General features: G+C 60.6%; 52 protein-coding genes (2 of these 52 cut by a window edge). 32 read left to right on the forward strand and 20 right to left on the reverse strand.

All coding sequences use genetic code 11. The features are described from left to right. Positions 1-498 carry the 5' portion of a type III secretion system chaperone family protein gene (locus tag BJF91_RS13800; RefSeq protein WP_075615055.1) on the reverse strand. The gene continues 3 nt to the left of window position 1, outside the view, so only the first 498 of its 501 coding nucleotides appear in the window; the start codon lies at positions 496-498; its stop codon lies off the left edge, out of view. A 492-nt stretch (positions 499-990) separates the two neighbouring features. After that, positions 991-1,272 (reverse strand): accessory factor UbiK family protein, encoded by a 282-nt coding sequence (locus BJF91_RS13805; RefSeq protein WP_184412688.1) that lies wholly within the window; start codon positions 1,270-1,272, stop codon positions 991-993. A 356-nt stretch (positions 1,273-1,628) separates the two neighbouring features. On the opposite strand from BJF91_RS13805, the gene lgt reads away from it, so the two are divergent. The 7 genes from lgt to BJF91_RS13840 all read left to right on the forward strand — a co-directional run bounded on the left by lgt (position 1,629) and on the right by BJF91_RS13840 (position 9,141). Further along, a complete protein-coding gene (gene lgt / locus BJF91_RS13810; protein WP_083943344.1) occupies positions 1,629-2,492 on the forward strand; it encodes a prolipoprotein diacylglyceryl transferase in 864 nt (287 codons plus the stop codon). 17 nt (positions 2,493-2,509) lie between these two features. After that, entirely contained in the window at positions 2,510-3,616 is a 1,107-nt protein-coding gene (locus BJF91_RS13815; RefSeq protein WP_075615646.1) for a class I SAM-dependent methyltransferase, read from the forward strand. Positions 3,617-3,831: 215 nt separating this feature from the next. Further along, positions 3,832-4,635, forward strand: a complete 804-nt coding sequence (gene pgeF / locus BJF91_RS13820) for a peptidoglycan editing factor PgeF (protein WP_075615647.1) — start codon at positions 3,832-3,834, stop codon at positions 4,633-4,635. After that, positions 4,632-5,786, forward strand: a complete 1,155-nt coding sequence (locus BJF91_RS13825; RefSeq protein ID WP_075615057.1) for a M24 family metallopeptidase — start codon at positions 4,632-4,634, stop codon at positions 5,784-5,786. The genes pgeF and BJF91_RS13825 overlap by 4 nt, the downstream gene beginning before the upstream one ends. 113 nt (positions 5,787-5,899) lie before the next feature. After that, a complete protein-coding gene (locus tag BJF91_RS13830) occupies positions 5,900-6,814 on the forward strand; it encodes a hypothetical protein (protein ID WP_075615058.1) in 915 nt (304 codons plus the stop codon). A gap of 294 nt (positions 6,815-7,108) precedes the next feature. After that, positions 7,109-8,044, forward strand: coding sequence for a ribose-phosphate pyrophosphokinase (locus tag BJF91_RS13835; RefSeq protein ID WP_075615059.1), 936 nt, complete (start codon positions 7,109-7,111; stop codon positions 8,042-8,044). Positions 8,045-8,193: 149 nt separating this feature from the next. Next, positions 8,194-9,141 (forward strand): hypothetical protein, encoded by a 948-nt coding sequence (locus BJF91_RS13840; protein WP_083943308.1) that lies wholly within the window; start codon positions 8,194-8,196, stop codon positions 9,139-9,141. Between the two features lie 26 nt (positions 9,142-9,167). Here the strand turns inward: BJF91_RS13840 and BJF91_RS13845 are convergent, their stop codons facing one another. From BJF91_RS13845 to BJF91_RS13860, 4 genes are all read right to left on the reverse strand, one after another. Beyond that, positions 9,168-9,542 carry a DUF779 domain-containing protein gene (locus tag BJF91_RS13845; RefSeq protein WP_210288956.1) on the reverse strand — a complete coding sequence of 125 codons (375 nt, stop codon included), beginning with the start codon at positions 9,540-9,542 and terminating at the stop codon, positions 9,168-9,170. 710 nt (positions 9,543-10,252) lie between these two features. After that, positions 10,253-11,767, reverse strand: a complete 1,515-nt coding sequence (adh, locus tag BJF91_RS13850; RefSeq protein WP_075615060.1) for an aldehyde dehydrogenase — start codon at positions 11,765-11,767, stop codon at positions 10,253-10,255. A gap of 263 nt (positions 11,768-12,030) precedes the next feature. After that, on the reverse strand, positions 12,031-12,987 hold the full coding sequence (locus BJF91_RS13855) for a helix-turn-helix domain-containing protein (protein WP_075615061.1): 957 nt from the start codon (positions 12,985-12,987) through the stop codon (positions 12,031-12,033). A 122-nt stretch (positions 12,988-13,109) separates the two neighbouring features. Continuing rightward, positions 13,110-13,997, reverse strand: a complete 888-nt coding sequence (locus BJF91_RS13860) for an AraC family transcriptional regulator (RefSeq protein WP_208610945.1) — start codon at positions 13,995-13,997, stop codon at positions 13,110-13,112. Positions 13,998-14,300: 303 nt separating this feature from the next. Between BJF91_RS13860 and BJF91_RS13865 the strand changes: the two genes are divergently transcribed. From BJF91_RS13865 to BJF91_RS13890, 6 genes are all read left to right on the forward strand, one after another. Beyond that, entirely contained in the window at positions 14,301-14,912 is a 612-nt protein-coding gene (locus tag BJF91_RS13865; protein WP_075615063.1) for a 50S ribosomal protein L25/general stress protein Ctc, read from the forward strand. A 482-nt stretch (positions 14,913-15,394) separates the two neighbouring features. Continuing rightward, on the forward strand, positions 15,395-17,794 hold the full coding sequence (locus tag BJF91_RS13870) for a putative bifunctional diguanylate cyclase/phosphodiesterase (RefSeq protein ID WP_075615064.1): 2,400 nt from the start codon (positions 15,395-15,397) through the stop codon (positions 17,792-17,794). Positions 17,795-18,013: 219 nt separating this feature from the next. Continuing rightward, positions 18,014-18,715, forward strand: coding sequence for a substrate-binding periplasmic protein (locus BJF91_RS13875; protein ID WP_075615650.1), 702 nt, complete (start codon positions 18,014-18,016; stop codon positions 18,713-18,715). 182 nt (positions 18,716-18,897) lie between these two features. Then, complete coding sequence (pth, locus tag BJF91_RS13880) at positions 18,898-19,611, forward strand: aminoacyl-tRNA hydrolase (protein ID WP_075615065.1); 714 nt, start codon at positions 18,898-18,900, stop codon at positions 19,609-19,611. A gap of 3 nt (positions 19,612-19,614) precedes the next feature. Further along, complete coding sequence (locus BJF91_RS13885) at positions 19,615-20,178, forward strand: YcxB family protein (protein WP_075615066.1); 564 nt, start codon at positions 19,615-19,617, stop codon at positions 20,176-20,178. 15 nt (positions 20,179-20,193) lie between these two features. Further along, positions 20,194-20,646 (forward strand): GNAT family N-acetyltransferase, encoded by a 453-nt coding sequence (locus BJF91_RS13890; RefSeq protein WP_075615067.1) that lies wholly within the window; start codon positions 20,194-20,196, stop codon positions 20,644-20,646. A gap of 53 nt (positions 20,647-20,699) precedes the next feature. Here the strand turns inward: BJF91_RS13890 and BJF91_RS13895 are convergent, their stop codons facing one another. Both BJF91_RS13895 and clpS read right to left on the reverse strand, forming a co-directional pair. Next, positions 20,700-22,517, reverse strand: coding sequence for a HAMP domain-containing methyl-accepting chemotaxis protein (locus BJF91_RS13895; RefSeq protein ID WP_075615068.1), 1,818 nt, complete (start codon positions 22,515-22,517; stop codon positions 20,700-20,702). A gap of 479 nt (positions 22,518-22,996) precedes the next feature. Beyond that, positions 22,997-23,308, reverse strand: a complete 312-nt coding sequence (clpS, locus tag BJF91_RS13900) for an ATP-dependent Clp protease adapter ClpS (RefSeq protein ID WP_075615069.1) — start codon at positions 23,306-23,308, stop codon at positions 22,997-22,999. A gap of 151 nt (positions 23,309-23,459) precedes the next feature. Here clpS and ychF point away from each other — a divergent pair, with 151 nt between their 5' ends. The 7 genes from ychF (at position 23,460) to BJF91_RS13935 (ending at position 29,183) form a co-directional block, all read left to right on the forward strand. After that, complete coding sequence (ychF, locus tag BJF91_RS13905; protein WP_075615070.1) at positions 23,460-24,563, forward strand: redox-regulated ATPase YchF; 1,104 nt, start codon at positions 23,460-23,462, stop codon at positions 24,561-24,563. A gap of 155 nt (positions 24,564-24,718) precedes the next feature. Then, positions 24,719-26,209, forward strand: a complete 1,491-nt coding sequence (locus BJF91_RS13910) for a hypothetical protein (protein ID WP_139310696.1) — start codon at positions 24,719-24,721, stop codon at positions 26,207-26,209. Next, a complete protein-coding gene (locus BJF91_RS13915) occupies positions 26,206-26,733 on the forward strand; it encodes a MaoC family dehydratase (RefSeq protein WP_075615072.1) in 528 nt (175 codons plus the stop codon). Before BJF91_RS13910 ends, BJF91_RS13915 begins: the two co-directional genes overlap by 4 nt. Next, entirely contained in the window at positions 26,730-27,206 is a 477-nt protein-coding gene (locus BJF91_RS13920) for a MaoC family dehydratase (protein WP_075615073.1), read from the forward strand. Before BJF91_RS13915 ends, BJF91_RS13920 begins: the two co-directional genes overlap by 4 nt. Next, positions 27,203-27,682, forward strand: coding sequence for a glutathione peroxidase (locus tag BJF91_RS13925; protein ID WP_075615074.1), 480 nt, complete (start codon positions 27,203-27,205; stop codon positions 27,680-27,682). The genes BJF91_RS13920 and BJF91_RS13925 overlap by 4 nt, the downstream gene beginning before the upstream one ends. 2 nt (positions 27,683-27,684) lie before the next feature. After that, positions 27,685-28,488, forward strand: a complete 804-nt coding sequence (locus BJF91_RS13930) for an AraC family transcriptional regulator (protein WP_075615075.1) — start codon at positions 27,685-27,687, stop codon at positions 28,486-28,488. An 83-nt stretch (positions 28,489-28,571) separates the two neighbouring features. Beyond that, the gene (locus BJF91_RS13935) at positions 28,572-29,183 is read left to right on the forward strand and encodes a LysE family translocator (RefSeq protein ID WP_075615076.1); all 612 of its coding nucleotides are present in this window, start codon (positions 28,572-28,574) and stop codon (positions 29,181-29,183) included. Between the two features lie 17 nt (positions 29,184-29,200). On the opposite strand, the gene BJF91_RS13940 is transcribed toward BJF91_RS13935, so the two are convergent. The 4 genes from BJF91_RS13940 to petA all read right to left on the reverse strand — a co-directional run bounded on the left by BJF91_RS13940 (position 29,201) and on the right by petA (position 32,712). After that, complete coding sequence (locus BJF91_RS13940) at positions 29,201-29,743, reverse strand: adenine phosphoribosyltransferase (RefSeq protein WP_075615077.1); 543 nt, start codon at positions 29,741-29,743, stop codon at positions 29,201-29,203. A gap of 215 nt (positions 29,744-29,958) precedes the next feature. Beyond that, positions 29,959-30,813 carry a cytochrome c1 gene (locus BJF91_RS13945; RefSeq protein ID WP_075615078.1) on the reverse strand — a complete coding sequence of 285 codons (855 nt, stop codon included), beginning with the start codon at positions 30,811-30,813 and terminating at the stop codon, positions 29,959-29,961. Positions 30,814-30,836: 23 nt separating this feature from the next. Then, positions 30,837-32,105: a cytochrome b gene (locus tag BJF91_RS13950; RefSeq protein WP_075615079.1), complete on the reverse strand. Its 1,269-nt coding sequence runs from the start codon at positions 32,103-32,105 to the stop codon at positions 30,837-30,839. 13 nt (positions 32,106-32,118) lie between these two features. Then, complete coding sequence (gene petA / locus BJF91_RS13955) at positions 32,119-32,712, reverse strand: ubiquinol-cytochrome c reductase iron-sulfur subunit (RefSeq protein ID WP_075615651.1); 594 nt, start codon at positions 32,710-32,712, stop codon at positions 32,119-32,121. 516 nt (positions 32,713-33,228) lie between these two features. Between petA and BJF91_RS13960 the strand changes: the two genes are divergently transcribed. Then, complete coding sequence (locus tag BJF91_RS13960) at positions 33,229-34,161, forward strand: endonuclease/exonuclease/phosphatase family protein (protein WP_139310697.1); 933 nt, start codon at positions 33,229-33,231, stop codon at positions 34,159-34,161. A gap of 14 nt (positions 34,162-34,175) precedes the next feature. Here BJF91_RS13960 and BJF91_RS13965 read toward each other — a convergent pair whose 3' ends face one another. After that, positions 34,176-36,053 (reverse strand): ABC transporter ATP-binding protein, encoded by a 1,878-nt coding sequence (locus BJF91_RS13965; protein WP_075615080.1) that lies wholly within the window; start codon positions 36,051-36,053, stop codon positions 34,176-34,178. Between the two features lie 239 nt (positions 36,054-36,292). Here BJF91_RS13965 and BJF91_RS25500 point away from each other — a divergent pair, with 239 nt between their 5' ends. Next, positions 36,293-37,990, forward strand: coding sequence for a methyl-accepting chemotaxis protein (locus BJF91_RS25500; RefSeq protein WP_075615081.1), 1,698 nt, complete (start codon positions 36,293-36,295; stop codon positions 37,988-37,990). A gap of 123 nt (positions 37,991-38,113) precedes the next feature. Here the strand turns inward: BJF91_RS25500 and aac(6') are convergent, their stop codons facing one another. Both aac(6') and BJF91_RS13980 read right to left on the reverse strand, forming a co-directional pair. Next, positions 38,114-38,566 carry an aminoglycoside 6'-N-acetyltransferase gene (gene aac(6') / locus BJF91_RS13975; protein WP_075615653.1) on the reverse strand — a complete coding sequence of 151 codons (453 nt, stop codon included), beginning with the start codon at positions 38,564-38,566 and terminating at the stop codon, positions 38,114-38,116. Between the two features lie 99 nt (positions 38,567-38,665). Further along, positions 38,666-40,528: an ABC transporter ATP-binding protein gene (locus BJF91_RS13980; RefSeq protein ID WP_075615082.1), complete on the reverse strand. Its 1,863-nt coding sequence runs from the start codon at positions 40,526-40,528 to the stop codon at positions 38,666-38,668. A gap of 397 nt (positions 40,529-40,925) precedes the next feature. On the opposite strand from BJF91_RS13980, the gene BJF91_RS13985 reads away from it, so the two are divergent. Both BJF91_RS13985 and BJF91_RS13990 read left to right on the forward strand, forming a co-directional pair. After that, complete coding sequence (locus BJF91_RS13985) at positions 40,926-41,411, forward strand: tRNA (cytidine(34)-2'-O)-methyltransferase (protein WP_184412694.1); 486 nt, start codon at positions 40,926-40,928, stop codon at positions 41,409-41,411. Positions 41,412-41,695: 284 nt separating this feature from the next. After that, complete coding sequence (locus BJF91_RS13990) at positions 41,696-43,321, forward strand: hypothetical protein (protein ID WP_075615084.1); 1,626 nt, start codon at positions 41,696-41,698, stop codon at positions 43,319-43,321. A 135-nt stretch (positions 43,322-43,456) separates the two neighbouring features. Here BJF91_RS13990 and BJF91_RS13995 read toward each other — a convergent pair whose 3' ends face one another. Further along, complete coding sequence (locus BJF91_RS13995) at positions 43,457-44,416, reverse strand: flagellin N-terminal helical domain-containing protein (protein WP_075615085.1); 960 nt, start codon at positions 44,414-44,416, stop codon at positions 43,457-43,459. Positions 44,417-44,722: 306 nt separating this feature from the next. Then, positions 44,723-45,004, reverse strand: a complete 282-nt coding sequence (locus BJF91_RS14000) for a hypothetical protein (protein ID WP_075615086.1) — start codon at positions 45,002-45,004, stop codon at positions 44,723-44,725. 154 nt (positions 45,005-45,158) lie between these two features. On the opposite strand from BJF91_RS14000, the gene hemF reads away from it, so the two are divergent. The 3 genes from hemF to BJF91_RS14015 all read left to right on the forward strand — a co-directional run bounded on the left by hemF (position 45,159) and on the right by BJF91_RS14015 (position 47,152). After that, complete coding sequence (hemF, locus tag BJF91_RS14005) at positions 45,159-46,073, forward strand: oxygen-dependent coproporphyrinogen oxidase (RefSeq protein WP_075615087.1); 915 nt, start codon at positions 45,159-45,161, stop codon at positions 46,071-46,073. Between the two features lie 241 nt (positions 46,074-46,314). Then, positions 46,315-46,593, forward strand: coding sequence for a hypothetical protein (locus BJF91_RS14010; RefSeq protein WP_083943310.1), 279 nt, complete (start codon positions 46,315-46,317; stop codon positions 46,591-46,593). Between the two features lie 325 nt (positions 46,594-46,918). After that, a complete protein-coding gene (locus BJF91_RS14015; RefSeq protein WP_075615088.1) occupies positions 46,919-47,152 on the forward strand; it encodes a DUF1059 domain-containing protein in 234 nt (77 codons plus the stop codon). Between the two features lie 45 nt (positions 47,153-47,197). Here the strand turns inward: BJF91_RS14015 and BJF91_RS14020 are convergent, their stop codons facing one another. From BJF91_RS14020 to BJF91_RS14030, 3 genes are read right to left on the reverse strand one after another with little or no spacing between them, the layout of a single operon-like run. Continuing rightward, positions 47,198-48,460, reverse strand: coding sequence for a CCA tRNA nucleotidyltransferase (locus BJF91_RS14020; RefSeq protein WP_075615089.1), 1,263 nt, complete (start codon positions 48,458-48,460; stop codon positions 47,198-47,200). Further along, the gene (locus BJF91_RS14025) at positions 48,457-49,110 is read right to left on the reverse strand and encodes a CoA pyrophosphatase (protein WP_075615090.1); all 654 of its coding nucleotides are present in this window, start codon (positions 49,108-49,110) and stop codon (positions 48,457-48,459) included. The genes BJF91_RS14020 and BJF91_RS14025 overlap by 4 nt, the downstream gene beginning before the upstream one ends. Next, the gene (locus tag BJF91_RS14030) at positions 49,103-49,729 is read right to left on the reverse strand and encodes a DUF1285 domain-containing protein (RefSeq protein ID WP_075615091.1); all 627 of its coding nucleotides are present in this window, start codon (positions 49,727-49,729) and stop codon (positions 49,103-49,105) included. The genes BJF91_RS14025 and BJF91_RS14030 overlap by 8 nt, the downstream gene beginning before the upstream one ends. 224 nt (positions 49,730-49,953) lie before the next feature. Here BJF91_RS14030 and BJF91_RS14035 point away from each other — a divergent pair, with 224 nt between their 5' ends. The 5 genes in view from BJF91_RS14035 to BJF91_RS14055 are tightly spaced (at most 30 nt apart) and all read left to right on the forward strand, a layout consistent with a single transcriptional unit that may run on beyond the window. Then, entirely contained in the window at positions 49,954-50,967 is a 1,014-nt protein-coding gene (locus BJF91_RS14035; RefSeq protein ID WP_075615092.1) for an AAA family ATPase, read from the forward strand. A 30-nt stretch (positions 50,968-50,997) separates the two neighbouring features. Then, on the forward strand, positions 50,998-51,945 hold the full coding sequence (locus BJF91_RS14040) for a DUF58 domain-containing protein (RefSeq protein ID WP_075615093.1): 948 nt from the start codon (positions 50,998-51,000) through the stop codon (positions 51,943-51,945). Continuing rightward, a complete protein-coding gene (locus BJF91_RS14045) occupies positions 51,945-54,797 on the forward strand; it encodes a DUF4159 domain-containing protein (RefSeq protein ID WP_075615094.1) in 2,853 nt (950 codons plus the stop codon). Before BJF91_RS14040 ends, BJF91_RS14045 begins: the two co-directional genes overlap by 1 nt. 18 nt (positions 54,798-54,815) lie before the next feature. Further along, positions 54,816-56,894: a hypothetical protein gene (locus BJF91_RS14050; RefSeq protein ID WP_075615095.1), complete on the forward strand. Its 2,079-nt coding sequence runs from the start codon at positions 54,816-54,818 to the stop codon at positions 56,892-56,894. Continuing rightward, positions 56,894-57,135, forward strand: the 5' portion of a protein-coding gene (locus BJF91_RS14055) for a GNAT family N-acetyltransferase (protein WP_075615096.1). 187 nt of this gene lie beyond the right edge of the window; 242 of the gene's 429 nt are visible here — the first part of the coding sequence; it begins with the start codon at positions 56,894-56,896; its stop codon lies beyond the right edge, outside the window. The genes BJF91_RS14050 and BJF91_RS14055 overlap by 1 nt, the downstream gene beginning before the upstream one ends.

Here is a 57,135-nt window from a genome sequence, read left to right on the forward strand (position 1 = left end):
GCACTCGCCAACCGTGGTGAACAGCACGGCATCCATGGCCGCCTTGGCGTCGAGCCCCGACCAGACCACGAACTGGAAGGCCTGGAAATAGGTCTCGCAAGCCTCGACCGCACTCGACAGCAGCACTTCGACTTGCTGGTTGGTCGGCTCGGCACCGCCGGCCAGCAGCAGCGACTGGCGGAAGATCACCACGTCTTCCTGGCGCCACAGGTCGAAATGACCCATCAGCACCTGGCCGTTGATATGGGATAGCAGCCTGATCACTTCGTTGACTCGGGGTTCAGGCACGCGGATATCGAAGGCACAAGCCAGATGCAGAGCTTCGCATTCTTCCATCCAGGAGAACGAGACGTGATAGGCCGCCCAGCGACCGTCCACGGTCAGGGCGATTTCATCCTCGCCGGATCGTTCGAAGGACCAGTCGTTGTTGGAAGCCACATACTCGATCATATCGACCGGATTGGACTGACGTTCAAATTCAAATTCCATAAGGCTCATGCCGCACCTTCTAAACCGGGAATGACCTGTGACGACGACAACGGGATATCATCGACAAACCACAACGCACTGACCGGAAACACGCTTCGAATGACACCCGACACCCCCCAGAATGCCTAGGGCACCCTGCCCGAAACTGGTCGGGTCGTTTCGAATCATCATTTAAAATCAGTGTATAGCGGGCGGAGTCCCAAACCAGCCCCTCCAGCCTACTTTCGGCGCCGTCACTGTGGACAGCGGTCACGTCGGATGCGTTATCCCAAGGCTTAACTGACTCATGGAATTGCCTTTTTCGAAACAATCCACATGTGGAAAAAAATCGTAACCTTCCGTTAAGCATGACGTCTGCGGGCCACGAAAATCGTAAGTGGAACCGCACGAAAAACGGCCGCGCTTGCGCGCAGCCGTCAATCACCGTGATTATTGATTTGCAAGCGAATCTACGGCTAAGAGAGGCTTTACCTCACCCTGCCGTAGCTGAACCCTGGCGGGTTATGCTTCCGGCTGCACGCCGGCAACCGGCGCTGTTCCGGCCTGGCGCTCGAGGGCATCGATGCGGGCCTTTAGCGCCTCGTTTTCTTCAAGCGCCTTCAGCGCCATCTCGCGCACCACGTCGAACTCCTCGCGGCGCACGACGTCGAGGCTGTTCAGCCAACGATCGGCCTGCGCGTGAAAAGCGGCCTCGGCCTCTTTGCGCACGCCTTGGGCGGCGCCGGCGGCATCGGTCATCAACTTGGCGAATTCATCCATGATACGGTTGGTTCCGGTGGTCATGATCCTGTTCCTCAACGCTTCATCATTGGAGCATTTCCGGGGGCAAAACCGGTGCCGACTTTTGGCTCAGAAATGCGTGTGACGCCCGGGTGGGCGCGGCCTAATCAGGAGGTAGGCATTCACCCGCACCGATGCAAGGGAAAACTCGGGAAGGCGCACCCCCGAAACGGCGAAGGCAGTGCCAATAGCCCAGCCGCCGATGCAGCCCAGGTTTACCAACCGTCTGACCACAGAAAAATTTCCGGTTTTGTACAATTTTACCTTAATCCCGTTGGATCAAGAACAAGGATCAGATTCACCTTGACCCTGAGAACAGCGCCCGCCATTTTCCGGTCAAATCGAATGAAAGCATGTCCTTGAACACAGCAGCCAGCCTTTTCGCCATCCTGCCCTACCCGCAGATCGACCCGATCGCGCTCAGCATCGGGCCGCTCGCCATTCGCTGGTATGGACTTGCCTACGTCACCGGCATTCTTCTCGGCTGGTGGCTGGCACGGCGGATGATCGCCAATGTTTCGCTCTGGCCGGGCAATGCCACGCCGATCACCGACAAGCATCTCGACGATTTCCTCGTCTGGGCAGCGGTCGGCATCGTGCTGGGCGGGCGCATCGGCTATATCCTGTTCTACGACCTGCAGCCGGTTCTCGACGATCCAATGCTGGCTGTGCAGATCTGGCGCGGCGGCATGTCCTTCCACGGCGGCCTGACGGGCGCTACGCTGGCGATGATCATCTTTGCCCGCCGCAATGGCCTGCCGGTATGGATGCTGTTCGACCTCGTCGCCTGCGTTGCCCCGATCGGCCTGTTTTTCGGCCGGATCGCCAATTTCATCAATGGCGAACTGTGGGGCCGGGTCAGCGACGTGCCTTGGGCCATGGTGTTTCCGACCGGCGGTCCTTTTACCCGCCACCCGAGCCAGCTTTATGAGGCCGCACTGGAAGGCATCGTGCTGTTTCTCGTGCTGCAGCTTCTCGCCCGTCCGTTCAAGGCGCTGAAAACGCCGGGCACAATCAGCGGCGTCTTCATCTGCGGCTATGCGCTGGCGCGTATCTTTGTTGAATTTTTCCGGGAACCGGACGAGCAGCTTGGGTATCTCGCTGGTGGTTGGTTAACGATGGGCATGCTACTATCTCTACCGATGCTGGCACTCGGACTTTGGGCCGTGTGGCGGGCGCGGCAAGCCGGCCAAGACCGGCCATCGGCAGGAACCAGGGTATGAATCGGGAAACGCTGACCATGACCACCACGCTTGGTGACAAGATCAAGGCGCTGATCCGGATGAACGGTCCCTTGAGCGTCACGGACTACTTTGCCCTTTGCCTGGCCGATCCGGAATTCGGCTATTACAAGACCCGCGAACCTTTCGGCACGTCAGGCGATTTCATCACCGGGCCGGAAATCAGCCAGTTGTTCGGCGAGATGGTCGGCGTCTTCATCGTTCATGCCTGGCAGCGCCATGGCCTGCCAGCGCCGGTGCGGTTGGCAGAAGTCGGTCCCGGCCGCGGCACGATGATGAGCGATATGCTGAGAGTGATCGCCCGGCTTGCGCCGGATCTCTACCGGGACGCCACCGTGCATCTCGTGGAGACCAGCGATCGGTTGCGCGCCGTCCAGCACAAGAGCCTGGAGCCGCATATCGAAAAGATCGCCTGGCATGACAGTTTCGGCGATGTGCCCGAAGGTTTCGTGCTTGTCGTGGCCAATGAATTGTTCGACGCCATCCCGATCCGCCAATTCGTCAAGATCGGCCCGCACTACCGCGAGCGCATGGTCAGCCTCGGGCTGGACGACGAGCTGATCTTCTCGACCGGCGTGGCAACGCTCGATCCGGCGCTTTTGCCGCCGGGCGCCGGCAACCAGCCGGATGGCACGATCTTCGAATTTTCGCCCGCCCGCCGCGCTGTGATGACCGCAATGTGCGAGCGGCTGAAGACAGAAGGCGGCACGGCGCTGATCATCGACTATGGCCACATCTCCACGGGATTTGGCGACACCCTGCAGGCGCTGCGCGCCCATGACTACGATCCGCCGCTGGCCAATCCCGGCATTGCCGACCTGACCAGCCATGTCGATTTCGAGGACCTGGCCCGCACGGCGCTCGCCGCCGGCGTCGAGCCCAGCGGTTGCCTGCGTCAGGGTGATTTCCTGCAAGGCCTCGGCATCAAGGAGCGCGCGGGCATTCTCGGGCGCGGCAAGGACGAGGCCACCCAGATGGAACTGGCCGAAGCCGTCAACCGCCTGGCCGGATCAGGCGCCGGTCGCATGGGCGAGTTGTTCAAGGTCCTCGCCGTCTCCAGCCCCGCCTTGTCGCTCGCCCCCTTCCGGCCACTGCCGCAGGATTGACAGCACGCCCCCACGGTGATCACATCCGCCGGGTTTCGGCCTGGGTGAATCGTGGGCATAGGGTAGCGCCGGAACCGATAGGATGTCGGACACGTTCCTACCGCCGACATAATGCCTGTCGCCGAATTCATGGTAATGCCGGAGCCTTCCGGATCTGCAACGCGAAAGGGGCACCGATGCCGACCTCGTCACCCGATGCGACCCCCAACCGGAGCATGGCCGAAATCCCGGCAACGCTTTCCCCACTCCAGAGCCCCCTGCTCGCTGCTGCCCGTCAAGCAGGTATCCTCCACGGCTATTTCACCCGCATCGGCGGTGTGTCGACCGGCATCTATGCCGGGCTGAATATGGGCCTCGGCTCCGATGACGAGCTGGCGAATGTCCATGAAAACCGCGCAAGGGTTGCCGGCTGGTTCGGCCGCAGCGAAGCCGACCTCCTCACCGTCTACCAGGTCCATTCGCCTGACGTGCTAACGGTAACCGCTCCTTTTGCCGGAGAGCGGCCGAAAGTGGATGCCATGGTCACGGACCGGCCCGGCCTGATCCTCGGCGCGCTTGCCGCAGATTGCGGACCCGTCCTGTTTGCCGATCCGGTCAACCGGGTGATCGGCTCGGCCCATGCCGGCTGGAAGGGCGCATTGACCGGCGTGCTCGAAAACACCATTGAGGCGATGATAGCGCTCGGGGCTAAACGAGACACGATCGTCGCCACGCTGGGTCCGTCGATCAGCTCGAAGGCCTATGAAGTCGGACCCGAATTCGTCGAGCGCTTCCTCGATCATGACATGGCCTACCAGCGGTTCTTCACCCCGTCTGCCAAGCCTGGCCATTCGATGTTCGATCTGCCGGGGCTAACCGTGCAGCGGCTCAACGAAGCCGGCATCAAGGCAGATTCGCTGGGGCTTTGCACCTATGGCGATCCCACGCGCTTCTTCTCCTATCGCCGCAAAACCCATGCTGGCGAACCCGATTATGGCCGCCAGATCTCTGCCATCATGCTGGAAGGGGAAAGCGCATGACCCTGCATTTTTCCGACGCCGAATACGCCGCCCGCCTGGAACGGCTGACCGAAAAGATGCAGGCCGAGAAGCTCGATGCCCTGCTGCTGTTTGCCCAGGAAAGCATGTATTGGCTGACCGGCTACGACACGTTTGGCTACTGCTTCTTCCAGACCCTTGTCGTCAAAGCCGATGGCACGATGACGCTGTTGACCCGCTCGGCGGATCTGCGCCAGGCGCGCCAAACCTCGACCATCGACAATATTCTGGTCTGGGTCGATCGCACCAATGCCGATCCGACCAGTGACCTCAAGGATCTGCTCAACGATCTCGACCTGCTCGGCGCCCGGCTCGGCATCGAATACGACACCCATGGCATGACCGGTCGCATGGCCCGTCTTCTCGACAATCAGTTGCTGAGCTTTGCCGAATTGAGCGATGCCTCCATGCTGGTCAGTGAGCTCAGGCTGATCAAGAGCGCCGAAGAAGTGGCACACATCGAACGGGCAGCAGCCCTTGCCGATGACGCGCTCGATGCCGCGCTGCCGCTGATTGCGGCCGGTGCCAATGAGGCCGCCATTCTCGCGGCCATGCAGGGCGCGGTGCTGGCTGGCGGCGGCGATTATCCCGCCAATGAATTCGTCATCGGCTCTGGCCCGGATGCCCTGCTCTGCCGTTACAAGGCCGGCCGCCGCACCCTGTCGCAAAGTGACCAGCTGACGCTGGAATGGGCCGGTGTTTCCGCCCATTACCACGCCGCGATGATGCGCACGGTGCTGATCGGCGAACCCTCGGCGCGCCACCGCGAGCTCTACACGGCCTGCCGTGAAGCGATCCAGGAGATCGAACAGGTGGTGCGCCCCGGCCACACCTTCGGCGAGGTATTCGACACTCACGCGCGGGTGTTGGACGACCGCGGCCTGACCCGTCATCGGCTGAATGCCTGTGGCTATTCACTCGGCGCCCGCTTCTCGCCCTCATGGATGGAGCATCAGATGTTCCATGCCGGCAATGCGCAGCCCGTCCTGCCTGACATGTCGCTTTTCGTGCATATGATCATCATGGATTCCGAACGCGAGACCGCCATGACGCTGGGCCATACTTATCTGACCACCGAAGGCGCCCCGCGCCCGCTGTCGCGCCATTCGCTGGACCTGATCGTCCGCACATAGGCATGCCGGGGTGCCTGTCCTGTCGCATCTGCGACCTTTGAAGTAAAATTTAACGTTTTAAAGAGATAATCAGGGGATGCTCATGCGACACGCAGCCGCGAAGGAGGCCGCCAATGAGACGTCCCGCTTCCCGCATCGGCGCAGCAGCCCTTCTGGCCTTTGGTGGCCTGTTCGGCTGCAGCGTTTCCGATACGCTGACCCCACCGCTTGATGTCGGCACCAGCGGCTCGATCAGCAAGCCGCTGACCGGCGACGACATGCAGATGGCTATGCGCCAGAACGAGGAAGTCGGCCGCCCCCCTTATCATCAGGGTGCACCTCGCCACATGCAGCAGATGCCCGAACAGGCTTATTCCGATCCCTCTCCGCAGGAGCAGGCGCAGAGCCAACCGCAGAATTCGCTGGAAGCCCAGGCGGCTGCGCTGCAGAACGGCTATAATCCCGTCGCCTCGACGCCGCTGGATGGCACGGGTGCCGAGCCGAACCGTATGCATCGGCAGAGCCAGCAGGACATGGCCGAGCAGCAGCCCCAGGTGCGCCAACAGCATAGACAGCAATATCAGACCCAGCCATCGGGCGAAGAGGCTGAGGCCCAAGCCCCCCAGCAGAGCGAAGACCAGGCCGGTGCCAGCCAACAGGCAGCCCTTTCCCCGGATGCTGGGCTCGGCACGATCCGTTTCCTGCCGATCATCGGCGCACCGGTGGAAGCCGTGACGCCTCTGTCGCGCCAGCTCGGCATGGAAGCCCGCGCCAAAGGCCTTATGCTGCGTGCCTCGAGCGGCGAGCCGGCTCGTCATATTCTCAAAGGCTATTTCTCCGCCTATGGCGAAGGCAGTAAGATCACCGTGGTCTATGTCTGGGACGTGCTCGATGCCAGCGGCAACCGCCTGCACCGTATCCAGGGCCAGGAAGTGGTGCCGGGCAAGGCCAAGGACCCCTGGGCCGCCGTTCCCGCCTCGACCATGCAGATCATCGCCAACAAGACGCTTGAAGACTATGTTGACTGGAGCGCGAAAAGCGCCGGCTGAGCAGTGCGCGGTGATCCGAAATCGGCAAGATGCAGGCGTTTCTTATGTGCGTATCGGATTTATCCGAAACCCGTTTTCCATTTTTTGGTCCAATGCTCTGACGCCGAATCTCGCTTCGTTTACGAAATTCCGTGAGAAGCGGCGCAAACCACTTGCATTCAGGGGCGAGGACGCTAAAAAGCCCGCATCGCAGCTCGGGGCAAGCACGCTTACCCAGTGATTGTGACAGTTTTAATCCGACACGGCCGTTCCGGAATGGGAGCGTACGGGCGGGCTGCAAACAGGCGGGAACAGATGAAGGTCTTCGCAGGCAATTCAAACCGGCAACTTGCTGAAGCGGTCTGTAAATATCTGAATCTTCCCCTTGGAAAGGCCAGTGTCCGGCGGTTCGCCGACCAGGAAATCTTCGTGGAAATTCAGGAAAATGTCCGCGGCGAAGACATTTTCATCATTCAGTCGACCTCCTTCCCGACCAATGACCACCTGATGGAACTGCTGATCATGATCGACGCCTTCCGTCGCTCGTCGGCGCGGCGCATCACGGCGGTCATCCCCTATTTCGGCTATGCCCGACAGGACCGCCGCGCCTCTGGCCGCACGCCGATCTCGGCCAAGCTGGTCGCCAACCTGATCACCGAAGCCGGCGCCGACCGCGTGCTGACGCTCGACCTGCATGCCGGCCAGATCCAGGGCTTCTTCGATATCCCTACCGACAACCTGTTTGCCGCTCCGCTGCTCGCCCGCGACGTCAAGGAACATTACGACCTGCAGAACGTCATGGTCGTCTCGCCTGACGTTGGCGGTGTGGTGCGCGCCCGCGCGCTCGCCAAGCGGCTGGACTGTCTGCTCGCCATCGTCGACAAACGCCGTGATCGCCCGGGTGAATCGGAAGTCATGAACATCATCGGCGATGTCGAAGGCAAGGATTGCATCCTGATCGACGACATCGTCGACAGCGGCGGCACGCTCTGCAACGCAGCCGAAGCACTTCTGAGCCGCGGCGCAACCAGCGTGACCGCTTATATCACCCACGGCGTTCTCTCCGGCGGCGCCGTCACCCGCGTCACCTCCTCGAAGCTGCGCGAACTCGTCATCACCGATTCGATCCAGCCGACGGTCGGGGTGCAGTCCGCCCACAATATCCGGGTTCTAAGCACCGCGACCCTGCTTGGTGAAGCGATCAATCGGACCAGCGCCGAGGCATCCGTCTCGAGCCTGTTCGACGATTGAGCAAAGCGGCAAAATAATCTACTCTACGACCTGTAAGTGCGACCCGCGTTAGATACCAATCAAACCGGGAGAAGTTGCGCTCGATAGACGTTGATGCATAGCGTTGCTTCGGTTACCCTGCGGGTCTCTCGACCGATGGCGCAAACATCATGACAAATACGCAGGCCCAACAGGATCTGAACCCGCAGCCGACGGAGCCCATGGCCCTGTCTCGGACGCAATCCCATTCCGCGACCGAAATGACAGGCCAAATGCGTCACGCCAATCCGCTAAGCTCAGCCGTTATGCTGTCGCACCCCGAAATCTACGTGGTGGTGCGCGGCCAGGCCCAGGCTTTTCTCGCGCGCTTTGCCGAGCGTCCGCAGATCGGCCGCGTGTTTGCAAGCCACCAGCGCTGGCTGCTCGGCCAGATCGCCCTGATGCAGTATTTCGAGACCGGGCAGATCGTGCCCGCCCGCTACTATGACTTCGTCGACGCCAACGGCGTTGCAAGCCGCAACACGGCGGATGCATTTTTGAAGGAAATGCTGACCTATGGCGTTGCACGGGAGATCAGCGCAAGTGACCGACGGAGCCGACCGCTGGTCCCGAGCGAATTAAGCCTCGATAGCGCCGCTGGCTGGCTCGAAATCCATCTCAAAAGCCTCGACCGCTTCGACGGCGGCGAGCGCACTCGGAAATTCACGGCGAGCGGCCGCGACATGCGGCAGATGCATCCGCTGATGGCCGCCGCCTTTATGCGCACCCCGGAACTGCGCGAACAGCCTGCAGTTTTCGACCCGTTCGTCTGGCTCAACAATGGCAATATCATCATCGACTGGCTGATCGCCAACAGTCAGGACGCCGATAACGATGCCGCCGAGGTCTCGATCGGTGTCGTCTCGATCCAGAGCATGGCAGAGACCTTCCATTTGTCGCGCTCGCATCTCACCCGCAAGCTGCTGGATGCATCCGATATGCAGACCATCGGCTGGAAAGGCCGGCGCGGTCGCTCGGAACTCTGGGTTTCCAACGAGTTTCGCCGGGAATATGCCCGGGCTCAGGCGGTAAAGCTTGAAATCATCGACGCCGCCTGTGCGACCTGCGGCCTGTTCTGACACCGTCTTGACGCTCTTGGCGTGCCTTACCGGCCCGGCAGCGGGCAAATGTCGCCATTGAACAGTTTCGAGCGGGTCAGGAATCGCTTCTCACGGCCGTTGTCGAGTGAAAACATGCCGCCTCGTCCGGGCACCACGTCGATGATCAGCTGGGTGTGTTTCCAGACTTCATACTGGCTCTGGTGAATGTAGAAGGGCACGCCGTCGATCTCGCCCAGCTTCACATCGGTATCGCCAACGATGTAATCATCCGCCGGATAGCACATCGGCGAAGAGCCGTCGCAGCAGCCGCCGGACTGATGAAACAGGATCTGCGGATAGTCCTTACGGATTTCACGAATCAGCGCCACCGCCGCATCCGTGGCAATGACCCGTGCCTCACCTTCCAAAATCGCGTCCATCACTGCCTCATTTCAAACTGAAGGAAGTTTCTCGGCTTCGCCGCCCCCTCATCCGGCTGCCGCCACCTTCTCCCCGCTGGGGAGAAGAAGCAGGAGCCGCAGCCCCACCATCCGATAGCTCAAAAGCCCAGTACTCGACGGTTAAACCCGTCAAGATTCGCGGCTGGAGGTGGCGAAAATGGCGATGCGTGGGAACCGGGGCGGAGCGTACTAATAAAGTACGTGAGCACCGGAAGCGCAGCGCATTGCCATTTGCAGCCCCTCCAGACGCGAATATCGGCGGGTTTAAACCCGATTGGAAATTCGCCCTGCTGTGGCGAAAATGGCTTTCGCCGAGAACCGGAGCGGAGCGTACATAAAGTACGTGAGCACCGGAAGCGCAGCGCATTGCCATTTGCAGCCCCTCCAGACGCGAATATCGGCGGGTTTAAACCCGATTGGAAATTCGCCCTGCTGTGGCGAAAATGGCTTTCGCCGAGAACCGGAGCGGAGCGTACATAAAGTACGTGAGCACCGGAAGCGCAGCGCATTGCCATTTGCAGCCCCTCCAGACGCGAATATCGGCGGGTTTAAACCCGATTGGAAATTCGCCCTGCTGTGGCGAAAATGGCTTTCGCCGAGAACCGGAGCGGAGCGTACATAAAGTACGTGAGCACCGGAAGCGCAGGCGAAAGACATTTGCAGCCCGGCAGGGCGGATTTACAACGGGTTTAGAAGAAGCCGAGAGCCTTGGGGCTATAACTAACCAGCATGTTCTTGGTCTGCTGGTAGTGATCGAGCATCATCTTATGGGTTTCGCGGCCGATACCGGACTGCTTGTAACCGCCGAAGGCTGCGTGAGCCGGATAGGCGTGGTAGCAATTGGTCCAGACGCGGCCGGCCTGGATATTACGGCCGAAGCGGTAGCAGGTATTGGCATCGCGGCTCCAGACGCCGGCACCGAGACCGTAGAGCGTGTCGTTGGCGATCTCAAGCGCCTCGGCCTCGTCCTTGAAGGTGGCGACGGAGACGACCGGGCCGAAGATTTCCTCCTGGAAGACCCGCATCTTGTTATGGCCCTTGAATATGGTCGGCTTGACATAATAGCCGCCTGCCAGATCGCCGGAGAGCGTGTTACGCTCGCCGCCGGTCAGAACTTCGGCGCCTTCCTGGCGGCCGATGTCGAGATAGGACAGGATCTTTTCCAGCTGTTCGTTAGAGGCCTGGGCACCGATCATGGTGCTCATGTTGAGTGGATCGCCCTGGACGATGGCTTCGACGCGCTTGATCGCCTTTTCCATGAAGCGGTCGTAGATCTTTTCATGCACCAGCGCGCGGCTGGGGCAGGTGCAGACCTCGCCCTGGTTGAGGGCAAACATGGCAAAGCCTTCGAGCGCCTTGTCGAGATAGTCGTCATCCTCGCGCATGACGTCTTCGAAGAAGATGTTCGGCGACTTGCCGCCCAGTTCCAGCGTGACGGGAATGAGGTTCTGGCTGGCATATTGCATGATCAGCCGGCCGGTCGAGGTCTCGCCGGTAAAGGCGATCTTGGCGATGCGCGGGCTGGACGCCAGCGGCTTGCCGGCTTCGAGACCAAAACCGTTGACGATGTTGAGCACGCCAGGCGGCAGGAGATCGCCGATCAGTTCAGCCCAGACCAGAATAGAGGCTGGCGTCTGCTCGGCAGGCTTCAGCACCACGCAATTGCCGGCGGCAAGAGCCGGGGCCAGCTTCCAGGCAGCCATCAGGATCGGGAAGTTCCAGGGAATGATCTGGCCGACGACGCCGAGGGGTTCATGGAAGTGATAGGCGACGGTGTCATGGTCGATCTCGCCGATCGAGCCTTCCTGGGCGCGTACGCAAGCCGCGAAATACCGGAAATGGTCAACGGCCAGCGGAATGTCGGCGGCCATGGTTTCGCGCAGCGGCTTGCCGTTGTCCCATGTTTCAGCGCGGGCCAGAAGCTCCAGATTGCTTTCCATGCGGTCGGCGATCCGGTTGAGCATGTTGGCGCGCTCGGCAACGGCGGTCTTGCCCCATTTGTCCTTGGCGGCATGGGCGGCGTCCAGCGCCAGATTGATGTCGCGCTCGTCGGAACGGGCGACTTCGCACAGCTTGCCGCCGGTAACCGGGGTGGTGTTGTCGAAATACCGGCCTCCAACCGGATCGCGCCATTCACCGCCGATGAAATTGCCGTATTTCAGCTTGAACGGGGTGCTTTGCGCGGTTTGAACCTGAATATTCATCTCTCATCCTCCCTGATGAAGGGTTCTGCCGGCCGCCCCGGAAGCCGAAATCGACTTTCATGGACATGCCCAGAACCATGACAGGAAGATGCGCCGGGTGGTTGCAATATGCCAGCCTCGCCGCGCAATGCCGCAGCGCACAGTGTCTCATCCGTGCGACACTGTGCGCGTTACGGCATCGCGCACGATGCCATACGTTTTTTCATGGAGCGTCGGATATATCCAAACACTGGCTCCCACGGTTCGGCTGGATGCTATAGCTCTCAGTGGATTGCAAAACGCTTCATTTTCCGGTGCAGCGTCGCCCTGCTGATGCCAAGCAGTTGCGCCGCCTGGGAGACGTTGCCCTTGGTGCGCGACAGCACCCGGCGCAGCGCCGCCCGCTCCGCCTCGTGCAGATCGGCGCCCTCGCCGCTGCGTTTTTCCTGGAGGGCATCGGTGGCCGGCAAGCCGGCGGAAATCGCCTGATCGTCGATCTGCAGCGCCAAGCGCGCAGCTCTTGTCGCGCCGAGAACCAGATCGTCACCGTCGACGGCCAGCAGGGCCGAAGGCGTAGCAACACCAGGCACCATCACGATCCTGGCGCCCGCAAAGGCCATGCGGAACAGATTGACCTCAACCCGCTGGGCCGCATCGCGCACCGCTTGCGCCAGGATGGACATGGAGAGATCGGTGACATCGTGGCGGCAGGTGGAAATGTCGAGTGCGGCCGCGATCTGGCCGCGATGGTCACGGATAGGCGCGGTGGTGCAGCTTAGCGCGATATTGGCCGACAGGAAATGCTGGTCGCGGTGGATGATCACAGGCCGCTCGTCAGCCAGCGCCGTGCCGATACCGTTGGTGCCGACACTTGCCTCACTCCACTCCGTCTGCTGCCAAAGGCCGAGCCGGCGGAAATCGCTGTCGTCGCCCGCAGCCCCACGCCGCTCCAGCACCACGCCCTGGCTATCGGCGAGCACCAGGCAGCAGCCGGAACGCCCGACGGTTGAAAACAAGCGGTCAAGCTCCTCGGCGCTCGCGACAATCAGATGATCCATCCGGGCGCGGGCCTCGCGAAAGGCGGCCTCATCCACCGTGCGGGGCGTGGCCGACTGTTCCGGATCAAGCCCATGGACATCAAGGCAGCGCCGCCAGGACGCAGCAATCGGCGAACTTGCCGCCTTCGATCCCTGCAAAGCGGTCGAATAGACCGTATCGGCATGTTTGTAACCGACGCTCATATGCTCCTCCCAAAGCAAATTCACATCCTCTCATGCATCATGAACCGTCGCGCGCAGGAAGGCAATCGCCGGTAGGCAGCATGGTTGCACGCTTTAGGTGGCTGACGCAGCTAAAGGATCCCTCAAACAGACCGATCGGCCAGAGGCAGATAGATCCGTGTTTCATGGTCCGGGGCCGGTGTTTCATGATCGAGATTGAGATACTCGAAATAGACAGAGAAATCGCGCAGCTCCTCGCCGCTCATTGGTAGCCAAGAACGATAGAGATAGTAGACGGCCCGGCCGATGTGATCGCGCGATCCGACATAGTGCGCCATGGCGCAACGCCCGCCCGGAATGGTCTTGGTAACGATGCCTTGCGGATTGTCGGGCACGGCAGTGGCCACAGTACCGCAGATGTCAAAGCGAAATTCGTCCGGCGGCGTGAGGTCGGGGTCGTGATAGGCGATGCCAAGTGTCTTGCTAGCCGTGACGGGGGAAAGGCCCGTTTCTCTTCGCCAGCCAATGAATTGCTGTACGGCGGCCGGCAGCAGGCCGGGCGATCCCTTGTGTTCGAGTGCGGCGACAAGCATGTCTGGCTCGGTGACAATCTGAACGTCCATCTCGGTTATTCCTTCGCGGTGATGGTTTTGGAACTGGTATCTCAGGCTCCACGCACCCCATTGCGGGGCCTTGCGGAAATCGCTTGGTGTTTGATCGAATGCGGCCTTGAAGGCACGGGCAAAGGCCTCCGGGCTGTCGAAGCCGGCGTCCAGCGCAATGTCGATAATGCGGGCATCCGGATTGAAGACCAGCCGCTGCGAAGCCCGCCGCAGCTTCATCAGTTGCACGTAGCGGCCAACCGGTAGGCCGATATAGTCGGAGAACTGGCGATGGAAATGGAATTTGGAGAAGTTCGCCACCGCGCTCAGCACTTCCACCGTCACAGGTTCGTCGAGATGGCTGTCGATATAGTCGAGCACGCGGTTGAAGCGGCGGGCATAGGCTTGGGATTTCGGTTTGGTCATCATGGGCTCCGTTGAGCGGCAATCTGGCCGAACGGGCACGCCCTGTCCTGACATATGTTGCTCAGTTGCGATGGATCGTGCAGAAAGCTGCAGCAGGATCCGGCACCACCGCTTAGATGCGGAAAAAGCCCGGGATCGCTTGCATTCCGGGGCCTTTCATACTATAGCGCCCGCGTCCGCCTAGACACCCTTGGAGGCAAGGCGGATGGAATAGCGTTGGCGCAAGCCCCCGCCTTTTCCAGTTTCATGCCAGTGGATCGTTGAAAATCCGGCTGAAACTCTCCAGTAACATCGAAAGGAACTGCCATGAGCCACGCATCTTACGAGCTCAAGGCCGAAACGCGCGAACGGGTTGGTAAGGGGTCCTCCCGTGAACTTCGCCGCAACGGTCTCATTCCCGCTGTCATCTATGGTGACAAGCAGGCTCCCATTGCCATCACCCTGAACACCAATGAAGTCACCAAGCGTATCCACGCTGGCGGTTTCATGACCACGGTGGCGACCATCGAAGTCAACGGCGAAAAGATCCGCGTCCTGCCCAAGGACTATCAGCTGGATCCGGTCCGCGATTTCACCATGCATATCGATTTCCTGCGCGTTTCCGCGAACAGCCAGGTTACGGTTGCTGTGCCGGTGCATTTCATCAACGAAGAAAAGTCGGCCATCAAGACCGGCGGCGTGCTGAACATCGTTCGCCACGAAGTCGAGTTGCATGTTCCGGCTTCCAACATTCCGGAAGCGATCACCTTCGATCTCGCCGGTCTGAAGGTTGGCGACAGCATCCATATCTCGGCTGTCAAGCTGCCGGCTGGTGTGACCCCTGTCATCACCGACCGTGACTTCACCGTCGCAACGATCGTTGCTCCGGCTGCAGGCATCGAAGAAGAAGAAGCTGGCGAAGAAACCTCCGGCGAATAATCGATCCTTCCATTTGGAAGCGTCGTCAAACCCGCCCCTTACCGGGCGGGTTTTTTTGTGCCGTCACAACAGGTCAGAACACGCATCGAAACGGTGCATCTGCGTCATTTTAGACCGCTGCATAAATCCTGAAGTCGGAATCGATTTCAGGATTTATGCAGGAGATGTCAGCGCTACGGCGAACCTGTGTGCGCCATAAATGGCGCACGGCGCTGTAGAACAATCTGCAACGCGCATAAGTCGCAAATAACTTCGCACAAGGTCACAAATCGACCCGTTGGCTTCAGTCATCGTTAACGTATCACGTGGAATCCTGCCGCCTAAACAAGAGAAAAATCAGGGGCCACGGGATTGTTTTATTTTATCCCAGATATTTATACGAGGGAGCGTGCCCGGTTCGGCACAATCTCGGCCGATCATTGCGCTAATATTCATTGCCTCGACCGTTCCGGACTTGAGGTGACTGGCAGCGGATCCAGCCGATGACCCGTTCCGTAGAACAACGCTTTCTGGCTCTCGTGGCAGGAACGGTGTTTGTCTGCGTCGTTCCTCTGTTCATCCTGTTTCTTTGGCTGTCGTCGGAACGGGCCGAGACCGAGCAGCAAAACAATGTTGCCGTGCTGCTTGCTGCAAACGCCCAGGCGCTCGCTAAGCCGCTGTGGGATTTCGATGCCGAAAGCGTGCGCCAGATCAGCGCTGCACTGATATCAGGTGGTGAAATCGCCCGGGTCGCCGTCAATGACCTTACCGGCGACATCCACGTCGCCATGCCCCAGGTGTTGAGCGCAACCCAGGGCATGACGTCCCTGTCGCAAACCATCATCTATCGGCATCAGGACGGGCCGAAGGCGGTTGGCACAATCACGCTGTCCTTCCGCAAGCATGGGCTGTTCGCCAGCATTCGCCGCACCGAAGGCGTGTTTGTCGCCATCTTCACGCTGGCGATGCTGGTGGTGATCCTGGCGGCGATCGTCGGCAACCGAATGATGGTGATGAAACCGCTCGAGCAACTGACGGCGGCGATCGAGGCCACCCGGAGGCTCGGCTCACGCCGCTCGGTCCACTGGCATTCCAACGACGAAATGGGCCGTCTCGCGCAAAGCTTCAATGCCATGCAGGCCAAGCTGCAGCAGGAAGAAATCGAGCTGAAGAATGCCCACCGGCTGGCGACGGACATCTACAACGCAACGCCCGCCATGCTGTTTTCGGTCGATGCCGACGACCGTATTACCGGCTTCAGCGATTACTGGGCGACCATGACCGGCTACGCCCGCGAAAACATCATCGGCCAAACCTTTGCCAGCTTGATCGCAACAGAGGCGCGCGACGCCTACCACGAAGTGAAGCTGACCAACACGGCCGGTCTCAACCGCGAATTTACCAGCAAGTTCGTCTGCGCCGATGGTCGGGTCATGGACGTGCTTGTGACCGAATCGGCGGCCGCCGTCTCCATGGCGCAGTCGGGCCTGTCGCTCAGCGTCATGACCGACATTACTGCCCTCAAGCAGTCAGAAGCCCGCAACCGGCGCCAAGCCATGACCGATCACCTGACAGGTCTGCTCAACCGCCAGGGCTTCGAGACTGAGCTTGATGCGCAGATCGAGGCAACCGATCGCCAGGGCGGTTCGCTCGCCTGCCTGTTTGTCGACCTCGACCGCTTCAAATGGATCAACGACAATCTCGGCCATCACGCCGGCGATACCACGCTGCGGATTCTGGTCGATATGATCGTCAGGCTGCTGCCCGAAAACTCGATTGCGGCGCGCATTGGCGGCGATGAGTTTGCCATCCTGCTGCGGGCCGAAAACTGCGAGGCCGCCGCCCGCGCTATGGCCCGCGACATCTGCGGCATTTTCGAGACCCCGTTCATCGTCAAGGGCACGGCAACGCGGCTCAGTGCCAGCATCGGCATCGCACTCTATCCACAGCATGCCGGCACGGCAGCCGAACTGCTGCAAAAGGCCGACATGGCGATGTATAACCGCAAGCGCGATGGCAAGAACGGATTGCAGCTGTTCGACGACAGCATCGGCAATCGCACCCGCCGTCGCGCGGAGCTCGAACAGACCATCGAACAGGCACTGCATCACGATTGGTTCGATGCGTTTCTGCAGCCGATCGTCGAGCTACAGAGTGGGCGCATCGTCGGCTACGAGGCGCTGATGCGACTGCGCCATCCCTTGAATGGCGTCATGGGGCCAGCGGAAATCATCGCCCTTGCCGAGGAAAACGGCACGATCCACGACATCGGCAAACAGGTGTTCGACAAAGCGCTCGACCATTTCACGCGACTGTCGGCGCTAACAGGCGACAAAACCTCTTACCTGGCGCTCAATGTCTCGCCCTCCCAGATCGACGCCAGCCTTCCGGTCTGGCTGGCAAGCGCCGTGCATCTGTTCGACATCGACCCCTCAAGAATCATCATCGAAATCACCGAAGCGACATTGCTGCACGACAACCCGCATATCCAGACCGTGCTGCAGAAGATCGGCGATTTCGGATGTCGCATCGCACTCGATGATTTCGGCACGGGCTATTCGTCGCTGAGCTATCTCAGCCGTTTCCCGGTCAATATCATCAAGATCGACCAGTCCTTCATCCGCTCGATGACAGGCGACACACCTGAACTACGCGAGCGCAGCCGCATGCTGATCGAGGGCATTGCCGCGATCTCCCACAAGATGAAGTGCCGGGTGGTCGCCGAAGGCATCGAAACCGAGGATCAATGGCACGCCGTACAGGCGATCGGCGTGGATTTCGGCCAGGGCTATCTGTTCGGTCGACCCCAGTCTTTCGAGGATATAGAGGCTCGCTTGGGAAACGGCGACCTGCCGCAGATCAAGGCGGCGACGGTGACAAGGATCAGTAGCAGGACAGCCTGAGCGCATCGGTGACGATGTGGAAGGAGGCTTTGGCAGGACGACGAAACCCTTGGCAGATGAAGCAGAGGGCAATTGCAGCAATGCCGCCGACAACACGCCGGCCTTCGCAGAACCAATCAGGACAGAACAAGACTGGGATTATTCGCGCGCCGAAAAGGGTCAGACATGATGAGACCGAAATGCGCATGGCGCTTTGCGCTGCTTCTTGCCGTGACAGTGATGTCAGGCGTTACGACCGCGGGCCTCGCCCGGGCAGATAATAGCATCGTCTTCACCACCGAAGATTATCCGCCTTACAATTTTAAGGAAAACGGTGTCGACAAGGGCGTCGGCTACGAGCAGGTCGTGCTGATGATGAAGGATATCGGCATCCCCTACTCGATCGAGATGATGCCGTGGGCCCGGGCGATTGCACTGGCGGAAAACGAGCAGATGACCTGCGTCTTTTCCACCGCCCATATTCCCGAACGCGATGGGAGGTTCAAATGGGTGGAGCCATTGTTGATTGACCGCAACATCATCATGAGCCGCAAGGGGTCGGGAATTAAGGTCGGCAATGTCGACGAGGCACGCCATTACCTGGCCGGCACCCAGCGCGATGACTACACCCAGTCACTGCTGGAGCGGCAAGGCTTTCCCAGGATCGATCTTGCCGCAGATCTCGAGCTGACAATCAAGAAGCTGGAAAGCGGACGGATCGACCTGATGCCGGTCTCGGAAAAATTCTATCACAAGTTGGTCGCCGAGGGGCATCCACTCGAGAAGCAATTCGTGCTGACGGAACAGAAATTTGCCATCGCCTGCAACAAGGCAATGCCGGACGACCTCGTGACGAAGATGCAGGTATCGCTCGACCGGCTGATTGCCGACGGCACCCAGGCCCGCATCGCTGCGCAATACGGCCTCGGGCCGGTCAATTAGAGCATTTCCAGGGAAAGTGGATACCGGTTTCCCGTCAGGAAATGCGTGAAAACGAAAGATTGGAGCGTTTCCGTGGGTCCATGAAACACGGAAACGCTCTAAGGCAAGGCTCAGACCGGACTTGACATAGCCGCCGTTTCGCTGTCGTGAAGACGGATCGAAACAGCGTTCGGACTGATGCGATGATCGTTCTTGCAGGGCTTGGCAATCCAGGCTCCCAATATGCCGGCAACCGCCATAATATCGGCTTCATGGCCGTGGACGCGATCCACCGGCGCCATGGGTTCTCGCCGTGGTCCAAGAAATTCAAGGCCGAGATCGCTGACGGCACGCTGGCCGGCGAAAAGGTGCTGCTGATCAAGCCGCAGACCTTCATGAACCTTTCGGGCGAGTCCGTTGGCGAAGCGCTGCGCTTCTACAAGCTTGGCCCGGAACAGCTGGTGGCGATTTATGACGAGCTTGACCTCGCGCCCGGCAAGGCTCGCATCAAAACCGGCGGTGGCCATGGCGGCCATAACGGCATCAAGTCGCTCGATGCTCATTGCGGCCTGAACTATCGCCGCCTGCGGCTCGGTATCGGCCATCCCGGCGACAAGGCGCGGGTGCAAGGCCATGTGCTCGGCGATTTCGGCAAGCTCGACGCGGAATGGCTCGACCCGCTGCTGGAGGCGCTCGCCGACAATGCCGAAATGCTGGTGCGCGGCGATGACAGCCAGTTGATGAATAAGCTGGCGCTTGCCACAGGCGCCAAAGCCCAAGAGGACAAGCCAAAGCCGGCCAAACCGGCGAAATCCCACATTCACCAGGCGCGCAACAGCGCCCAGCCGAGAAAGCTGCCGGAAACCGGCCCGATGGCCGAGATGCTGAAGCGGATGTTCGGCGAGAAGAAGGATTAGGCGATGTCAGATCAGGAGCAGATCGACTGGAGTATTTTTGATACGCTCGCCGTGGACTGCCAGTTGACGGAAAAGGATATAGGTGCCGGATACAGCCTGTATTGGAGAAGCGCATTTAAACTGAAGAAAATATTGATCTATTTCTCTTGCTTTATCGCGACATATTATACTGCAGGAATCCTGATCAACGGCGGACAAACGGATTTCGATTTTTTTAATTTTCTTTCAACATTTATTGGATTCGTCGTTCTTGTCCTAGCCATCGCGCGGATCATTGGCCGGCGCCGAACCAAGGGCTTTTTCCGCGAAAGACCCTCTTCCCGCCGTCCAGCCAGATTCGGCTGGGACACGAACGGATTTTATTTTTCCACCGCTACGAGCCGTATTTTCCATCCTTGGAGCGATTTCCAGTCTTGGGCTGAAGACAAGACGGTTCTCGCGCTGCTGTTTGCTGGGCCGATGTTCATCCCGCTGCCGAAACGTGCTCTGACGGACCAGCAACTGGCGGACCTCAAGGCCCATATCGAAGCGTCAGCCTTGCCGAAAGCCAAACTGTTTCCGATTTGAGATCAGGAATATTCGATGACCACACCAATCGCCGTTCGTCCCGCGACGCTTCACGATCTGGACGCCCTGCTTGCCCTCTACAAAGACCTGAGCAGCAACAACGACTTCAGCCAGACGGACCGCGTTCGCGACACCTATGCGGCCATGCTCGCGCATTCCGGCCTGACGGTGTTCCTGGCGCTGGATGGTGAAAAGCCGGTCGCAACTGCCAGCGCGCTGATCACGCCAAACCTCACCCGTGGCTGCCGCCCTTATGCGTTGATCGAGAATGTCGTCAGCGCCGAGAGCCATCGGGGCAAAGGCTATGGCCGCGCCGTCGTTCTTCACGCCATTGACGCCGCCTGGCAGGCCGACTGCTATAAGGCGATGCTGTTGACCGGCAGCACCCGTCCCGAAATCCACCGCTTCTACGAGGCCTGCGGCTTCTTGCAGAACAAGACCGGTTATCAGATCCGCCGGACAAGCTAAGGCCAGGCAAGCGCCTGGCCCCAACGATTCGCTCTACAATCGATCCCTAGACCTCAAGCGGCCATGGAATAACCCTTGGCCGGACGCGTACCAGCCTGCGGCTGAACCTGATGGGCGCCGGACAGAGCGAATTGCCCGACCAGCATCCGAAGTCGACCGGCCGCCGTCGACAGCGAAGTAGCTGCCGCCGAGGACTGCTCGACCATCGCTGCATTCTGCTGGGTCGTCTGATCCATCTGGTTGACGGCAGTGTTGACCTGCGTCAGCCCGATTGCCTGTTCGCGCGCCGCCGTAGCGATCTGCTCCATATGCTCGTTCATCTCGGCGATGAAACTGCCGATCGTGCTCAGGGCTTGGCTGGCGCCCTGGACGAGGCTGACCCCCTCCTCCACTTCGGTCGCTGAATTGTGGATCAGCGCCTTGATCTCCTTGGCAGCACCCGCCGAGCGCTGCGCCAACTCCCGCACTTCCTGAGCGACGACGGCAAAACCTTTGCCGGCCTCGCCTGCCCGCGCCGCCTCGACACCGGCATTCAACGCCAAGAGATTGGTCTGAAAAGCGATCTCGTCGATCACGCCGATGATGTTGGAAATCTGCTGCGAGCTGCCTTCGATCTTGCGCATGGCGGTCTCCGCTCGGCCGACCACCTGCAGCGACTGGCTGGCGGCGGTATTAGCCTGTCCCGCAACGGTCCGGGCTTCCTCGGTGCGCCTGCTGGAATTGTGGACATTGGCGGTGATTTCCTCCAATGCCGCCGCCGTTTCCTCAAGGGCCGCGGCCTGCTGCTCCGTGCGCCTGGCAAGATCGTTGGCGCCAGCGGCTATTTCCCGCGTGCCTTCGTCAACCGTGCTGATCGACACCGAAATATCGAGTAGCGTGCCGGCGAGTTGCTGGATCGACTGGTTGAAGTCCTGGCGCAGCACCTCGTATTCCGCAGCAAAACTCTGGTCGATCTGGTGGGTCAGGTCGCCCTGAGCCAGTCGCTTCAGGCCCGCTGCAAGGTTTTCCGTTGCAAAGGCGAGATTGCGGGCTTCCTCTTCCTTGCGGCGCTGGATTTCGGCCTCATCGGCCTGGCGCAGTGCCAGATTGGCTGCCGCCTCGCTCTCTAGGCGAATATTGTTGAGCGCCGCCTGACGGAATACCTCCACTGCAGCCGCCATGGCGCCAATTTCGTCGGCACGCCCTGCAAAGGGAACTGCGCTCTGGGTATCGCCGCCGGCGAGCCGATCCATAGCCCTGGTGATGTCGTCGATCGGTCGGCATATCGCTTTCAACACGAAGATCGTTGACAGCAGCAGAATGACCAGGACGATACCCGTCGTTCCATAAGTGATTAGCTTGGTCGTTTCGTGGGCATTGACGCTATCGTCATAGGCCTGTTTGGAACCGTCACCGTTCATCTGAACCAGTCGATCGGGCAACGCACCCATCTTCTCGAAGGCCGCGCGCATCTCTCCTTTGTAAAGCTGCCGAGCATCTTCCGTCTGGTGCGTATTCGACAACTCCAGCAACTTCTGGTGCATGGCCCAATAGGACTGCCAAGACGCTGAAAACTCGTTGTAAATACGCTGTTCCTCCGGCGACGAAATCAGCGTCTCATAGATTTTCCGGTTGGCTTCAAATTCCTTCATTGTGTCGGCAATGTCGGCTTCAGCCTGCGCGGCATCCTTGCCTGTCGTCGACAGAACATGATCGGCCTCCGCCAACCGCAGGTCTGACACATTGGTATTGATGGCATTGGCATATTGCACGCTTGGCAGCCAGTTGGTCGCAATGTCGACCGTGGCCTGGTTGGTCTGGGCCAGCCCGCGCATCGCCTCGAGCGCCATGAGACCAGAGGCAAAGAAAATCATCGCAAAAATTGTTGGCATGACAAATTTTATTGTGGGGCGTTTCACCGAATGCTCCTTAAGATTATCAAAATATAATTTGACGTCGCCAGACGATCTTTGCGCACTCCGCCAAGATTACGTGCCGACGCGGATTCAATTTAAAAACGTTCGAGAACTTGAATAAGAAATACAGATTTAAGAAATAATTACTTTTTCACAACCTTGGGTAAATGTAGCCGATGAACCCAATTTTAGTTGCCTAGGAAAAAATGGGGATCAAGCAGCGGACTTGACGCGGCCAGTTGGCGCCAATGCGGGCGACTGAAATGGCAAATTCAGTGGAGGTTGGTGACGCATTAGGGCGACTGGATAAGCCGCACACGGTGGGATCGCGCCAAAATGCGCAGGTGAACGATAGTCATCAAAGTCGGGCGGAAATGTCGATTGGCAGGCGCCTCAGCCAAAAACGAGAATACGGTAGAAATAAAGTAAGCCGCCCATGTCGGGACTGTATCGCCTCACTCTTCCGGCTCAATGGTGAACAGCAGCGGGAATCCGGCTTCCTTGGCGAGATCGTTGGCTTCGGTGGATTTGGTCTCGGCAATATCCCGGGTGCAGACCACCACGACGGCAGAGCCGAAGCGGTGAGCCGTCATCATCACCCGGTTGCCGGTCTCTTCGTTCATGCGAAACACCGCGCGCAGCACGATGGTCACGAATTCGCGCGGCGTGTAATCGTCATTGCGCAAAATGACTTTGTAGAGCTTGGGCTGTTCCAGCTTTGGCTGGGTCTTGACCTTCGGCTGCGCGACAATGACTTTCTGAGGCATCGGCAACTCCCACGGCAAACGCCTGATTAACATAATGCGAAGTCTGCATCGCTTCAAGCAAATGGCGTTATCAGCGGCTAAGCCTTGACCGCAAGGCCCCATTCCCCCATAGGCAGAGCAACAGAACCTTTACTGAGCACGGAATATTCCCATGGGCTTCAAATGCGGTATCGTGGGACTGCCGAATGTCGGCAAGTCCACCCTTTTCAACGCGCTGACCAGAACGGCGGCGGCCCAGGCTGCCAACTACCCATTCTGCACGATCGAACCGAACACTGGCGAAGTGGCCGTGCCGGATCCGCGCATGCAGGCGCTGGCCGCCGTTGCCGGCTCCAAGGAAATCATTCCGACCCGGATCTCCTTCGTGGACATCGCCGGCCTGGTGCGCGGCGCCTCGAAGGGCGAAGGCCTCGGCAACAAGTTCCTCGCCAATATCCGCGAAGTCGATGCCGTCGTGCATGTGCTGCGCTGCTTCGAGGATGACGACATCACCCATGTCGAAGGCCGGATCAATCCTGTGGGCGACGCCGAAACCATCGAGACCGAGCTGATGCTGGCCGATCTCGAGAGCCTGGAGCGCCGCACGGAGCAGACCCGCAAGCGCGCCGCCTCCAAGGACAAGGAATCGATGACGCTGCTGCCGGTCATGGATGCCGCGTTGAAGCTTTTGCAGGACGGCAAGCCGGCCCGCCTGCTGCTGTCCACGCTGGATGCCGAAGAACGTGAGATCCTCAAGGGCCTGAATCTTTTGACCTCGCATCCGGTTCTCTATGTCTGCAATGTCGCGGAAGCCGATGCCGTCACCGGCAACGACCATACCAAGGCCGTCGAGGCCATGGCGAAGGCGCAGGGCGCGGAGACCGTGATCATTTCGGCCGCCATCGAAGCTGAAGTTGCGCAGCTGCCCGACGAGGAAGCAGCCGAATTTCTTTCGGCCCTCGGTCTTGAGGAAGCAGGCCTCGACCGCCTGATCCGCGCCGGCTACCACCTGCTCGACCTCATCACCTATTTCACCGTCGGCCCCAAGGAAACCCGCGCCTGGACAATCCCGCGTGGCACCAAGGCCCCTGCCGCAGCCGGCGTCATCCATACGGATTTTGAACGCGGCTTCATCCGCGCCTTCACCATCGCCTATGACGATTACATCGCCTACAAGGGCGAAGTTGGTGCCAAGGAAGCCGGCAAAGGCCGCGACGAAGGCAAGGAATATGTGGTCCATGACGGCGACGTCATCCACTTCCGCTTCAACACCTGATCAGGCTCTTCGCGCATAAGCGATTGATTAAAAAACGGGATGCTTCTCCAAAAGCATCCCGTTTCCATTTTGCCCCCTTTAAAAGCGGCGATAACTGGGCAATATCCAGGTGTCGGAGCGGCGTGGGTTGCGCTGCGGCAAAGAGGGGAATTTTCATGCGTTCGATAGCCGTTCCAATGCTGCTTCTATCCGCCGCCCTGGCGCAGTCGCAGGCCTATGCCGCCGATGTCACGCCGAAAGGCGCAAAGGAGCTGAAACAGCAGATCCTGTCCAGCCTGCCCGACAGCCTGTCAAAAAACAGCGGCGCCATCACCGTGCGTCCCCGCCAGAATGCCTATGAGATCAGGGTCGATAGCATCGCGCTGTTCGGCATCGAGGCGCTCAAATTCACCAAAACCCTGGGCATTAAGCCTGTCGTCTCCCTGCTGCGTCCGCTGGACGGCGGGCTCTGGCAGTTTGACCAGGCAGGCGGCATCGACGTGCAAGGCAGCGCCGGCAAAAAAAAAGCCAAGACCGATTTTCACGTCAGCGTCGAATCCTACAGCAGCTCGGGCATCTACGATCCGACGATCACCTATTTCCAATCCGGCAAATTCACCTCTGACGGCATGCGGATCCTATTGAAGTCGGCAAAAGGGTCGACGGATATCGCTCTCGATAAAGCCGACTCGACGATCGAGAGCAAACGCGACAGCGACAGCACCATCACCATGGCCAGCATTAGCAGCTTCACCGGGCTGAAAGAGGTCATGGACAATGAGGTCATAGACAAGGCCGGGGCAGGCCCTAAAGCAGTCAGAGTGACCGTTCGAAGTGCGTCGGGCGAAAGCGGGGGCAAAGCCGAAGGCGTCGTCTACAAGCCGCTACAACAGATGCTGCCGATCGTCGCACGTAACTGGGGGAAGCCGAAGCTTGATGAGGCCGACAAGACCCTGCTGATCCAGCTGTTCCGCTCGAACTTCCCGCTGTTCAAAACGGCGACCCAGTCGCTCGTCTACAACGACCTGCAGGTGGACACGCCCCAAGGTCCGTTCACGACCAAACGCTTCGCCATGACCTCGACGATCGACGGCATCCGCAACGGCGCCCACTTCAGCTTCGGCCTTGAAATGACCGAGCCGCGAGCACCGACGGCACCCATTCCCGCCGCCTACACGCCACTTCTGCCTGATACGATCGCTGTTAATGTCGCCCTGCCCTCGGTCAACGCCGCCGATGGCATCAACTACGTGATCGACCATGTCGATTTCGATCCCGCCCATCAGATGACGCCGCCGGAGAAAAGCGAACTCGGCCGGCAGTTCTTCCCGGATGGCACGGTCACCATCACCTATGACGGCACGCATATCGGCTCCTCGCTCTACGACATTAGCATCGACGGCAAGACGAGTTTCACGCTCACTGGCACCGACAAGCCACTCGCCGATGTCACCATCAAGGTACGGGATTTCGACAAGGCCGTTGCCTATCTCCAGGCCCATACCAAAGAAGAACCGAAATTTGCTCAGGCCGCCTTCTTCCTGCTGATGGCCAAGGGCTTTGCCGAAAACCAAGCCGATAACATTCAGGTCTGGCATGTCGAAACCGATCGCACCGGCCAGGTTCTGGTCAACGGCCGGCCGTTCAAGGTGCCGGGCCAGCAATGACAATTCTCTTCCGCGATGCGGAAGGCGCATGGGAGGACAATGTGCAGACAGAGAAATTATATTTTGAGGATTTTCCGGTGGGGACCCTCCTGCCGCTTGGCCCGGTCACTGTGGATGCGCAGGAGATCGTCGAATTTGCCCGCGAGTTCGACCCGCAGCCGATGCATCTGGATGAGGAGGCCGGCAAGGCAAGCATTCTGGGCGGGCTCGCGGCCTCCGGCTGGCATACCTGCGGGTTGTTGATGCGCATGATGATCGACAGCTACATCCTGCGCTCGCATTCCGAAGGTGCGCCGGGCATTGAATATGTCCAGTGGAAGGCTCCGGTTTTGGCCGGCGATGTGCTGAGTGGCTTCTCCACAGTCGAGGAAGCGCGTGCGCTGCGCTCGCGCCCCGGCATCGGCGTTATCACCAGCCGCCATGAGCTGACCAATCAGAAGGGCGAGATCGTGATTGTGGCACGCAATGCCGCGATGATACGTCAGCGACCGACGAACAACGATGCGGCAGGAGATCAGGCATGAAACTGGTCGACCTGTTCCCGATTGGCGAAAAGATCGTCATCGGCACCCATCATTTCAACGCTGATGATATCATCCGCTTCGCCAGGAAATTCGATCCGCAGCCATTTCACGTCGATGCGGAAGCGGCAAAGAATTTTGTTTTCGGCGGGCTCTGCGCCTCTGGCTGGCACACCTGCTCGGTCTGGATGCGGGTGTTTCTCAATTACATCGAAGCCGAAAATGCCAAGGCACTCGCCGCCGGCGATATGCCGCCACGGCTCGGCCCCTCGCCCGGCTTCACCGACCTGAAATGGCTAAAGCCGGTCTATGCCGGCGACGATGTCACCTATAGCCTCACGGCGCAAAACAGCCGGGCGCTGAAATCGCGCCCCGGTTGGCTGCTGCATAGCAGCCTTGCCGAGGGCATGAACCAGAAGGGCGAACCGGTGCTGCAATTCGTCAGCATCGTGCTCGAACAGGAGAGCGACGCATGAACGTCCATGATTTTTCAGCAAAAGATATTACCGGCCGCGAGCGCAAGCTCGCCGAATTTGCCGGAAAACTGCTTTTGATCGTCAACACCGCCAGCAAATGCGGCTTCACGCCGCAATATGAGGGCCTGGAGGGGCTACAGAAGCGCTTCGCCGACGACCTCGTCATTCTCGGCTTTCCCTGCAACCAGTTCGGCGGCCAGGAGCCGGGCAGCGAAGCCGAAATCGCCAGCTTCTGCGACCTGAATTTCAAGGTCAGCTTCCCGTTGTTCGCCAAGGTCGACGTCAACGGATCGGACGCCCATCCGCTCTACAAATACCTGACCCACGAAGTGCGCGGCATTCTCGGCACCGAAGCGATCAAATGGAATTTCACAAAATTCCTGATCGGCCGCGACGGCACCCCAATCGCCCGCTACGCCCCGATCACCAAGCCGGAAGAGATCGCCGACGATATCGCCAAGGCGGTGAAGGGGTAACGATGATGGGTCGGGAGCAGGATTTTCAGGCGTTCCGACCCACCGATCCACGGCTTCGCGCCGTTTGCGCCTATAGCAAACAAAGGTTTTCCCGCCACACCCACGACGAGTTCGGCATCGGGCTCATCGTCAAAGGCGGGCAGATATCGGCTTCCGGCCGGGGCCAAGTTACCGCTGAACCCGGCAACATCATCACCGTCAATCCTGGAGAGGTGCATGATGGCGCCCCGGTTGGAGACCACGGCCGACATTGGCTGATGGTCTATATGGAGCAGGCGTTTCTCGATGAAATGCAGACGGATTTTGGCGAGACTGGGGACGTCGAGTTTGAAAGGCCGGTCTTCGACAAGCCGGATTGGGCGACCCGATTCCACCGCTTCTTTCAAGCCATGCGCAACAGCGACGGGCCGGCAGCAACGCTCGCTCAGGAAGAGACCTTGATTGACTTGCTGGCACCGCTGATCTCTTGGCGGAGCAAAGCAATGCGCCCGAAATATGATCCCTCACTGGAGCGGGTTAGGCAGATGATATGCGACAATCCCGCAGCAAATCCATCGCTGGGGAACCTTGCCGCTGTCGCCAATACCAACCGGTTCAAAACGCTGCGGGCTTTTCAAGCCATGACCGGGCTGACGCCGCACGCCTATATTCTGCAGCAGCGCGCCAACCAAGCCCGCCGCCTGATTCTCTCAGGCAAGGACAGCCTTGCCGACATCGCCGCAGCCTGCGGCTATGCCGACCAGAGCCATATGACGCGAGAATTCAAGCGGCGCTACGGCCTCACCCCGGCGGCGTTTCGGACCTGAGACGGTCCTGCAATTCCATTCAAGACCAGACGGCCGAGCGGTGACCAAATGGAGCAAGGATCAACACAGCACGGTCATCCATCATGCCTCTCGATTTTTACCTGACATCGCTTATCATCGTCGCAACGCCGGGAACCGGAGCGCTTTACACTCTGACAGTCGCACTATCAGGCGGAGGGCGTTTGGCGACCATTGCGGCCTTCGGCTGCACGCTCGGCATTCTGCCACATATGGCAGCAGCCAGTTTTGGACTGGCCGCCATTCTCGCCGCCAATGAAGCCCTGTTTCAGGCGGTCAAGATCGCGGGTGTCATCTACCTGCTCTACATGGCCGCCAGCCTCTGGCGCGGCGGCGAAATCGCGATCAGCCAGGAGCCAAGCCAACCAGACCAGCCCGGGCGGATCATCGGCAAGGCCGTGCTGATCAACCTGCTCAACTCGAAACTCTCGCTGTTTTTCCTGGCTTTTCTACCGCAGTTCGTCGACGGCAACGATCCGTACGCCACCAGGCAATTCGTCCTGTGCTCAGGCCTGTTCATGGCGATGACATTCATCGTCTTCGCTCTCTATGGTTGGATGGCCAGCGGATTGCGCAAGCATATCCTCTCAAAGCCAAGGATGGTCAAAACGCTCTACAAAGGATTTTCCGTCGCATTCCTCGTCATGAGCGTCAGATTGGCGCTGGCCGAACGTTGACAGGATGCAACCCAAGATCAATGCCCCGAAAATTCCACCAGCGTGCGCACTTCCACGCCAAGCGCTTCCAGCTTCTTGCGTCCGCCGAGGTCTGGCAGGTCGATGACGAAGCAGCAGGAGACGACGTCGGCGCCGATCTGGCGCAGCAGCTGGACGGCGCCGACGGCGGTGCCGCCGGTGGCGATGAGGTCGTCGACCAGGATCACCTTTTCCCCGGGCTTGACGGCGTCGACATGCATTTCCATTTCATCGACGCCATATTCCAGGCTGTAGGCGATGCGCACCGTGTCATGCGGCAGCTTGCCTTTCTTGCGGATCGGCACGAAGCCGGCTGACAACTGATGCGCGACGGCACCGCCGAGGATGAAGCCACGCGCTTCCATGCCGGCGATCTTGTCGATCTTCAGGCCAGCATAGGGCTGCACCAGCTCATCGACCGTGCGGCGAAACGCCCGGGGATTGCCGAGCAGCGTGGTGATGTCGCGAAAGACGATGCCGGGCTTCGGGTAGTCGTTGATCGAACGGATGGCCGAGGCAAGCTCGTGGGTAATGCTGGACATGAACGGAGACTCTCTAAAGTTTGCCAGAGAAAGGTGGAACCCGGTTTTCCCGAAAAGACAAACGAAAATAAAGGACTCTGGAGTTTGTCTGGTTCGATCCGAACCTACAGACGCCAGAAGATTGCGCCGGACCTTACCAAGAACCGGTGCCGTACCAAAGAAAAAAGCGGCCCGGAGGCCGCCTTTCCCAAAGTCCCTGAACGGGATGCTTCGTATTAGTGTTCTTTGTTGGCGTAGACCGACTTCTTGGTCAGATAGACCAGGCCGGAGAAGATCAGCAGGAACACCATGACCATGAAGCCGGTGCGCTTGCGCTCTTCCAGATGCGGCTCGGCGGCCCACATCAGGAATGCGGCCACGTCCTTGGCATATTGGTCGAGCGTCTGCGGTGTGCCGTCATCGTAGGTCACGGCACCGTCGCTGAGCGGCGGCGCCATCGCGAGCGCCTGAGCGGCAGCGAAATACGGATTGTAATGCGTGCCTTCGGCCACGGTCACGCCGGCTGGCGGGTCCTGATAGCCTGTCAGCAGCGCATGGATGTAATCCGGTCCGCCTTCCTGATACTGGGTGAAGATATCGAAGATGAAGGTTGGGAAGCCACGCTCGATGCCGCGTGCCTTGGCCAGCAGCGACATGTCAGGCGGGGCAGCGCCGTTGTTGGCGGCGGCGGCCGCTTCCTTGTTCGGGAAGGGCGACGGGAAATGGTCCGAAGGCACCGCCTTGCGGGTATACATTTCGCCTGACCCGTTCGGGCCGTCCTGCACTTCGTACTGGGCGGCAAAGGTCTTCACCTGCGCGTCCGAATAGCCGAGGTCTTCCAGGCTGCGGAAGGACACGAGGTTCATCGAATGGCAGGCCGAACAGACTTCCTTGTAGATCTTCAGGCCGCGCTGCAGCTGAGCTTTGTCGTATTTTCCAAATGGGCCGGAAAAGCTCCATTCCACCGGAGCCGGGTGGTGAATGGGGTAATGCGGCGTTTCGCCTTCGGCATGCTCCTGGGCCAGGACCGCGGTGCAGCCGAGACCGGTGGCGAAAGCCATCGACAGGAGGCTTGTGGCAAGTTTTTTCATTGCGTTTTCTCTCCCTGCCGGTCTCAGGCTTGCGCTTCGGCGGTTTTGCCGCTTTTGGCCAGAACGGCCTCGGTGATGGAATTCGGCACCCGCCGCGGCGTTTCCAGAAGACCGAGCACCGGCATGACCACCAGGAAGAAGCTGAAGTAATACAGCGTCCCGAACTGGGCCATGGTCGTGTAGGTATCCGTCGGCTGCCGCGAGCCGAGCCAGCCGAGCAAGATGCAGTCGGCAACAAACAGCCAGAAGAACAGCTTGTACCAGGGGCGATAGACAGCCGAACGCACCTTCGATGTGTCGAGCCAGGGCAGGAAGAACAGCACGATGATCGCGCCGAACATCACGAGCACGCCGCCAAGCTTGGAGTCGATGAACAACACGTTGAAGGTAATGGCGCGCAGCATGGCGTAGAAGGGCAGGAAATACCATTCCGGCACGATATGAGCCGGGGTCTTCAGCGGATCGGCCATGATGTAGTTATCAGGATGGCCAAGGAAGTTCGGCATATAGAAGATGAACCAGGCATAGGCGATCAGGAAGATCGACACGCCGAAGGCGTCCTTCAACGTCGCATAGGGAGTGAACGCCACCGTATCGGTGCGCGACTTTACCTCGACGCCGGTCGGATTGGTCTGGCCTGTCACATGCAGCGCCCAGACGTGCAGGATGACGACGCCGGCAATCATGAAGGGCAGCAGGTAATGCAGCGAGAAGAAGCGGTTCAGCGTCGGCTGGTCGACGGCAAAGCCGCCAAGCAGGAAGGTCTGGATCCACTCGCCCACCCAGGGGAAAGCCGAGAAGAAGCCGGTGATGACGGTCGCACCCCAGAAAGACATCTGACCCCAGGGCAGAACGTAGCCCATGAAGGCAGTCGCCATCATCAGCAGGAAGATCACCACGCCGAGCATCCAGAGGATTTCGCGCGGAGCCTTATAGGAGCCGTAGTAGAGGCCACGGGCAATGTGCAGATAGACAGCGATGAAGAAGAAGGATGCGCCGTTGGCATGCATGTAGCGCAGTAGCCAACCGTGGTTGACGTCGCGCATGATCTTTTCAACGGAGTTGAATGCCACCGTGGTGTCGGCAGCGTAATGCATGGCCAAAACGACGCCGGTCAGAATCTGCACCACTAGCATCACGGCGAGCATAGCGCCGAATGTATAGGCATAGTTCAGATTGCGCGGCACGGGATAGGCGATGAAACTGTCATAGACCATCCGCGGCAAAGGCAGCCGCTGATCGATCCATCGTGTCAGCCCGGTCGAAGGCTGGTAACTGGAATGCCCACTCATCGATCTCTCCCCCTCAGCCGATCTTGATCACTTTATCGGACACAAATGCGTAATTCGGAATATGCAGGTTTTCCGGCGCAGGACCTTTACGGATGCGGCCGGCCGTGTCGTAGACCGAACCATGGCAGGGACAGAACCACCCGCCATATTCTCCGGCCTGACCAAGCGGCACGCAGCCCAGATGGGTGCAGGAACCGATCATAACGATCCAGTTTTCCTTGCCCTGGCCAGCGGAACGGGCCAGATCGGTCGCCTGGGCGCCGTCCTGGGCGTTGGCATTGCGCGCCACCGGGTCCTTGAGCTGCGCGATCGGCACGCCCTTGGCCTCTTCCACTTCCTTGTCGGTGCGGTTGCGGATGAAGACAGGCTTGCCGCGCCATTTGACGGTCAGCGACATGCCCGGCTGCAAGGCCGAGACATCCACCTCGATGGAGGCAAGCGCCAGCGTCGAGGCATCGGGCCGCATCTGGTCGATGAAGGGCCAGGCGACGGCTACCGCTCCCACGGCACCGGCCATGCCGGTGGCGAGATACAGAAAGTCACGGCGTGTCGGTTCGCCCGCTCCCGTGCCGCCCGCAGTTTCAGTCTGTGTTGTGTGTTCGCTCACGGTCAACCATCCTCTTCGCATCGCCTGCCTTGCACTGCCTGCGACAAACCGTTGGAGCGCCGCGGGTCATTCTCACCCGCAAAGGACGCTCGATCACTTCTCATCCGCCGCAAAGCCCCTCAAACGAGCGGTCATACGGCAGCGGTCCCCCTGGCGGGAATCAAGGACGTCACAAATTCGCCATGGATTCTCCGCCTCCAAGACAATTTCTATGCGCGCCGGTGAAATCTGTCCAGTGTTCAACCGCATGGGAGGCAACATGTCGCGGAAAACTTTAGGAAAACCTGGGATAAAAATTCCCCTTTATTTGCAGGGATTTGCGCTTTATCAAATCAGATGTCTGTGCAAGAGCCGCAAATTTCGGGCTTTTCGCTGCCTACCGTAGTTGAAAAATGTCAAGTGTCCCGCGATGCACAAACGTGTGTTGCATTGCAAGATTTTCATCTCCATGGTGCGCCGATATTCGCCTCTTCCCCGGCATTTCCTGTCTGCAAAGGCAATAAGAAGATGAAATCGATGCTGCTGCATGTCCTGGCAACCCTTCTCGTTCTAGCGCTGGGCGTCTTTGCGCTGCGCTATACGACCCATTTCTGGGCGCCGGGCGTGATCTTCAGCCTGCAGCTGCATGCCGGAATTGCCATGGTGCTGGTGGCGCTGATCTGTCTTGCCCTGCGGCCCGGTGCCTTCACCATGGCGCTTCTGGCCGCCTGCCTTTTCATCGCCGGCCACGCCGTGTGGATGATCTGGGACAGCCTGCCGCTCTCGCCCGGCCCGGACGTCGCCCGTTTCCAGCCGTTGCGCGTCCTGTCCTTCAACGTGCTCGGCGACAATCTGGAAGGTGGCGGCGCGATTACCGATTACATCCTGCAATCAGGCGCCGATGTCGCCTATGTCATGGAAGCAGCCCCGGTCGCCCTGCATCTCGACCGGCTGGCCAAGACCTATCCCTACCGGATCGGCTGCGGCGAGCACACGCCGACCTGCGACCTGATGCTGCTGTCGAAATATCCGTTGGAAAATGTCTATGTCGGCAATCTCAGCGATCTCAGGCGCGACCGCTTTGCCACGGCCAAGATCCATGTCGGCGGCACGGCGCTGCATCTGGCCGCCGCCCATCTCAGCAAGCCCTATTTCGACGATTATCATAATGAGGAACTGCTCGAACTCGCCGATGCGCTCAACGATATCGACGGACCGCTGCTGCTCGCCGGCGATTTCAACGCCTCGACTCTGGCACAAGACATGCAGAAAATGCTTAAAGACACCGGCATGACCACAACAGGTTTCGAACCCGCCACCTGGCCTATCCTGGCCGGGCCGTTTGGCGTGCCGATCGATCATATCTATATCCGCAACCCGCTGATGGCAGCAAAGCTAAGCCGCATTCCCTCGAATTTCGGCTCAAACCATTATGGGCTGATGGCGGAACTGCTGCTGCCGAGGCCATGAGAAAGACGCGCATCCTACTCCGCCGCCCGGTCCAGCGCCTCGCCACCCAAAAATCCGCCCGATTGCCGCGCCCATAGCTCGGCATAGAGACCGCCCTGCTCCACCAGTTGCTCGTGGCTGCCCTCTTCGATGATCCGGCCCTGGTCGATCACCACAAGGCGGTCAAGGCTGGCGATGGTGGAAAGACGGTGGGCAATGGCGAGCACGGTCTTGCCGGCCATCAGCTGTTCGAGATTGGACTGGATTGCGGCTTCCACTTCCGAATCGAGCGCCGAGGTTGCCTCATCCAGCACCAGGATCGGCGCATTCTTCAGCATCACCCGGGCGATGGCGATGCGCTGGCGCTGGCCGCCGGAGAGTTTGACGCCGCGTTCGCCGACATGGGCGTCAAAGCCGGTGCGGCCCCGCAGGTCGACCAGCTTTTCGATAAAGGGCAGCGCCTCGGCCTGATCGGCGGCAGCGGCAAGCTCGGCTTCGCTCGCAGCATCACGGCCAAACAAGATATTGTCGCGGATCGAGCGGTGCAGCAGCGCCGTATCCTGGGTGACCATGCCGATCTGCGCGCGCAGGCTTTCCTGGGTGACGTCACGGATATCCTGGCCGTCGATGCGGATCGCACCGCCTTCGACGTCGTAAAAGCGCAGCAGCAGATTGACCAGCGTCGTCTTGCCGGCGCCGGAGCGCCCGACAATGCCAACCTTCTCGCCCGGCCGGATGGTCAGCGACAGATGGTCGATGGCGCCCTTTGGCTTGCCATAGTGAAAGGACACGTCCTCGAACCGGATTTCCGGGCCGGTAATCGTCAACCTGCCGGCGCCGGGCTTGTCGGTCAGCCCGATCGGCTGGGAGATCATCTCGGCGGCATTCTGGATGGTGCCAATGTTACGCATCATGCCGTTGAGCTGGGTCATCATCCGGTTCAGCAGCATGCTGAGCCGCAACACCAGACCCAGCGTAAACGCCATGCCGCCCGCCGTCATCGCGCCGGAAAACCAGCGATCGATGCAGACCGCGCCGATCATCAGGATCATCCCGCCCGACAGCAGCGCCAGCGAGGCGCGCACGCCTGTGATCAGCCGGGTAAACGGTGCCTGTGCCGCCTGGAACCGCTCGAAACCGGCGCGGATATAATGGTCGTTCTGGCGCTCGCGGGCGAAGAGCTTCAGGGTCTGCACATTGGCATAGCTGTCGACCAGCCGGCCCGACAGCGCCGAGGCGGCTTCGGCCGTATCGCGGGCATGGCGGCGGATGCGTGGCACGAAATAGCGGGCGAGAACCACAAACACCGCCACCCAGACCGCAATGATCGCCGCCAGCACCCAATCGAGATGCGCGAGCAGCGCCATGGTGGAGATGGTGTAGATCACCATGAACCAGGCGACCTGCAGCAGCGAGGTCAGGAGATCGCCGGTGGCCTGACCGCCGGACCAGACCTTGGTGACGATCCGGCCGGCAAAGTCATTGTGGAAGAAGCTGAGCGACTGGCGGCTGACATGGACATGGCTCTGCCAGCGCACCAAATTGAGGAAATTCAGCACGATGACCTGCTCTTCGACCAGCGCGCTCAGCGTAATCACCGCAAAACGCACGAAGATCACGACGGCGGCAATGCCGGCAAGCTCCAGACCGTGCTGGCCGAACAGGCCCTGCCAACCGGCCGACTTCGGCACGGTCTCGAGCAGGTCCACGAGACGTCCGACGAACCAGAACATGCTGGCCTCCATCACCGCCACTGCCCCGCCAAACAGCGCCATGGCCAGAAAGGCCGCCTTGGCCTGACGGACATAGAACCACACGAAGGCCATGGTCCCCGCTGGCGGGCGCAGATCGTTGCGCTCCGTAAACGGATCGACCCAGCGTTCGAACAGGCGGACAGTGGCGGCAATCAACATGGGCGGGACCTCGTCAAGCAAAGCCGCGGGAATGTAGACTCAAGGCTTCCGAGCCAAATTAGGGCCATTGCCAGCAGGCGCCAAGGCGCCCGCCGGCCGGCAGCGGTTATATTTGCGTGATCAGAGCCCACCAGCAGGCTCAAAGTCATACCGAATATATTCCTATTTATTGATATTAGACAATTTTAAATAACTCTTTGGTTGAATTACCCTTGAAAACTCAAGGATGGCTGTTTCCAATGACGTTCCGCAATTTCCTGCAGGCCAACAAGCTGGCCGAAGACCTCGATGCGATCTCGAAATCTCAGGCAATGATCTGGTTCTCGCCGGATGGCAGGGTGCTCGACGCCAATGACAATTTCTGCAAGGCTCTGTGTTATGCCCGTGACGAGATCATCGGCAAACATCACCGGATGTTTTGCGAGGACACAATCCGCAACTCGCCCTCCTATGAGACCTTCTGGAAGGAACTTGCCAGCGGCAAGTTTCAGCGCGGGCAGTTTCGCCGCCAGACCAAGGACCAGACCGACATCTGGATCGAAGCGAGCTACAATCCCGTTTTCCATAACGGAAAAGTCGTCCGCATCCTCAAGATTGCGACAGACATTACCAAGACACGGATTGCCGCCCTCGATGACGAAAACCGGATTCGCGCCATCGATCAATCCCAGGCCATCATCGAGTTCGAGCCGGATGGAACCGTGTTTCACGCCAACCAGAATTTCCTTGATGCGATGGGCTACACGTTCGCCGAGATAGAGGGCAAGCATCACAGGCTTTTCTGCGATCCCGACTATACGAAGACGGCGGACTACGACAATTTCTGGGTGAGGCTGCGCGCCGGCGAATTCATCGCCGACAACTTCGTTCGCTACGGCAAAGGCGGCAAGCGCGTGTGGATCCAGGCGGCCTATACGCCCGTGTTCAACTCCCGTGGCAAGGTCTACAAGGTCATCAAGGTCGCAACCGACATCACCTCCCGCATGGACGCCGTCGACCGCATCGGCGAGGCGATCAGCACGCTTGCAAATGGCGACCTGACTGTCGAAGTCACCGACAGGATCGACCCCGCGCTGATGAAGACGCGAGAGGATTTCAACGTGGCGGCCCGCTCGCTGGAGAGAACCGTCGCCGCCATCAAGCATTCGGCGGAATTGCTGGCCGACAACGCCAAGGTCATCGGCGCTGTCTCCGACGACATCGCCAAGAATGCCGAAAGCCAGGCAGCGTCTGTAGAAGAAACCGCTGCCGCATTGGATACTATCACCACGACAGTCAGGGACTCTGCCTCCCGCGCCGGCGAGGCCAGTCTGTTGGTCACAAAAACCCGCGAACATGCCAAGGTCTCGGGGCTGATCGTCAAGGATGCGACGGATGCGATGAATGAGATCGAGGGATCCTCGCGCGAAATCGCCAACATCATCGGCGTGATCGACGAGATCGCTTTCCAGACCAACCTTCTGGCGCTGAATGCCGGCGTCGAGGCAGCACGAGCAGGCGAAGCCGGCAAGGGTTTTGCCGTCGTCGCCCAGGAAGTGCGGGAACTCGCGCAACGATCGGCCGGAGCGGCCAAGCACATCAAGGATCTGATCACGGCGTCAAGCGCCTCGGTCCAGCGCGGTGTCGGCCTCGTCTTCAAGACCGGTTCAGCGCTCAACGAAATCTCCGAACAGGTCCAGGAAATCGATCACCATGTCCAGGCGATTTCCCAGGCAACGGGCGAACAGTTCCAGGGCATCAAGGAGATCAACGCCGCCGTCGGCGTCGTCGATCAAAGCACCCAACGCAATGCATCGACGGTCGAAGAGGCAAGTGCTGCCGCCCAGGAACTTGCCAGCGAGGCGGAGAAGCTCCGAGATCTCATCGGCGGATTCAAGGTGTCGGGGGCAAGAGGCCAAATGAGCGGCCACGGTGCGTCGTCAAGACGCGTGGCTTGATCGCTGGAGGCAGGTTCGACAGATTAGAGCGTGGGGCGGGACTGAACGACTTGTCTTGGCTCCTTTCCGGAGTGCCAAGCCAGAGCATTCAGTTCCGCCTTCGTCACTCCAGGGTTGAGCGCTCTACAGCGGCTTTTTGAAGAACACGACACGCTGTGTCTCTTCAAACCCTAAAGCCATGTGCAGCGCGTGGCTGGCGGAATTTTCAAGCGGCGCGTCGGAGCCAAATTCGACGCATCCGAGCGACTTTCCCCAACCGGCGACAGCATTGCATAGCAAGCGCGCGATGCCCTTTCGCCTATCCTCGGGCCGGACATAGATCCCTTCCAGAAATAGAACGGGCGAACTGCTGCAGCCATTGACATAATCGTGGCGCAAACTCGCCTCAGCGAACCCGACAACCTCCTTCACAGCATTTCGCGCGAGGAATGCGACGGCTTTCCCACTATCAGACAAAAATACCCGGCGAAGTTCAGCACGATGGTCCGCAAGGGAATGATGCGGCCATAGCGCAGCGCGAAGCTCTGCCCACGGGCCGATATCGTCCAAAGTCGCAACGTCTGTGAACGCTTCCATATGGCGGGCCCCTCCAGCACGAAGCATCGCATCGAAGCCGACGGATGAGCAGATTAGAACGGCATGCATGTCATGACATGACACGCATGCCGCCTATCGTCACTCCGCCGCGGTGTCCTGCACGTCCTCAACAACGTCGTCGGCCAGGAAGCCGCCGGATTGGCGGCTCCAGAGGTCGGCATAGACGCCGCCCTGGCTGGCGAGTTGGTGATGGGTGCCGGTCTCGATGATCCGGCCCTTGTCCAGCACCACCAGCCGGTCCATTTCCGTCAGCGTCGACAACCGGTGCGCGATGGCGATGACCGTCTTGCCCTCCATCAACGCAAACAGGCTTTCCTGGATGGCGGCCTCTACCTCTGAGTCAAGCGCCGAGGTCGCCTCGTCCAGCACCAGGATCGGCGCGTTCTTCAGGAACACCCGGGCGATGGCGATGCGCTGGCGCTGGCCGCCCGACAGCTTCACGCCGCGTTCGCCCACCTGCGCATCGAGCCCTGCCCGGCCCTGCATGTCGACCAGGGTCTCGATGAAGTCCCAGGCATTGGCGCGCTTGGCCGCCTCGATCACTTCGGCATCGCTGGCATCGGGCCGTCCATAGGCGATGTTGTCGCGGATCGAGCGATGCAGCAGCGAGGTATCCTGAGTGACCACCCCGATCAGGGAACGCAGGCTGTCCTGGGTGACGTTGGAAATATCCTGGCCATCGATGGTGATGCTGCCCTGTTCCACGTCATAAAAGCGCAGCAGCAGGTTCATCAGTGTCGTCTTGCCGGCACCGGAGCGCCCGACCAGGCCAACCTTTTCACCAGCCTTGATCGTCAGCGAGAAATCCTCGATCACGCCCTTGGCCTTGCCGTAGTGGAAGCGGACCTTGTCATAGACGATCTCGCCATGCGGTGCCGCCAGCGGCTTGGCATCGGCGCGGTCGGCGATGTCATGCGGCTTGGTCATCATGTCCATGCCGTCATAGACGGTGCCGATGTTCTCAAACAGTGCCGAGACTTCCCACATCACCCATTGCGACATGCTGTTGACCCGCATCGCGAGGCCGATGGCAATGGCAATGGCGCCGACCTCGATCGAAGCCGTCAGCCACAGCCAGACGGAGAGCGCGCCGATCGTAAAGATCACCACGCAATTGTTGAGATAGACCAGAACCTGGAACAGCGTGATCTTGCGCATCTGCGCATGCACGGTCTGCAGGAATTCGTCCATCGCGCCCCTGGCGTAATCCTCCTCACGCCTGGTGTGGGAGAACAGCTTGACGGTCGCGATATTGGTATAGCTGTCCACCACCCGGCCGGTCATCATCGAGCGGGCATCGGCCTGATTGGCGGCGATCTTGCGCAGCCGTGGCACATAATAGGAGACGATGGAGATATAGATGGCGAGCCAGACAAGCATCGGCACCAGCAGCCGCAGATCGGCTGACGCAATCACCACCAGCATCGAGATGAAATAGGTCCCGACATAGACGAAAACGTCGAGCACCTTAATGACCGTTTCGCGCACAGCAAGCGAGGTCTGCATAACCTTGGTGGAGACCCGGCCAGAAAACTCATTGGCGAAGAAGGTCATGGAGTGGTTGAGCAGGAAACGGTGCATCTGCCAGCGGGCGATCATCGGGAAATTGCCGAGCAGCGTCTGATGCACGATCATCGAATTGATCGTGGCGATACCCGGCAGGAAGATCAGCACCAACGCGCCCATGCCCGCCAGCCGCCAGCCCTGCTCCGACAGGAAGGTCCCACGGTTGGCATGCGACAGCCAGTTGACGATGTCTCCAAGAAACTGGAACAGCATGACCTCGCCGATGGCAATCATCATGACCAGCCCGGCCATCAGCGCCAGCCAGCCGGCCGCAGGCTTGGTATAATGCCAGATGAAGCGGAAAAGACCCTTGGGCGGCAGGCCAGGCGGCTCCGTCGGATAGGGGTCGAGGCGGCGTTCGAACCAGGTGAACATGGTCGGTCTCCATCGGGTATGCCGGGGAGCCGGCGCGGCGTCATCAAAGGCCGGCAGGCGAGATTCCGGAAAGGGCAGCCAGCCGCAGGGGCCGGCCGATTGGTGGCCAGACCGCGCGCGCCCTCAAAGGCGGGGCAAAAGCGCAACAGTCAGACCAGTGAAAAGATAAATGGGAAAACGTCGGGACGGTTCAACGCCTACGGCGCGAAAGCGCAAGGAGTCGGCACATCCAGTCGATATCAATCATGCGGGCCTCCCTGTCTCGAGTTAAGATAGAGAAGGTTTAAAGTCGCCGGCGGTGAATGGAAAGTCGCAATTGAGAGCATTTGCCGCTTTGACCGGCACCTGTTGCCCATCGACCACAGACAGGCCGCAGCAGACCGGCTATGGCCGTTCCATGACCATATCTATGACCGGCGCCCTCTCGACCATGCTCCGCATTGCCCTCTACCAACCGGATATTCCCGGCAATACCGGCACGATCCTCCGGCTGGCCGCCTGTCTCGGGCTCGGCGTCGACATCATAGAGCCGGCAGGCTTCATCCTGTCGGATCGCAACCTGAAACGATCAGGCATGGACTATCTCGCCTCGGTGACGATGGTCAGGCATGTCAACTGGACGCAGTTCGAAGCGTGGCGCGCAACGACCGGCCGCCGGCTGGTGCTGGCCTCCACCAAGGCGGCCATGCCCTATACGGATTTTTCCTTCCGCGACGACGATATCCTGCTGTTCGGCCGGGAAAGCGCCGGCGTGCCCGATGCCGTCCACGAGGGTGCCGATGCCCGCATCCTGATCCCGATGGTCGAGGGGCAGCGGTCCATCAATGTGGCGATGTCGGCGGCGATGATTGCTGGCGAAGCCCTGCGCCAAGTGAAAGCCTGAGTGTTCTAGGAAAAGTGGAACCCGGCTTCCATCCGAACGGAGCCCAAAAAAGGCTTGAGCGCATGCGCCACCGTAAAAACGTCACAGACGTAAACTAAATCCAACTTGGCTTTTCGCAAGGTCGGCAGCGCATCAATCCGCTATGACTGAGCATGGAGACCACAAGAAGTCGCTTGCTGGACTTCACAGCCTGGGCGTGAGTGATTAATAGTTAAAGTAATCATTGCTAATCGAAATGCACACCCATATGTTGCAATGCAGCAAAATTTCTGGGGAGACACTTCATGTTCGAGACGGCATTCACCTTCGGCTTGACCCAATTCGCCCGATCGCTGTCGCTACCGGAAAGGCTGCAACGCCGCCCCTTCCGCAATGCGGCGCTGGAGCTCTGGCGGCTGCGCAACACCAGCCTCGACGCACTTTATTATGACATCCGGGCGCTGACTTCGGACGAAGCCTTTTACATCAGCGGCGCGCTTGCGGCCGAAGGGCTGATCATGATCGTGCCGCCGACCGGCCAGGGCATGCTGACGCTGTGCGAAACCGTGGATGAATATCTGCTGCGCGGTGGCCGCCAGGTTCGGGTCATGGCCGTTGCCGGCATTGGCGGCTCGGCGGCCGGCTCCGCAGCCTTCGCCCGCAATGTCGCTGACGCGGTCGGCGCGCCCGTGGCCGCTGTCGTGTCCGGCTACGGCCTCGGCGATCTCGTGGCAGAAGCACTCGGCAGCAACTTCTTCTTTGGCCATCTCGGCTTCCTGCGCCGCAATTTCGAAATGATCGACGACATGGTGGGCCGCCCGCATTTCGGCGATTACACCCGGCGCCCAACGCTGCATGATGCACCCCGCCGCACCAGCCTCGACGCCGATACGGTGGAGGCGCTGCTCATGCACAACGAGCTGCGCTTCGATCTCGTCACCGGTCATTCCAAAGGCAACCTCATCGTCAACGAGGCACTCACCGCCATCGCCGAGGAAGCGCCAAGCCGCCTGGCGCAGTTGCGCGAACGCATGCGCGTCATCAGCTTCGGCACCCGCATCGCCTTGCCTGAGCCCCTCGCAGCACCGCTATCGGTCATGGGCGAGTTGGACTGGTACGGCGAAATGAACGCAAGAGGTCCCACCGCAAACACGATACGCGTGCCCCGCGCCGGCCATTCCACCAACACCTCCCTGCCGGGCGCGCTTAATGTCACCGCCCTCCTCACCCAGGTCCTGGCCGACCAGCCCGTGTCCGATCAGCCCGTATCCGATCAGCCGATGGCGAAGGCGCAGACGGGCGAAGCGGTTAAAAAGCCTGAACCGGAAACCGTGGCAAAGCCTGTAGAATTAAAGACGCCCGCCCCAAAACCTCTGAGCATCGTCAAGACCAAACCCACTGCACCCACTCCTGAACCGGTGATCGAGGCGAAGGCCGAAAAAGCCGCATCAGCTCCGGTCGAGACGAAAGCAGCCAACAAGCCTGCCCCCGTTACCCTAGCGGAACCCAAGACGGAGACCGTCACCGTCTCTGCTCCAGAGCCTGTGGTAATTGAGGCTGCAAAAGAGGCGCCGCCAGAGCCGGTAGCAAAGCAGGTAGTAAAGCCGGTACTCGAGGCCCCCGCCCCACGGGCAGCCACGAGCGACAAGAAGGACGTGCAAGCGCCGCAAGCCGGCGTAACCCCGGCCCCAGTCCAGGCCGAGGCGAAAGCCGATAAGCCCGCCGATCCGGCGCCCGTCGTCCCTGCTGCGGTTGACGCCGTTGCCGTCACCGAAACCGCTCTCCCTGCCCCGGCAGCGCAGGTTGCAGAAAGCCCGGCTGTGCCGCCCGTTATCGCCAAGCTGGCGACAACACCAAAGCAACCCGTGCAGAACCGCCCCGGCCCCAACCAACCCCGCAATGGCAGTCGCAAGCGGCCGCGCAAGCGCTGAACCCTTCATTCGCGGAGCAATTGAAAATACGCGGCCCCATGGCCTGCTTCCAAACAGAGGCATGCCTTGGGGCTCAATCGTAATGCAGGCGATTTACAGCGCCGTGGGTTTTATAAAAGGCGCGGCGTCGAAGCCTCACATGAACAACTGCGTCAGGCTCTTCTGCTGACTGTTGGCGATGTTCAGCCCCGAGATCCGCAGAGCGGCGCGGGCGCTTTCGACGGAGAGATTGGTTGAATCCTCCTCCGTGTCGGAGTTGGTTATGCGAGCCTGAGCCGTATTCGCGGTATTCTCAAGCGACTTCATCAGATCGGCACTTCCGGAAATACGATTTTGCGTGGCGCCGACGGCCGCACTCGCATCGACCATGCTCGAGATCATCGATTTCGTCGCGCCGATCATCGCATCGATCTGGGCGTTGGACGTGTCGTTGGAAATCATGATCTGCGCCGCGGTCGGGCTCGCCGGCGTCTTCGAGCCGACATCGAGCAGATAATAGTCGTTGGCGCTGCCATCCGATCCGACACTGAGATAGGAGCGGGTCAGGATACCGTCGGCCGCATCGTTCTGGCTGGTCAGCACGCTCTGCGCCGTATCGAAATTGGTCACCTCGACAGCCAGATTGCCTTGCGCATCGGAACCGACCGAGGCCACCATCGAGGTGACTTTCGGCGACTGGTTTTCGCCAAGCGCCAGCCAGTTCTGGCCGTTGAAGCTGGAGGATTGCGCCACGGTGGTCAGTTGCGCCTTCAGTTGATCGATATCGCCGTTGACCGCCTGCCGATCGGACCCAACGGCCTTGGCGCTGATCAGCTTTGCCTGAATATCCGAGACGAGATCCGTTGCCTGGTCGAGCCCGAGCGCTGCCGTATCGGCCACGGCCGCGGAAAGTGCTGTGGCATCGCCGGCACTCGACAGCGAAAGGCTGTCGGATTTCATCGTCGTGGCAATCGACCAATAGGCTGCATTGTCTGAGGCCTTGTCGACCGCCTTGCCGGTCGCAACGCGCGTCGTTGTCGTCTCAAGCGCCCGAGAGGAGCCGCTGAGCAGAGACAGGGCCGAAGCCGACGTGGAATTGATCGAGACGGAGTCCATGGGAGCCCTCCATTATAGATACAGACAGCGCGACAGACTTGACGCCATGCTTGCCCCGGGCACGGAAACGCGAACCCGCAGGCCAGCTTGGGCTGGCCTTTCGAAGAAGGCTTCCATGTTCACGGGATGCAGGCTCAACAAGCCCTAATTATGAGGAAAGTGTAAACGAATAGCCGTTTCCATCATCTTGCCGCGAACGCTATAAATTTAATGATCCAGCCATTATTCAGCGAAAAGATGTGGAGAAAAGACAAGTAGGTTGGTGCCATTATGAACGGCGGGAAACCTTAGGCATCCGACCGCATATCAGTCTGCCGAAGACAAGCGGCGCATGGTAAATTCGATCGCGTCGCCATCGAGTTGGCGCCAGCTTTCCACCTCAGTCCAATAGGCCGCTTTAGGATAGGTATCGAACCATTCGCGCGCCTTTTCGCGCGCCGCCTCGCGGTCGAGCCGGAAAGTTTCTCGCACGAAAGCACCGCTGCCAGACGGGGCCGTGTTGAGAGAGGCCTTATCCTGCCTGCGGCGGTGCCGGTCGATCTGTCGTTTCAGGCCGTCGAGCGGTGGTGGTGGAAGCTTTCCGGTCATGGAGGCAATCCTGTTTAAGACCTCAAGAATAGGTGAGACGCAGCAATTTTTCCAGTGCCCTACCGACTGTCGATGGCGCGATACGCTTGCCTCTGTTATGCCATCGCTTAAGGCCAATCTGCCGGCCAGCCCCAGACGTCCATAGGAAAAGTCCATGCAAAGACCCACCCTGCCCAAAGGTTTGCCCGAGGATATTGAGGGTAAGAAGGCCATGGCTCGCGCCTGGTTTGAAAGCCTGCGCGACCAGATCTGCCGCTCTTTCGAGGCGCTGGAGGACGAGCTGACCGGGCCACTGTCTGACCGGGAACCCGGCCGATTTGCGCCGAAAGACTGGCAGCGCGAGGAAGGGCTCGGCGGCGGCGGTCGCATGTCGATGATGACCGGACGCGTCTTCGAAAAGGTCGGCGTCCATACCTCGACAGTGCACGGCGAGTTCTCGCCAGAGTTCCGCAAGCAGATGCCGGGTGCCGAAGAAGACCCGCGCTTCTGGGCCTCGGGCATCTCGCTGATCGCCCACCCCTGCAATCCCCATGTGCCGGCTGTGCACATGAACACCCGCATGGTCGTCACGACAAGCCAGTGGTTCGGCGGCGGAGCCGACCTGACCCCGGTCCTCGACCGACGCCGCACCCAGGAAGATGCCGATACGCTGGCATTTCACGCGGCGATGGAAAGCGCCTGCACGGCTCATCCCGATGTCGCCGATTATCCGCACTATAAGGCCTGGTGCGAGGAATACTTCTTCCTGCCCCACCGCCAGGAGCCACGGGGTATCGGTGGCATTTTCTTCGATTGGCTGCATGCCGGTGAGAAGTTTGATCTCTGGGCAGCCAATTTTGCTTTCGTCCAGGAGGTGGGCCGCCGCTTCGCTGCCGTCTACCCTGATCTTGTACGCCGCAATTTCAACCAGGACTGGAGCGAGGCCGATCGCGAGGAACAACTGGTACGCCGTGGCCGCTACGTAGAATTCAACCTGCTCTACGACCGCGGCACGATTTTCGGCCTGAAAACCGGCGGCAATGTCGAATCGATTTTGTCGTCGATGCCACCGCTGGTGCGCTGGCCGTGAAAAGCCCATAGCACCTGTCTTCCCAGGCAGGCGCGCCACAGCGAAACGAAAAATTGCGCCGAAACGGCGCAAATCATCGTTAATTCCATATGATTCTAGGGGTCAAAAAGGTTCCCTAGGATCAATTCATATTTTCTTGATTAACAAAGACTGCATTACTCGCGTGTTAATTGATTTTTAACATTGGCATGTCGCGCACTCGTGCTATCCTGTCGTTCATGGAATGAGGAGGAGGATTGCAATGGCTAAGCACAGCATGACCAACCCCGCAGACCCGATCAGCCCGGACCACAGAGACCGGCTGATCGACACGGCCGAGTTGATCGACCGTATTGCCCACGACCTGAAGGCATCCAGTGATGCCAACCTGCCGCATTGCTACTTTGTCGAACAGGCAAAATTGCGGCTGGCCGGCTTGCATGGCCGTGAACACCGCGCAAATGACGCTTACAGGATGGTCAGCAAGACCGTCGTAAACGCGCCAAGCTCGGTTTTCTACGCCTGGGCTATGCCGGAATAGGAGCCCCGTTAGGGTACCATGGTTAGAAGGGGCGGCACCGCCCCTTCACTACCAGCGGATGGGCAGCGATTGCCGGCAGAGACCGGTCATCCAAAAAATACTGTCGCTTTCACTATATCCCAACATGCATGGCCGTTCTCGCTCCCGATCGGAACCCATCCTGTTTTTTGCTGTTAGACATCATGCTTCAAAGAAGCATTGACCTGAAACCGCCAAGGTCGGTTTCGGGGAAACTCGCGTCAAATCCCCGCGTCAGACCAAGTGACACGAGGACATTGAAACGCTCGTCGTTTTCCATTGGGACGCCACAGTGAGGGAGAAGATCATGAAACAGTTTGAATGCGGAAGTCTGGTCCCGGGTTGCGAATGGCATACGCGGGCCAATGAAGAGGCTGAAGTTGTGCACCGTGCTGTCGAGCATATGCGCATGGTGCACGGAGAAACCGTGATCCGCGAAAATATGGTGCATAACGTCCGCGCCCGCATCACCGATGTCGGTGGCGGACCGATGGACAGCAGCGCCGCTGCCGATATCCGCAAGGACGACCGCGCCGCCTGATTTATCCAACTGACGATACGGAATTGATAGGGCTATTTTGCCCTATCACGCCGGCCGATTGACGGCGTCCTGCAGCCGGGTGAGCAATTTCTCCCGGCTGAAGCTGAAATTGGCCTGCACCCAGGCATCCTCCAGTTCCCCCAGCAACCGTCCCACATCTGGTCCCGGCGAAATACCACTCGCAATCACGTCTGCGCCGGACAGTGGAAAGGTCGGCTTGTCAAAGGCCTTTGCCCGCTCGACAAGTTTCAGCCAGCGCGCTGCCGTCGCCATGGCGGACGTATCCTGCTCCGCCTTCACTCGCGCATTCGCCAGGGCCAATTTCAGCCGCGCCAGAATGCCCGCCTTGCCGTGGCGATAAATCAGCCGGTCGAGGGCAAGTTCCGACATGTCATCCTTGACCGCAGGAGCGCTCGCAAACAGCTGCAGGAAATCCGCCTCGGCCCGCGACAGTTTCAACCGCTCCGCCATCGCCTTCAGCCGCTCCGCATCGGTCGGCACGATAGCGGCGAGCCGCAGCATCGGGTCCGGCTTCCAACCGAGCGCCATTTCAGTGGCGATCAACCCGGGGATAGCGTCGATCCCCCATTTCTCGGTTTCCGGCAGGATGGCGGTGAGTACGCCGGCCTGACGCATCCAGAGCAGTGCCCGGCCCGGATCGGGCGCCAGCAGCACTTTCTTGGTTTCCGACCAGACCCGCTCCACTGAGAGCCGATGCAGCTCGTCGCGCGCGGCCGCCGAGGCGCGCAAACCTTCGGCGTCCGGCCGGCCGCGCCCGTACCAGGCGAAGAAACGGAAAAAGCGGAGGACCCTGAGATAATCCTCGGCAATCCGCTGCCTGGCGTCGCCGATGAAGCGCAGCGTACCGTTTTCGATATCCTTGAGGCCGCCAACGAGATCGATCACCTCGCCGGACGCATCAGCATAGAGAGCGTTGATGGTGAAATCCCGCCGCTCGGCATCCTCCTGCCAATCGGTGCCGAAGGCCACTTCGGCGTGGCGCCCGTCGGTCGTCACGTCACGGCGCAGCGTCGTGACCTCAAAAGGCTGCCCCTTCACGACCAGCGTCACAGTGCCATGGCCGATGCCTGTCGGCACCGCCTTGATGCCGGCGGCCTGCGCCCGTGCAGTCACCTCTGATGGAACCAGCGTCGTTGCCAGATCGATATCGCCGACCGGCTCGCCCATCAGGCTATTGCGCACCGCGCCGCCCACCACCCGCACCTCGCCGCCATCGGCATTCAGCAGGGCAAAGACCTCTGCTAGGCCCGCATCCTGAAACCAGGACTGATCCGCAACTGAGGTCATGCATAGAGCCTTTCATAGAGCGTGCGCAGAATGCCGGCGGTAATGCCCCAGATCTGGCGCTCACCATAGGGCATCACGTAGAAATGCCTGAGAATACCGTTCCAGACCTTGGCGTCGCGGCGATGGTTGTCAGGGTTCATCAGAAAGGACAGCGGCACGTCGAACACCTCGGCCACTTCATCCGGATTGATGGTCAGCTTGAAACCGGGCTGCACCACCGCCAGAACCGGCGTAATGCGAAAGCCAGTGCCGGCGAGATAATGTGGCAGCCGCCCGACCGGCTCGACGAAACGCGGATCAAGGCCGATTTCTTCTTGAGCCTCCCGCATCGCCGCAGCCTCGGGGCTGGCATCATCAGCATCTATGCCGCCACCGGGAAAGGCGATCTGGCCGGAATGCTTGCGCAATTTGACGGTACGCTGGGTGAGGATCACCCGCGTATTGGCGCCGTCATCAACCACAGGCACCAGCACGGCCGCATCCTTCAGCCGCATGCCCTCCAGCGTTGCCAGCATATCGGCATTGAGCACATGGTCGCCGTGTTCGCGCCAGGCGCTGTCGATCGGCCCGCCGGCCTGGCTTTGCGCCCGCCGGCGAAACTCTGCGGCGGTGTAGAGCGGCAAAGCAAGATCAGTGCCGCGGTCAGTCATTCAGCAATCCTTCCAGATCGGCGGCCGGCAGCACCGGGAAGCAAGCGCCACTGGCGCGGATCGCAAACATTGCTTCCCCGTCGATCTCGACCACCTCGCCCAGCGCCATCAAGTCATAAGTCACGGCCCGCGACACCAGCGCCTCCAGCCGACCGCGCACGGCAAGATAGGGTTTCAGCTGGCTCTGTTCGCCTTCAATTACAAAGCGCAGCGGATGCTCCGGCCCAGCCTCGATGACATCGCCGACATTGGTGCGAAAGGTCAGAACAGACACACCGTCCTTGTCCGCAACCGTCATTTCCACGGCCAAGAAATGCGCATCGGCCACCCGGATGCCGAGTTTTTCCACAGGCGTGACCAAATAGGTTTTCCCGTCCTCGTCCTTGCGCAGCACGGTCGAAAACAAGCGCACCAGCGGCGCTCGGCCGATTGGCGTCCCCATGTAAAACCATTGGCCGTCTGCCTTGATTTCCATGTCGATATCGCCGCAAAAGGCCGGATTCCAGCGCTCTACCGGCGGCAGGCCGGGCTTGCCGCCCGCCGTCTGCTCGGCCGCGCGGGCGATCATTGCAGCAAGATCCGCCGCATCACCTGACCGTCTGTCTTCGTCGCCTGCCATGTTTGCGCCCCGGTTTCAACCGTAAGAAGGAAGGACACGAGATAGTCATTTGAATGACGCTTGTCAGCCGCCCCGTGGAGAATAAGTTAGACAAATTGCGTCAACGCACGCATTGATCGATTCTCATTGATCCTTTTTCAGGCGCCTCTATCTTGCCTGGGAACAGCCCGAGCGGCGGCAGGACGATATAGCCGCATCAAGGGCAAGCAGCCAGGGAGACCGCCATGGGCATGATGAACAACACGGATAGCGGCCTCGACGACAAGGCCGTGGTCGCCATGGCGCAGCAGGCGCTGTCGGAAATCGCTGATGTGCGCGCAGAGGTTTCCAAGGTGATCTTCGGCCAGGAAAAGGTGGTGGAAAACACCCTGCTCGCCATTCTCTCCGGCGGTCATGCCCTGCTGGTCGGCGTGCCCGGTCTCGCCAAGACCAAGCTGGTGACGACACTCGGCACCGTTCTCGGCCTCGACGCCAACCGCATCCAGTTCACCCCCGACCTGATGCCCTCGGATATTCTCGGCACCGAGGTGATGGATCAGGACGAAAACGGCCGCCGCTCCTTCCGCTTCGTCAAAGGCCCGGTCTTTACCCAGTTGCTGATGGCCGACGAAATCAACCGCGCCAGCCCGCGCACCCAGTCGGCGCTGCTGCAATCCATGCAGGAATATCACATCACCATCGCCGGCCAGCACTATGATCTGCCTGCACCTTTCCACGTTCTTGCCACCCAGAACCCGCTGGAACAGGAAGGCACCTATCCGCTGCCGGAAGCCCAGCTCGACCGTTTCCTTCTGCAGGTCGATGTCGGCTATCCCGACCTTGCCGCCGAGCGGCAGATCCTGCTCGACACGACAGGCGTGCATGACAACCAGGCCGGCGCCGTGCTCGATGCGGGCAGGCTCTCCGATATCCAGAAGCTGATCCGTCAGATGCCGGTGCCAGACAGCGTCGTCGACGCCATCCTGTCGCTGGTACGCGCCGCCCGTCCAGGCCAGGGCCACGCCGAGACCGACAAGCATGTCGCCTGGGGCCCCGGCCCGCGCGCCGGTCAGGCGCTGATGCTCTGCGCCCGCGCCCGTGCCCTTTACGAAGGCCGGCTGGCGCCGTCGATCGATGATGTGCATGCGCTGGCAGAACCCGTGTTGCAACACCGCATGGCGCTGACCTTTGCGGCCCGCGCCGAAGGCATGGCAGTGCGCGACGTGATTGCCGGCCTGATCAAGCAGAACCGGCATTAATCCCGATCGATTAACGGAGACATCAGCGTTTTGGTTGCATTCCAGCAGGCAGTTCAGGGACGGATCGTCGACAAGACGGAGACCGGCGACGCCTTGGCGCGTGCCCGTCAGCGCGCCGCCCTGATCCCCGACTGCATGGTGGAGGCTAAACGCATCGCCAATACCGTGATTGCCGGCTGGCATGGACGGCGCAAACGCGGCATGGGTGAGAATTTCTGGCAGTTCCGCCCCTATGCCGAAGGCGAAAGCCTGGCAGGGATCGACTGGCGCCGCTCGGCCCGCGACGATCATCTCTATATCCGCGACCGCGAATGGGAAGCGGCCCACACCATCTGGCTCTGGGCTGATCTGTCGCCCTCCATGCTCTATAAGTCGCGCTTCGGCTCGGTCTCTAAGGAAAGCCGTGCCCTCGTGCTGATGCTGGCACTGGCCGAAGTGCTGGCCCGCTCCGGCGAGCGCATCGGCTGCCCCGGCGTGATGGAGCCGATTGCGGCGCGCAATGCCGCCGAACGGCTGGCGACGGCACTGATCCATGCGCCCGAAACCACAGGCCTTCCAGATGCCGGCTTTCCGCGCACCGACATGATCCGCAATGCCAGCGATATCGTGCTGATCGGCGACTTCCTCGATGAGGCCGAGACGATCATGGCCGGCATCGCGCCGCTGGCCCGGCGCGGGCTGCGCGGCCACGTGGTCGAGATCGCCGATCCCGCAGAACAGGATTTCCCCTATGCCGGCCGCACCGAATTCATTGATCCCGAGAGTGGCGAAAAGCTGGTGTCCGGCCGGGCGGAAAGCATCCGTGACGATTATCGCCGCGCCTATTTCCTGCGCCGTGACGCCTTGAGCGACAACCTGCGCCGGCTGGGCTGGAGCTTTACCCCGCATCTCACCGACCGGCTGGCGTCCGAGGCACTGGTTAAGCTGCACATGCATCTGTCAGGCGCCCCGCAACTCGGCAAAGGCGGAGGTGCGTGATGGGTGGTTTTCCGCTGGCCTTTATGAGCCCTGCCCTGCTTGGCGCACTCGTCGTGCTGCCGGCCATCTGGTTCCTGCTGAAACTGACGCCGCCGCGCCCGCAGACGGAAGTGTTTCCGCCGTTGCGGATTCTGGCGCGCGTCTTGAAGCGCGAGGAGACGCCGGCTCGAAGCCCCTGGTGGCTGACATTGCTGCGCATGGCGATGGCTGTCCTGGTTATCTTTGCGCTCGCCGAACCCGTGCTCAACCCACGCGGCGCATCCGTATCCGGCGATGGGCCGCTGGTGCTCGTCATCGACAACAGCTGGGCCAGCGTCATCGATTGGCAGGAGCGCCTCGACACCGCCAACGGGCTGATCGATGAAGCCGAGAGCCGCAATGTGCCGGTCTCGCTGGTGCTGACCGCCGAGCCAAGCCAGGATGCAACGCCATCAAGCGCCGCTGCCGCCCGCGAAAAACTCAGCGCAGCCAAGCCGAGGCCGCTGGTGCCGGATCGTGGACGCGCGCTCGCAGCACTTTCCGCCGCATTGAAAGGCACCCGTCCCGGCACCCTCGCCTTTCTCAGCGACGGGATGGCGGCAAAGCCCGATGAAGGCCTGGCCGCAAGCCTCTCGGCGCTTGCCCCCGGTGAAATCAGGCTGATTGCCGATGACAGCAGCGACACGCTGGCACTGACCGAGGCGACCAACAATGCCGACCAGCTGATTGCCAAGGTCACCCGGCTTGCGGCAGGCGGGCCGCAGCAAGTGATCGTCGATGCGCAGGACCAGCAGGGCCGGCCGATTGCCTCTGGCACCGCAACCTTTGCGCCCGGCGAAACCGTGGCGAAAGCAGAGATCGCCGCGCCTTTCGAGCTGCGCAACGATTTTGCGCGGTTGAGCCTGTCAGGCCTTGCCAGTGCCGGCGCCGTTCATCTGCTCGATGACGGTTTTCGTCGCCGCAAGGTGGCGCTGATCTCCGGCGATGCCAATGACGAATTCCAGCCGCTGCTGTCGCCGCTCTATTACATCCAGCGGGCGCTGCAGCCCTATGCCGACCTGATCAAGTCCAACGACAAGGATCTGGCGACCGCAATTCCCGATCTGCTGCAGCAAAATCCTTCGGCCGTGATCATGGCTGATATCGGCCGGTTGCCGCCTGAAATGCAGCAGCAATTGCAGCGCTTCGTCCAGCGTGGCGGCACGCTGATCCGCTTTGCCGGCCCGCGTCTGGCCGCAGCCCCCGGCGACGATCCGCTGGTGCCGGTGACGCTGCGCCAGGGCGAACGGGCGCTCGGTGGCGCGCTCTCCTGGTCCGAGCCGCAGCCCTTGGCACCCTTTGCGCCAACAAGTCCCTTTGCCGGGCTCGATCCGCCCGACGGCGTGCTGGTCAAGCGCCAGGTCCTGGCCGAACCGACACCCGACCTCGCCAGCCGCACCTGGGCTAGCCTTGCCGATGGCACGCCGCTGGTGACCGCTCGCGATATCGGCGCTGGCCGCATCGTGCTCTTCCATGTCAGCGCCGAGGCCAGCTGGTCCAACCTGCCAATCTCGGGCGAATTCGTGGAAATGCTGCGCAGGGTCGTGCAGATGGCGCATACAGCAGGTGCGACAACAGCCGGCGCAGCAACGGGCAGCAATGCCACAGCCGCCGCCCCGAGCCTGCCGCCCTACCGGCTGCTGACCGATCGCGGCGCGCTGACGGCAGAAGCCGGCAATGCCAAGCCGCTGGAACTTGGCCCCAAACGGCCTGCCGCCGCGAGCTTCGACAACCCGCCCGGCCTCTATGGCTCGGAAGACGGCTTCACTGCCCTTAACCTGCTGCCCTCTGGCGCGGAACTGAAGCCGCTCGATCTGACCGGCCTCACCCTGCCGGTGGTGCGTGAGCCGCTGGCCGGCGCAACGGCAACACCGCTGAAGCCTTCGCTTCTGGCACTGGCGCTGGCCTTGTTCGTCATCGACAGCCTCGTCGTGCTGCTCATGGGCGGCGCCTTTGCCGGCTTAGGCAAGCTACGGACGCCGAAAGGTGCCGGCACTGCGGTGATCCTGGCAGCCATGCTCGGCGCAGCCCTGACCACCGCGCTGCCGCATCCCGCGCTGGCCGATGACAGCAAGCCCGGCGACGATATCCTGCTGCAAAGGCTGGACACCACCCATCTCGCCTATGTGAAGACCGGCGAGGCCGATGTCGACCGGCTGTCGGAACGCGGTCTCGCGGGTCTCACCGAGTTTCTGACCTATCGCACCACGCTGGAGCCCGGCGCGCCCGTCGGAGTCGATATCGCCAAGGACGAGCTGTCGATCTTTCCGATCATCTTCTGGCCGATTTCGGCAACGGCGCCGATGCCGAGCGCCGAGGCAATCAGCCGGATCGACGCCTATATGCGCGCCGGCGGCACCGTGCTGTTCGACACCCGCGACCAATTGAACAGTCTCGGCAATGGCGAGGCCGGCGTCAGCGCCAATGGCGAGCGACTGCGCCAGATCCTTGCCAATATCGACATTCCGCCGCTGGAGCCGGTGCCGAAGGACCATGTGATCAACCGGTCCTTCTATCTGCTGCACACCTATCCCGGTCGCTATGCCGGCAGCCCGCTTTGGGTAGAAGCGCGCCAGGAGGCCCGCGCCAGCCAGAACGGCCTGACCTCGGGCGGCGATGGCGTGACGCCGATCATTATTACAGGCAATGATTTCCTCTCCGCCTGGGCGGTTGACGACAATGGCGTGCCGCTGCTGCCAACAGTGCCGCCGGACGAAAACCAGCGGGAAATCTCATACCGCGTCGGGGTCAATATCATGATGTATATGCTGACCGGCAATTACAAAGCCGATCAGGTGCATGTGCCGGCCCTGCTGGAACGGTTGGGACAATGAGATGGGCGTGATCCTGAGATGAGCCTTTCCTTCTCCCCCTTCCTGCCGATCTGGGCGTTGATCGCTGTCGCCGTGCTGGCGCTTGTTGTGGCGGCCATCGGCTTTCGCCGTGGCATGCGCGGCACCACCATCCGGCTGATCGCCTTTGCAGCGCTGATTGCCGCCCTTGCCAATCCGCAGCTGCTCTCCGAAGACCGGGACAAGCTCTCGACCGTCGTGCCTGTTATCGTCGACCGCAGCCAGAGCCAGACCGATATTGCCAGCCGCAATGCCATGACCGACAAGGCGCTGGCGGCTGTCAAGGACAAGCTCTCGCGTTTCCCGGATATCGAGCCGCGCATTGTCGAAGCCAAGACGCCTGAGAATGCCGACACACCGTCGACTCGGCTGTTCGAAGCGCTGAATTCGGCGGTCTCGGACGTGCCGCCGGCCCGGATCGGGGCCGCGATCTTCATAACCGATGGCCAGGTGCATGACGTGCCAGCGAATCCGAAATCGCTCGGCCTCGACGCACCGGTCCACGCACTTCTGACCGGCAAGGCGGGCGAAGTCGACCGGCGCATCGAAGTGGTGCGCGCACCGCGCTTCGGCATTGTCGGCCAGGGCCAGGACATGTCGATCCGGGTGATCGACGAAGGACGAAAGAGCGGCACGACTGCGGCCCCGGCAACCGTGACCGTCAAGATCAATGGCCAGGATGGCGGCTCCTTCCAGGCCGTGCCCGGCGCCGAAACGCCCTATTCATTCGCGGTGCCACGCGCCGGCAGCAATGTGCTGGAATTTTCCGTCTCCGGCCTGCCCGGCGAAGTCACCGAGATCAATAACAAGACCGTGCATCTGATCGACGGCATCAGGCAGAACCTGCGGGTACTGCTGGTGTCGGGCGAGCCTCATGCCGGCGAACGCGCCTGGCGGAACCTGTTGAAATCGGATGCTTCGGTCGATCTGGTGCATTTCACCATTCTGCGGCCACCGGAAAAGCAGGACGGCACGCCGATCAACGAATTGTCGCTGATCGCCTTTCCAACGCGGGAATTGTTCGTCGAGAAGATCAACGATTTCGACCTGATCATCTTCGACCGCTACCAGCATCGCGGCGTGCTGCCGATCCTCTACTATGACTATATCGCCGAATATGTGCGCAAGGGTGGCGCGCTGCTGATTGCCGCCGGCCCCGAACATGCCGGCGAGGACTCGATCGCGACGACTCCGCTCGCCTCGGTGCTACCAGCAGCGCCCACCGGCAATATGCTGGACGGCGCTTTCTACCCGCGCCTGTCTGACATCGGCAAGAAGCACCCCGTCACCCGCGACCTCGAGGGCGCCAACGCCGAGCCGCCGCATTGGGGCCGCTGGTTCCGCACGGTCGATGTCGATCCGCCCCAGGGCGAAACGGTTATGACCGCCAACGGCAAGCCGCTCCTGGTGCTGAACCGCGCCGGCGAAGGCCGGGTTGCCATGCTGCTGTCTGACCAGGGCTGGCTCTGGGCGCGCGGCTTTGAAGGCGGCGGCCCGCATGTGGCGCTCTATCGCCGCATCGCCCATTGGTTGATGAAGGAACCGGAACTGGAAGAGGAAGCGCTGACCGCCCGCGCCAGTGGCCGGCTGCTGACCGTAACCCGCCAGACCATCGGCGGCGATCCCGGCCCTGCAACCCTCACCGGCCCGTCAGGCAAGAGCCAGCAACTGCCGCTGACCGAAACCGAGCCGGGCCGCTACACGGCGGAACGCCGGTTGAGCGAAACCGGCCTGTTCACAGTCGCCATCGGCACCTTCTCCACCCTCGTCCATATCGGCGCTCTGGACGCGCCGGAGTTCAAGGCGATGATCTCGACGCCCGTCCTGATGCAGCCGGTCGTCGACGCCACCCACGGGTTGATCAAGCGGCTGGACGATGGCCAGGGCGGCGTTACCGTGCCTGACATTCTCCCGGTCAGCGGCCCCGTGCGCAGCAACGACAACCAGCGCATGGCCATCCGCATGACCAGCGAAACCCTGCTGAAGGGCGTCGACACCATGCCGCTGTTTGCCGGCTTCAGCGGCCTCGCCCTGCTGCTGTTTGCGGTCTCGGCCATGTGGTGGCGCGAGGGACGGTGATGGACGTGCCGGCCGTCTTTCAGGTTCTGGATGAGGTCCCGCCTGATGTGAAGAGCCTGATCTCAGGCCGGCTGACCGCATATAACAACGCCATGTTTGGCAGCACCGGCGGGCATAAAGGCTTGTTCATTCCGCTTGAAGACCAGCATGGTCAGGTCGAGGGCGGATTGAGCGGCCGCACGGCTAGAGGCTGGCTGGATATCGATATTCTCTTCATCCCAGAACCGTTGCGCGGCAAAGG

It is taken from the genome of Gillisella taibaishanensis, from assembly GCF_001938985.1.
Classification (GTDB): Bacteria; Pseudomonadota; Alphaproteobacteria; order Rhizobiales; family Rhizobiaceae; genus Allorhizobium; species Allorhizobium taibaishanense.

What these genes read in the sequence shown, in the direction of transcription:
- BJF91_RS13805 (WP_184412688.1), bottom strand. Translation starts at nt 1,272, where the DNA reads ATGACCACCGGAACCAACCGTATCATGGATGAATTCGCCAAGTTGATG.
- BJF91_RS13815 (WP_075615646.1), top strand. Translation starts at nt 2,510, where the DNA reads ATGACCACCACGCTTGGTGACAAGATCAAGGCGCTGATCCGGATGAAC.
- pgeF (WP_075615647.1), top strand. Translation starts at nt 3,832, where the DNA reads ATGGCCGAAATCCCGGCAACGCTTTCCCCACTCCAGAGCCCCCTGCTC.
- BJF91_RS13825 (WP_075615057.1), top strand. Translation starts at nt 4,632, where the DNA reads ATGACCCTGCATTTTTCCGACGCCGAATACGCCGCCCGCCTGGAACGG.
- BJF91_RS13830 (WP_075615058.1), top strand. Translation starts at nt 5,900, where the DNA reads ATGAGACGTCCCGCTTCCCGCATCGGCGCAGCAGCCCTTCTGGCCTTT.
- BJF91_RS13835 (WP_075615059.1), top strand. Translation starts at nt 7,109, where the DNA reads ATGAAGGTCTTCGCAGGCAATTCAAACCGGCAACTTGCTGAAGCGGTC.
- BJF91_RS13840 (WP_083943308.1), top strand. Translation starts at nt 8,194, where the DNA reads ATGACAAATACGCAGGCCCAACAGGATCTGAACCCGCAGCCGACGGAG.
- BJF91_RS13845 (WP_210288956.1), bottom strand. Translation starts at nt 9,542, where the DNA reads ATGGACGCGATTTTGGAAGGTGAGGCACGGGTCATTGCCACGGATGCG.
- adh (WP_075615060.1), bottom strand. Translation starts at nt 11,767, where the DNA reads ATGAATATTCAGGTTCAAACCGCGCAAAGCACCCCGTTCAAGCTGAAA.
- BJF91_RS13855 (WP_075615061.1), bottom strand. Translation starts at nt 12,987, where the DNA reads ATGAGCGTCGGTTACAAACATGCCGATACGGTCTATTCGACCGCTTTG.
- BJF91_RS13860 (WP_208610945.1), bottom strand. Translation starts at nt 13,997, where the DNA reads ATGATGACCAAACCGAAATCCCAAGCCTATGCCCGCCGCTTCAACCGC.
- BJF91_RS13865 (WP_075615063.1), top strand. Translation starts at nt 14,301, where the DNA reads ATGAGCCACGCATCTTACGAGCTCAAGGCCGAAACGCGCGAACGGGTT.
- BJF91_RS13870 (WP_075615064.1), top strand. Translation starts at nt 15,395, where the DNA reads ATGACCCGTTCCGTAGAACAACGCTTTCTGGCTCTCGTGGCAGGAACG.
- BJF91_RS13875 (WP_075615650.1), top strand. Translation starts at nt 18,014, where the DNA reads ATGTCAGGCGTTACGACCGCGGGCCTCGCCCGGGCAGATAATAGCATC.
- pth (WP_075615065.1), top strand. Translation starts at nt 18,898, where the DNA reads ATGATCGTTCTTGCAGGGCTTGGCAATCCAGGCTCCCAATATGCCGGC.
- BJF91_RS13885 (WP_075615066.1), top strand. Translation starts at nt 19,615, where the DNA reads ATGTCAGATCAGGAGCAGATCGACTGGAGTATTTTTGATACGCTCGCC.
- BJF91_RS13890 (WP_075615067.1), top strand. Translation starts at nt 20,194, where the DNA reads ATGACCACACCAATCGCCGTTCGTCCCGCGACGCTTCACGATCTGGAC.
- BJF91_RS13895 (WP_075615068.1), bottom strand. Translation starts at nt 22,517, where the DNA reads ATGCCAACAATTTTTGCGATGATTTTCTTTGCCTCTGGTCTCATGGCG.
- clpS (WP_075615069.1), bottom strand. Translation starts at nt 23,308, where the DNA reads ATGCCTCAGAAAGTCATTGTCGCGCAGCCGAAGGTCAAGACCCAGCCA.
- ychF (WP_075615070.1), top strand. Translation starts at nt 23,460, where the DNA reads ATGGGCTTCAAATGCGGTATCGTGGGACTGCCGAATGTCGGCAAGTCC.
- BJF91_RS13910 (WP_139310696.1), top strand. Translation starts at nt 24,719, where the DNA reads ATGCGTTCGATAGCCGTTCCAATGCTGCTTCTATCCGCCGCCCTGGCG.
- BJF91_RS13915 (WP_075615072.1), top strand. Translation starts at nt 26,206, where the DNA reads ATGACAATTCTCTTCCGCGATGCGGAAGGCGCATGGGAGGACAATGTG.
- BJF91_RS13920 (WP_075615073.1), top strand. Translation starts at nt 26,730, where the DNA reads ATGAAACTGGTCGACCTGTTCCCGATTGGCGAAAAGATCGTCATCGGC.
- BJF91_RS13925 (WP_075615074.1), top strand. Translation starts at nt 27,203, where the DNA reads ATGAACGTCCATGATTTTTCAGCAAAAGATATTACCGGCCGCGAGCGC.
- BJF91_RS13930 (WP_075615075.1), top strand. Translation starts at nt 27,685, where the DNA reads ATGATGGGTCGGGAGCAGGATTTTCAGGCGTTCCGACCCACCGATCCA.
- BJF91_RS13935 (WP_075615076.1), top strand. Translation starts at nt 28,572, where the DNA reads ATGCCTCTCGATTTTTACCTGACATCGCTTATCATCGTCGCAACGCCG.
- BJF91_RS13940 (WP_075615077.1), bottom strand. Translation starts at nt 29,743, where the DNA reads ATGTCCAGCATTACCCACGAGCTTGCCTCGGCCATCCGTTCGATCAAC.
- BJF91_RS13945 (WP_075615078.1), bottom strand. Translation starts at nt 30,813, where the DNA reads ATGAAAAAACTTGCCACAAGCCTCCTGTCGATGGCTTTCGCCACCGGT.
- BJF91_RS13950 (WP_075615079.1), bottom strand. Translation starts at nt 32,105, where the DNA reads ATGAGTGGGCATTCCAGTTACCAGCCTTCGACCGGGCTGACACGATGG.
- BJF91_RS13960 (WP_139310697.1), top strand. Translation starts at nt 33,229, where the DNA reads ATGCTGCTGCATGTCCTGGCAACCCTTCTCGTTCTAGCGCTGGGCGTC.
- BJF91_RS13965 (WP_075615080.1), bottom strand. Translation starts at nt 36,053, where the DNA reads ATGTTGATTGCCGCCACTGTCCGCCTGTTCGAACGCTGGGTCGATCCG.
- BJF91_RS25500 (WP_075615081.1), top strand. Translation starts at nt 36,293, where the DNA reads ATGACGTTCCGCAATTTCCTGCAGGCCAACAAGCTGGCCGAAGACCTC.
- BJF91_RS13980 (WP_075615082.1), bottom strand. Translation starts at nt 40,528, where the DNA reads ATGTTCACCTGGTTCGAACGCCGCCTCGACCCCTATCCGACGGAGCCG.
- BJF91_RS13985 (WP_184412694.1), top strand. Translation starts at nt 40,926, where the DNA reads ATGACCATATCTATGACCGGCGCCCTCTCGACCATGCTCCGCATTGCC.
- BJF91_RS13990 (WP_075615084.1), top strand. Translation starts at nt 41,696, where the DNA reads ATGTTCGAGACGGCATTCACCTTCGGCTTGACCCAATTCGCCCGATCG.
- BJF91_RS13995 (WP_075615085.1), bottom strand. Translation starts at nt 44,416, where the DNA reads ATGGACTCCGTCTCGATCAATTCCACGTCGGCTTCGGCCCTGTCTCTG.
- BJF91_RS14000 (WP_075615086.1), bottom strand. Translation starts at nt 45,004, where the DNA reads ATGACCGGAAAGCTTCCACCACCACCGCTCGACGGCCTGAAACGACAG.
- hemF (WP_075615087.1), top strand. Translation starts at nt 45,159, where the DNA reads ATGCAAAGACCCACCCTGCCCAAAGGTTTGCCCGAGGATATTGAGGGT.
- BJF91_RS14010 (WP_083943310.1), top strand. Translation starts at nt 46,315, where the DNA reads ATGGCTAAGCACAGCATGACCAACCCCGCAGACCCGATCAGCCCGGAC.
- BJF91_RS14015 (WP_075615088.1), top strand. Translation starts at nt 46,919, where the DNA reads ATGAAACAGTTTGAATGCGGAAGTCTGGTCCCGGGTTGCGAATGGCAT.
- BJF91_RS14020 (WP_075615089.1), bottom strand. Translation starts at nt 48,460, where the DNA reads ATGACCTCAGTTGCGGATCAGTCCTGGTTTCAGGATGCGGGCCTAGCA.
- BJF91_RS14025 (WP_075615090.1), bottom strand. Translation starts at nt 49,110, where the DNA reads ATGACTGACCGCGGCACTGATCTTGCTTTGCCGCTCTACACCGCCGCA.
- BJF91_RS14030 (WP_075615091.1), bottom strand. Translation starts at nt 49,729, where the DNA reads ATGGCAGGCGACGAAGACAGACGGTCAGGTGATGCGGCGGATCTTGCT.
- BJF91_RS14035 (WP_075615092.1), top strand. Translation starts at nt 49,954, where the DNA reads ATGGGCATGATGAACAACACGGATAGCGGCCTCGACGACAAGGCCGTG.
- BJF91_RS14045 (WP_075615094.1), top strand. Translation starts at nt 51,945, where the DNA reads ATGGGTGGTTTTCCGCTGGCCTTTATGAGCCCTGCCCTGCTTGGCGCA.
- BJF91_RS14050 (WP_075615095.1), top strand. Translation starts at nt 54,816, where the DNA reads ATGAGCCTTTCCTTCTCCCCCTTCCTGCCGATCTGGGCGTTGATCGCT.